Consider the following 57,671-nt stretch of genomic DNA (forward strand, 5'->3'; position numbering starts at 1 on the left):
ACATCGGCGCGCAGGTCGCCGACGTGCTCAGCTACGTGCACGGACGCGGAGTCATCCACCGCGACATCAAGCCCGAGAACATCCTGCTCGACGAGACGCCGACCTTCGGCTACACCCTCATCACGCGTCTCGCCGACTTCGGCGTGGCCCAGTTCGTCGACGGCACCAGGCTCACCGGCCACGGCACCATCATGGGCACGGCGGCCTACATCTCGCCCGAGCAGGCTCGCGGCGAGGACGTCACCGCGGCCACCGACATGTACTCGCTCGGGCTCGTGCTGCTCGAGGCGCTGAAGGGCGAGCGCGAGTACGCCGGCACGCCGATCGAGGCCGCACTCGCACGACTGCACCGGTCGCCCGAGATCCCCGAGACGCTCTCGCCCGAGTGGCGCGCGCTGCTCGCCGCGATGACCGCCGACGACCCCGCGCTGCGACCGAACGCCCACGATGTCGCGAGCACCATGCGCGACATCATCCGGTCGATGATCGTCGAGACGCAGATGCGCAAGGGGCGCGTGCCCGTCTGGGCCAAGGCGGCGAACCGGCAGGAAGGCGCGCGACAGCGCTGGCTCGTCGGCATCGCCGGCGCGCTCATCGGTGCGCTCGGACTCGGCCTCACGATCGCGATCGCCGTGACGGCCGCCGGCGGCTCGCTCTTCGGATGATGACGCCGATCCGACGGTCCCGTTCGGCGCGTCCGACGGCGCGCCGAGCCATCCGCCGCGGGCCGCGCGCGTAGCGTCACTGCCATGTGGAGACGCGTCGCCGGAGCGGTCCGGCAGCCCGAACCGCCCGTCCAGGCCGAGGTGACCGCCGAGGCGACCGCCGGCACGCCGCAGATCCGGGTGCGGGCCTTCCGGATGGGCTTCGTCGGGGCGCTCGGCGTGCTGCTGGCGGTGTTCCTGGGCGGGATCGTCAACCAGCTCAGCACCGTCATCCTCTACGTCGCGCTGGCGCTGTTCCTCGCGCTCGGCCTCGACCCGATCGTCAGCTGGCTGCAACGGCGCGGGATGGCGCGCTGGGTCGCCATCCTCCTCGTCTTCGTGTTCGTCATCGGCCTCTTCGTGGCGCTCATCGCGACCATCGTGCCGCTCGTCGTCGAGCAGGTGACCAAGATCGTCGAGAACTGGGACCAGACCGTCGCCGACATCAAGAACAGCGACGTGGTGGCCTGGATCAGCTCGATCGCGGGCGGGGCGACGTGGATCGAGGACGGGATCGCGACGGTCGGCGACTGGCTCGGCGACCCGAAGAACATCGGGGCGCTGACGGGCGGGATCCTGGCCGTCGGCGCCGGCATCGCGGGCGGCCTGACGGGCGCGACGATCGTGCTCATCCTCACGCTGTACTTCCTCGCGTCGCTGGATTCGATGAAGCGGTACGCCGCGCGCTTCGTGCCGGCCTCGTCGCGCAACGGATTCCTCGAGGTCTCGCAGGAGATCACCGGGTCGGTGGGGCGGTACGTGATCGGGCAGCTCAGCCTCGCGTCGATCAACGGCGTGCTGAGCCTCATCTACCTCACCATCATCGGCGCGCCGGCCCCCATCCTGCTGGCCTTCATCGCCTTCCTCGGCTCGCTGGTTCCGCTCGTCGGAACGCTCACCGGCGCGATCATCATCACGATCTTCAGCTTCGCCGCGTCGCCTGCGACGGGCATCGCGGCCGGGATCTACTACCTCGTCTACATGCAGGTCGAGGCGTACGTGCTGAGCCCGCGCATCATGAGCCGGGCGGTCTCGGTGCCGGGCGCGCTCGTGGTGATCGCGGCGGTCGCGGGCGGCACGCTGGGCGGCGTCCTCGGCGCGCTCGTGGCGATCCCCATCGCCGCCTCGCTCATCATCATCGTCGAGAAGGTGATCTTCCCCAGGCAGGACGTCGCCTGAGCGGACGACGCGTCAGAACCAGATGCTGCGTGAGCGGACGACGCGTCAGAACCAGATGCTGAGGTGCGGCGTGCGCGGCGAGGCGAACATGCGGTCGGCCAGCTGGAGGGCACCGGGGGACGCCTCGACGACACGGCCGGCGCGGGCCAGCACCGAGGGGCGCACGCCGCCGAGGTATATCGAGGCGAGATCGCGCACGTCGAGGCGGATGGAGCGCGGCTCCGCCGCGCGAGCCGCGGCGCGGGCGCCACGGGACGGGACCGACTCGGCGTCGGCGGATCGGGCGCGGGAGCGCTCGCGCTTCGGCGCCCCGTCGTCGCCGTCGCCGTCGGGTCGGGGCGAGTGCACGACGGCGCGGCCGTCGGCCGACGCCAGCAGGGTGTAGCGCCCCGCGGCGTAGCCGAGCGGGTCGTCGATCTCGAGCACGAGCTCGCCCGCGGCGCCGTACCGACGCGCGCCCAGCGCCGCCGCCGGATCGACGACGCGGACCCACAGGTGATCGGTGACCTCGGAGACGGTGACGGCACGCGGATCCTCGAGGAGCCACTCGAGCGGCTCGTCGGTCGATCGCAGGAGTCCGCGCACCCCGGTGACGAAGTCCTGCTCGACGAGCACGCGCCAGAGCGCACGCTCGGCATCGTCGGTCGCCGCCGCGAGCACGTCGAACTCGACCCAGCCGGGCCGGTTCGGTTCGCGGGTCACCCGGAAGGTCGCGAATCCCTGGGGCTGGCCGTGCTCGTCGTCGTAGCGCAGCGCCCGCAGCGCCCGGGACGCATCGGAGTCGGGGTCGACGAGGCCGAGCATGCGGTCGAGCACGCCCGGCCAGCGGTCGATCTCGCCGGGCGTGCGGGCGACCGCGCGGCGCGAGATCGCCGGCGCCTGGTCGCGCAGCGTCGCCGGCTCGACGTAGTGCACGCGGCCGGGCGCCTCGGGGCCGACCCAGTGCGCGCGCCGGCGGTCGACCTCGACCGTGACCGCCTTCGCCGCTGGCGCGTACCCGAACCGGCCGTAGATCGTCGCCTCGGTCGCGGTGAGCATCGCGACGGCCGCGCCGGCGCGCTTCGCGGTGGCCAGCTCGGCCTCCATGAGGGCGCGGGCGATGCCGCGGCGCCGGTGCGTGGGCGACACGGTGACCGAGCTGACGGCCCAGCCGTCGAGGCTGCGGCCGCCGGGCACGCTGAGGCCGGTCGGCCAGCTCGACACCGTCGCCACGGGAACGCGGGGCTCCGGGACCGCGTCGTCGTACACGCCGTGCACTCGCCGCTCGGCCATGACCGCGCGGTCGTACGCGCGGCCCGGGTCGCGCGGGCGCGCGTGGTGGAACCCGCGGTGGTCGGCGTCGATCCATCCGTCGAGCGCGTCGAGATCAGCGGGGTCGATCAGGCGATAGTCGAGGCCCTTGGCGGCCAAGGCGGCCTTGGCGTCGGGGTCGATCGGGATCGAGCGCGGTTCGAACGACATCGATCCAGCGTACCGAGGCCGAGGGCCCCCGCCCGCACGCTCAGCTCCTCAGGACGGTGCCTCCCGAGCGGACGCGAGACACCGCGTCGACGGTCGCCGCGAGCACGAGCACGCCGCCGGTGACGACGAGGTTGACGCCCGCGGGGAGGTTCAGCAGGCCCAGCCCGTTGGTGATCACCGCGATCACGAGCGCGCCGATCGCCGCGTGCAGGAGCCGGCCGCGCCCGCCGAACAGGCTCACGCCGCCGACCACGGCCGCCGCGACGCCCGAGAGCACGATCTCGCGACCTGCTGCCGCGTCGACCGAGCCGACCTTGCTGATCGAGAAGAGCCCGGAGACGACCGCGAGCGTGGAGCAGACGATGAACGCCGACCAGCGGATCAGGGTGACCTTGACGCCCGAACGCCGGGCGGCCTCGGCGTTGCCGCCGATGGCGTAGAGGTACCGGCCGAACTTGGTGCGGTCGAGCACGAACGTGCCGATCCAGAGGATGACGAGCACGATCGGCACGACGATCGGCACGCCCTCGACGTCGACGACCGACTGCCCGCGATTGCGGTTCAGGATCGCGACGGCCGCGCCCCCGACCACGGCGATCACGCCGAGCTTGATCCACACGAGCGTGATCGTGCGGTTGGGCACTCCCGCCCGCGTGCGCCGCGCCCGGTCCCAGAACGAGGTCGCGGCCGAGACGGCGAGGACGATGGCGAGCATCGCCCAGCCCGCCCAGGGCGGCATGTTGGAGTTCTGGATCGCGCGGATCTCGGGGATCTGCACGCGGTACAGCCCGCCCGCGCCGATGATCATGAGGGTGAGCCCCTGGTAGCCGAGGAACAGGCCCAGCGTCACCACGAACGACGGGATGCCGACCCTGGCGACGAAGAACCCGATGAAGGTGCCCGTCAGGATGCCGGCGGCGAAGGCGATGGCGAGGGCGAGCAGCCACGGCACGGCGTGGACGTTCACGAGCACGATGAACAGCGCCATCGTCATGCCGCTCGTGACGCCCGCGGAGAGGTCGATCTCGCCGAGGAGCAGGACGAAGACGAGCGCCATGCCGAGCATGACGAGGGTCGCGGCCTGCGTGAGGAGGTTCGCGAAGTTGCGCTCGGTGAGGAAGAACGGGCTCAGGAAGCTGAAGAGGATCGCCAGCACCACGAGGCCGGCGACGGCGGGCAGCGCGCCCATGTCGCCGCTGCGGAGCCGCTGGACGTAGGCGCGCGCCTGGTCGCGCACGCCGCCCTCCTGGCCCGATCCGATGAGGTCGGCGGCCACCGGATCGGGGCCGGCGTCGGTCGTCTCGGCCGTCCGCTGCGAGGTCATGCGACCGCCCCCTCCTGGGTCTTGGCTCCGGTGATGTAGCCGACGACGTCGTCGCGCGTGGTCTGGGCCGCGTCGAGCGACGCGACCATCTGGCCGAGGTAGAGCACCTCGATGTAGTCGGCGACCGCGAACACGTCGGCCAGGTTGTGGCTGATGAGGATCACCGCGACGCCCTGCTCGGCGAGGCGTTCGACGAGGTGCAGGACCTGCTCGGTCTGCGCGACGCCGAGCGCGGCGGTCGGCTCGTCGAGGATGACGACGCGCGCCTTCTTGAGCACGGCGCGGGCGATCGCGACGGTCTGCCGTTGGCCGCCGGAGAGGCTCGCGACCTTCTGGCGCACCGACTTCACCGTGCGCACCGACAGCGAACGCAGGGTGTCGGAGGCCTCCTTCTCCATTCGTCCCTCGTCGAACGTGGCGAACTCGGTCTCCTCGCGGCCGAGGAACATGTTCTGGACGATGTCGAGGTTGTCGCACAGTGCGAGGTCCTGGTACACCACCTCGATACCGAGCCGCGACGCGTCGCGGGGCGTGTGCAGCACGATCTCCTCGCCGTCGAAGCGGACGACGCCGCCGTCGTAGGGCTGCACCCCGGCGAGTCCCTTGATCAGCGTGGACTTGCCCGCGCCGTTGTCGCCGACGAGCGCCGTGACCTTGCCCGGGTACGCCTTCATGTCGACGCCCTTCAGCACGCTGACGGGTCCGAAGCTCTTGAGGATCCCCTCCAGCTCGATGATGGGGGCGGCCGATTCCCTGCCGGTGTCCATGCCGGTTCCTTTCCGACGACGCTGTCTCGGCTCTCAGTGTGGCACCGCCGGACCCCGGGTGGGAGTCCCGGCGATGTCGGATGACGGAGCGGGGCTCCGGACCGCGGCGGTGCGCCGGGCCGGAGCCCCCTCCGTGGGTGTGCGTGCTAGTAGTCGATGCCGAACTCGTCGCACTTGGCCGCGACCTCGCCCTGGCAGAGCTCGGCCGGGTCGGCGTCGCCGGCGTCGACGACGTCTTTGACCTGTTCGGGCCCGACGAGCTGCGGCGTCACCGCGATGTACGGCGTGCCGTCCTCGAGCTCCTGGTCGGCCGTGGGCGTCTCGCCGTTGAGCAGCGACACCGCCAGGTCGACCGCGGCCTCGGCCTCGAGCTTGACCGGCTTGTAGACGGTGGCCGTCTGCTTGCCGAGCAGCACGTTCTGCAGGCCCGCGATCGAGGCGTCCTGCCCGGAGACCGGTACGACGAGGTTGTTCTTGTCGAGCACCGTGATGACGCCCGCCGCGTTGGTGTCGTTGGCGACCCACACGGCGTCGACCTTGCCGTTGAGCGAGGTGAGCGCCTGCTCGAAGTTGGTCGCCGACTTGTCGCCGTCCCACACGCCCGGCGGCTCGGCGGCCGGCTTGATGCCCGCGGCCTCCATGACCTCGACGGCGCCGTCGTGGAACATCTTCGCGTTGCCGTCGGCCGGGTCGCCGCCCATGTAGACGACGACGGCCGTCGCCGGGTCCTTGCCCGCGGCCTTCAGGCCGTCGACGATGGACTGCCCCTCGAGCCGGCCGACCTCGACGTTGTCGAACGACACGTAGTAGTCGGCGCCCTCGATCGGGCGGTCGTACGCGATGGCCGGGATGCCCTCGGCCTTGGCCTTCTCGGCGACCGCGGCGCCCGCGCCGTTGTAGTCGACGAGGAGCATCACGCCGCAGCCCTTGCTGAGCTGCTGGTCGGCGATGGTGGCGTACTTGTTGGTGTCGCCCTGGGCGTTCTGGATGTCGGTCTCGAAGCCCGCGTCGGCCAGGCCCTGCTCGAGGTACTTCCGGTCGAAGTTCTCCCAGCGCGGCGATGAGGCGGCGTCGGGCAGGATGACGCAGGCGCGCGTGGCGGCCTCGCCTCCTCCGTCGCCGCCGCCCGAGTCGCCGCTCGAACAGGCCGCCAGCAGCAGCGCCGAGGCACCGGCGATCGCGGCGGCGGAGACCAAGGATGTCGTTCTCATGTCTCTCCCCTACAGGTGAGGTCGACCCCTCCGGGTGCCGTCGTCGTCCTCGGCGGCGGCAGGGGCCATGTTCCTCCTCTTCGCTGTGGAGCCCAACAGACCCGCATAACGCTTCCGTAACGCCCGGGGCTGTTGGAGGAGAGCGCTCCCACGTCCGGGTGCCGCCCCGATGGGGGAGACGGGGATGGCGCGGGTGCCCGCGCGGCGGCAGAATGGAGCACATGCATTGGCAAGCGTTTTCCCAGATCGAGCGAGCCGTGGACGGCCGCCGTCCCACCCGCAGCCTGCTCACGCTCCTGGCCATGCATCGCGGCCGCGTCGCGGCATCCGTCGGCTTCTTCGCGCTGAAGGACACCCCGCTCTGGCTCATGCCGGTGGTCACCGCCCAGATCATCGACGTCGTGGTGGCCGGCGGCCCGCTGCGCTCCCTCGCCCTCTGGGCCGGCATCGCCCTGGTCGCGCTCGTGCAGAACTACCCCAACCACGTCGCCTACACGCGCCTCTTCATGGGCGCCGTGCGCGACATCGGGCGAGACCTGCGGAACGCGCTCGCCGAGCGTCTGCAGGCGCTCTCGATCGGCTTCCATACCCGGGCCAACTCGGCGATCGTGCAGACCAAGGTCGTTCGCGACGTCGAGAACGTCGAGGTCATGCTCCAGCAGGCCGCACACCCGCTGCTCTCGGCGACCATGGTGCTCGCGGGGGCGATCACCATGACCGCGATCAACGTGCCGCAGTTCCTGCCGGTCTACGCGCTCGCGATCCCGCTCGCGGTGCTGCTCCGCGCCATCCTCAACCGCCGCAGCCGCGCGCGGAACGAATCCTTCCGGCGCGAGGTCGAGGAGTTCTCGGCGCGCGTCGGCGAGATGGCGACGCTGCTGCCCATCACGCGCGCGCACGGGCTCGAGCGGGTCGCGGTGCGGCGCGTCGCGCACGGCGCCGACGGCGTGCGGCAGGCCGGCTTCGCGCTCGACCTGCTCAACGGCCGGTTCGCGTCGCTCTCGTGGGTGTCGCTGCAGCTCCTCGGCGTCGGATGCCTCGTGCTCGCGGCCTGGATCTCGGTGAGCGGATGGCTGCCGATCACGGCCGGGCAGGTCGTGCTGCTGAGCTCCTACTTCGCGCTGCTCACCCAGGCCGCGACGGGCCTGCTCATGCTCCTGCCGATCATCGCGCGCGGCACCGAATCCGTCCGATCCATCGCCGAGGTGCTCCAGGAACCCGACCTCGAGCTCAACGAGGGCAAGCGGCCCGTCGAGCGCGTAGCGGGCGACATCCGCCTCGAACGCGCCGAGGTGCGCTACGAGTTCGGCGAACCGCCCGCGCTCGACGACGTCACGCTCGAGATCCGACCCGGCGAGACGGTCGCGTTCGTGGGCTCCTCGGGCTCCGGCAAGTCGACCCTGCTCAACCTCGTGCTCGGCTTCCTCCGGCCCACGCGCGGGCGCGTGCGGCTCGACGGCGTCGACATGCAGGAACTCGACCTTCGCACCTTCCGCCGGTTCGTCTCGGTCGTGCCGCAGGAGTCGGTGCTCTTCGAGGGCAGCATCCGCGACAACATCGTCTACGGGCTCGGCGAGGTCGACGACGAACGCGTGCTCGCCGCCCTGCGCGACGCCAACGCGCTCGAGATCGTCGAGTCCCAGCCGCGGGGCTGGGACACCATCGTGGGGGAGCGCGGCGCGCGGCTCTCGGGGGGCCAGCGGCAGCGACTGTCGATCGCGCGGGCGCTCGTGCGCGACCCCCGCGTGCTGCTGCTCGACGAGGCGACGAGCGCGCTCGACCCCGAGTCGGAGGCGAAGGTCAAGGAGGCGCTCGCCAGGCTCATGCGCGGACGCACGACGCTCGTCGTCGCGCACCGGCTCAGCACCATCCGCTCGGCCGACCGCATCGTCGTGCTCGAACACGGCCGCATCGTCGAGACCGGCAGCCACGACGACCTCGTCGCCGCGGGCGGGCGCTACGCGCAGCTCCACCGCGTGCAGTCGGCGTGATCCCGCTAGCCTGACGGGAACGGGCTCAGGGGAGCCCGCTCCCGGGGGTGCGGCACATGGATTCGACCGAACGACTGCTCGTGGACGGCTACGTCTTCGGGTATCCGCTCGTCTACAACCTCTCCTCTATCCAGGCGATCGCGGAGCACGGCATGGGGTCGGCGCTGCCGGCGCCCGGATGGAACCGGTTCGCGTTCGCCCCGCGGCTCGGCACGCCCGAGGACGCGTTCGTGAGCGTGAACAACGACACGCTCTACGCGCTCGCCTTCCTCGACCTCTCGGGCGGTCCCGTGCGCCTGCACGTGCCCGACACCGACGGCGCCTACTACGTGCTGCAGTTCGTCGACGCCTGGACGAACAACTTCGCGTACATCGGGCGCCGCGCGACCGGCACGGCCGAGGGCGAGTTCCTCATCGTCCCGCCCGGCTGGGACGGCGCCGTGCCGGACGGAGTGCGCGTGATCGAGTCGCCGACCGACGTCGCCGCGATCGTCGGCCGGCTCGCCGTCGACGGCGAGGACGACCTGCCGCGCGTCGCGGGCATCCAGGCGGGGCTCACGCTCGAGCCGCTGCCCGGCAACGGCCCCCTCCGCGGCATCCCCGCCGGGCACGCCGCCCAGCTGCCCGAGCACCTGCGCCCGTGGGAGCTCATGCGCGCGTGGAGCCAGGCGTTCCCGCCCGCCGAGGCCGATCGCGAGTACCTGGCCCGCTTCGCGCCGTACGGGCTCGCCGACCCCGGCAACCCCTTCGGCATCGTCGCGCGCGAGCTCGACGCCCACCTCGCCCACGCGACCGCCGAGGGGCGCAACCGCATCGAGGAGCTCTCGAAGCCCGACACCTCGGCGGCCGTGAACGGGTGGAACCTGCTCGTGCACGCCTTCGACTACAACCTCGACCACTTCGGCATCGGCACGCTCGACGCGCCCGAGTGGCGCATCGCCGACCGGACGCAGGCCTACGAGACCCGCGCCCGGTCGGCCCGCAACGGGCTCTGGGGCAACCACGGGTACGAGGCCGTGTACGGCGAGGTCTTCGTCGACGCCGACGGGCGGCAGCTGACCGGCGCGCACGCGTACGAGCTCCGGCTCGAGGAGCCGCCGCCCGCCGACGCGTTCTGGTCGATCACGATGTACTCGATGCCCGACTTCCTGCTCGTCGAGAACCCGATCGACCGGTACTCGATCGGGGACCGCACGCCCGGCCTCGTGCGCGCCGCCGACGGATCGCTCGTGATCCGCATGCAGCACGAGCGACCGTCCGAGGCGGATGCCGCGGCGAACTGGCTGCCGACGCCGGCGGGGGACTTCCGGCCGATGGTGCGCATCTACCAGCCGCGGTCGGCGGTGCTCGACGGCACCTATCGCCTGCCGGCGATCACACGCCTGGACTGACCGGGACCGCCGGGGCGGGTGCGGCGGCGAGGTGCGGGGCGACCGCGGCCTCGAAGGATTCCGCGGTGCGCTCGGCGACCTCGGCGAACGGCGCGGCCCAGATGTCGGCGTTGAACAGCTCGACCTCGATGTCGCGGTCGTAGCCGGTCGCCTCGACGGCGCGCGTCAACGACGCGAAGTCGACCGCGCCGTCGCCGGGATAGTGCCGCGCGAGCAGCACGTCGGCCGGCAGCGGCGCCTTCCAGTCGCACGCCTGGTAGCTCGCGATGCGGCCCTCGCGACCGGCGCGCGCGATCTGGTCGAGCGCCTCGGGATCCCACCAGACGTGGAAGGTGTCGACCTCGACGCCGACGACCTCGGGCGCGAACGGTGCCGCGAGGTCGAGGGCCTGCTTCAGCGTCGACACGACGGCCCGGTCGGAGACGTACATCGGGTGCAGCGGCTCGATCGAGAGCTGCACGCCGGCCGCCTCGGCGATGGGCGCGAGCTCGGCGAGGGCGTCGGCGACCCGTGAACGGGCGCCGATCAGGTCGGTGGAACCCTCGGGGATGCCGCCCGCGACGAGCACCAGCACGGCCGTCGAACCGGGCGCCCCGGCGGCCGCGAGCGTCGCGGTCTCCTCGATCGCGCGCCGGTTGTCGTCGATCGACGCGCGACGGTCGGGGCCCTCGGGCATCGTGAAGAACCCGCCGCGGCAGAGGCTCGTGAAACGCAGCCCCGAGTCGGCCAGGCGAGCGGATGCCTCGGCGAGGCCCACCTCGGCGACGGGCTCGCGCCACAGGCCGATGGCCTGGTAGCCTGCCGCAGCCGTGACGTCGAGCGCCTCCTGCAGGGACGCGTGCTTGATCGTCGCCTGGTTCAGCGAGAGCCTCGGATGAGCGCTCATGCCGGGACCCCCGCGGTGGCCGGGGCGGCGGCGGGGTCGGACGCGGCGGGGTCGGACGCGTCATCCGCCTGCGCCGGCTCGACGCGCGCCGTGCTCGTGTCGATGCCGTTGATCGTCAGCAGCTCGTGCCAGCGGGCCGCCGCGAGCTCGGGGCGCTCGAGCGCGCCCGAGCCGTTCGCGAGCTCGACGATGCGCGAGAGGTGGGGGAGGCTGCGGGCGGCGTGCAGGCCGCCGACCATCTGGAACGCCGGCTGGTGGCCGTTCAGCCACGAGAGGAACGCCACGCCGGTCTTGTAGTAGTACGTGGGAGCGGCGAAGACCTGGCGCGAGAGCTCCTCCGTCGGGCCGAGGATGCGGCGGTAGGCGTCGACGTCGTCGGCGTCGAGCGCCTGGATCGCGGCCGACGCGTTCGGCGCGAGCGCCGCGAAGGCGCCGAGCAGCGCGTCGGAGTGCGAAGCCCGCACTGAGCCCGCCGAAGGGTCGCCCTCGATGAGCGCGACGTAGTGGAAGTCGTCGCCCGTGAACATCCGGGCCGACTCGGGCAGCCGTCGGCGCACCGAGATCTCGGCGCCGGCGTCGAGCAGGCTCATCTTGACGCCCTGCACCTTCTCGCGATTCGCCTCGATGATCTGGAGGAGCGTGCCCGCCGCGGCATCCGTGTCGGTCGACCCGAAGTACCCCTCGAGCGCCGGGTCGAACGCGGTGCCGAGCCAGTGCAGCACGACGGGCGCGCTCGCGCGCTGCAGCACCTCGCGGTAGACGCGACGGTAGTCGTCAGGGCTCTGCGCGGCGCGCGCCAGGTGGCGGCTCGCCATGAGCACGGCGCCGGCGCCGGCATCCTCGGCGTGGTGCAGCTGCTGCGTGTAGGCGTCGATCACCTGCTCGAGGGAGATGGACTCGTCGCCGACGTGGTCCGTATTCACGCCGACGACGAGGCGTCCGCCCGCCGACGCCGCCTCGGCGGCGCTGCGGGAGATGAGTTCGCGCGTCGCGGCCGCATCGAGGCCCATGTTGCGCTGCGCGGTGTCCATGGCGTCCGCGACGCCGAGGCCCCACGACCACACGTGGTGGCGGAAGGCGAGGGTCGCGTCCCAGTCGATCTCGGCCGGCTGCCCCGGCGTGTTGTCGGCGTGCGCCTTCGGGACGACGTGCGCGGCGGCATAGGCGACGCGCGCCTGCAGCGGCCTGCGCGGCTTGGCGAAGGATGGCGCGGGGGCCAGGGCGACGGCGCGAGTCGCGCCATCCGCGCCCAGCAGGGTGAGCGAGGTCATGGTCAGCGGGCCCCCGTGAGCTCGGACGCGTCGCCCGGCACGGCGACCGTCTCGACGGGGGAGTCGAGCGTCACGACCGGGATCTCGATGCGGCGGCCCTCGGCGTTCGAGCGCAGGCCCTCCTCGGCGAGGAGCACGCCGCGCGCGCCGGCGAGGAAGTCGTAGTGGTTCGGGGCGTCCTCGACGACGTGGCGGATGAACTCCTCCCACTGCTCCTGGAAGCCGTTCTGGAAGTCGCGGTTGCCGGGGCTCTCGATCCAGTCGGCGGCGTAGTCGTGGTCGTCGGCGAGGTCGGGGTTCCACACCGGCTTGGGGGTCGCGTTGCGTGGCTGGATCTTGCAGCCGAACAGGCCCACGACGGCCGAGCCGTGGGTGCCGTCGACCTGGAACTCCACGAGCTCGTCGCGGTTCACGCGCGTCGTCCAGCTCGAGTTCAGCTGCGCGGTGATGCCGCCCTCGAGCTCGAAGATCGCGTAGGCCGCGTCATCCGCGGTCGCCCGGTAGGTCTCGCCCCGCTCGTCGACGCGCTCGGGGACCTCGGTCACGGCCTTGGCGTACACCGACTCGACGCGGCCGAACAGGTTCTCCAGCACGTAGCTCCAGTGCGGGAACATGTCGACGATGATGCCGCCGCCGTCCTCGGCGCGGTAGTTCCAGCTCGGCCGCTGCGCGGGCTGCCAGTCGCCCTCGAACACCCAGTAGCCGAACTCGCCGCGCACGCTCAGGATGCGGCCGAAGAAGCCGCTGTCGATCAGGCGCTTCAGCTTCTGCAGGCCCGGCAGGTAGAGCTTGTCGTGCACGACGCCGTTCTTCACGCCGGCCTCCTGCGCGAGGCGCGCGAGCTCGAGGGCCTCGTCGAACGACTCGGCGGTCGGCTTCTCGGTGTAGATCGCCTTGCCCGCCGTGATCGCCTTCTTCAGGGCGGCCGCGCGCGCCTTGGTGACGAGGAAGTCGGAGTAGATCGACCAGCGGTCGTCGGCGAGCGCGGCGTCGAGATCGGTCGTCCAGTGCTCGAGGCCGTGCTTGGCAGCGAGCTCGGCGAGCTTCGCCTCGCTGCGGCCGACGAGGAGCGGCTCGACCTGCACGCGCGTGATGCCGTCGGAGAGGAGCACGCCGCCCTGCTCGCGGATCGCGAGGATCGAGCGCACGAGGTGCTGGCGGTAGCCCATACGGCCGGACACGCCGTTCATGATGATGCCGATGGTCTTCGGGGTCGTCGCGTCTGCCACGGTGGTTCCTCTTCGTGCCGGGAGCGGACGACTCGCGGGACCGTCTGGTCCGGCTGCCGCGCCGCTGCGGGAAAGCGTTTACCCGAGTGTATGACACGGTTCGCGGTTCGCGCAACACCCGCATTGAGCGGCCCAAGTCCCTGGTTGCTGCGGGTGTGCCCACGCAAACTCGGGACTCGGCGAGTGGCCCAGTGCACGGCGGCGTAGACGAATCCGGGCGGGGGTCCGGGTCCCGGGTTGTTGCGGGTGAACCCGCCTGAACCCGGGATTCGGTATGAAGGCAGGGCGCGCGGGGGCGCACAGGGGTCTGGGCGGCGGTCCGAGTCCCGAGTTGCTGCGGGTGTACCCGCGCGAACCCGGGAGTCGGTATGAAGGCAGGGTGCGCGGCGGCCAGGAGAGGACGAGGGCGGTCCGAGTCCCGAGTTGTTGCGGGTGGACTCGCGGGAACTCGGGATTCGGCGCGAGAGCAGCGTGCCCGGCGGCGGCGGCGGCGGCGGGGGCGGGTGGTGGCCGCGGCTGCTGCAGGCGGGCGCGCGGGCGTGCGAGTCCCGGGTTGTTGCGGGTGAACCCGCCTGAACCCGGGATTCGGTATGAAGGCAGGGCGCGCGGCGGGCAGGAGGGGGACGAGAGGCGTCCGAGTCCCGGGTCCGCGCGGGTCGACCCACGTGAACCCGGGATTCGGTGCGTCGGCCGGGACGAGCGGCGGAGGCCGAACCCGGGTCAGGCGCGGCGCGGGGTCGACTCGCGCAGCACGACCTCGGTGTGCACGGGCGCCTCCTCGTCGGAGGTCGCCTCGCCGAGCGCGAGGCGGAGCGCGCGGCGGCCGACCTCCTCGAGCGGGATCCGCACGGTCGTGAGTGGCGGCGTGACGTCGCGCACGGTGGGGATGTCGTCGTAGCCGGCGACCGCGACATCCGTGCCCGGGGTCAGGCCGGCGTCGCGCAGGGCCGACATCGCGCCGACGGCCATGACGTCGTTCGCGGCGAACACGAGCTCGACGCCGTCCAGGCCGCCGTCGATCAGCTCCCTCATGCCCTCGTAGCCCCCGTCACGCGTGAACGCGGGGCGCACGATGCGCTCGAGCGTGCCGCCGCCGGCCTCGAGCCCGGCGCGGAAGCCCGCGAGGCGCTCGTCGGCGGTGCGGATGCCCTCGGCGCCCGTGACCGCGGCGAAGCGGCGGTAGCCGAGTTCCGTGAGCTCACGCGCGAGCGACTCGGCGCCCGCGCGGTTGTCGAGCTGGACGGCGCGGAACGGCAGGTCGGCGCTGCTGACGAACGCGACGCGCCCGCCGCTGGATTCGAACGCGCGCAGCTCGGCCTCGAGCGCGTCGTTGTTCGGGTCGCCCTCGCGGCGCGATGCGGCCAGGATCATGACGCGGGGGCGCTGGCCGCGGAGCGTCCGGACGAGTTCGAGTTCGCGCTCGGGGTCGCGGTCGGTCGCGGCCATGGTGACGATGAGGCGCTCGCGGTCGGCCTCGCGGACGACGCCCGCGGCGATCTGCGAGAAGTAGGGGTCGGCGATGTCGGCGACGAGGAGCGCGACGGTCGTCGTCGTGCCTCGGGCGACGGCCTGCGCGGAGAGGTTGGGGGAGTAGTCGAGCTTCGCGGCGGCGGCGAGCACGCGCTGGCGGTACTCCTCGTTGACCTTGCGCGTGCTGCCGTTGAGTGAGCGGGAGGCGGTCGCGAGCGAGACCCCGGCTTCGCGGGCCACGTCGTGCAGCGTCGCGGGGGCGCTCCGCGTGGTGTCGCCGTTCATGGGTCCTCCAGGTGGTCGCGCCCGTCGGGCGCCTCGATGCTACTCTCCGCGGTCGTCGGCTCCCGTGAGGTTTGGCCGCCCGACACTGGGATGGTATGAATGGTAGCGCAGTGAGATAGCGCTTTCCCGGCGCGTCGGAGCGGATGGCGCACCCCGCGCCGCGAGCGGCGGGAAATCGCTTTCTCGTCGAACCGACCCGAGTGGAGCAGTGATGACCCAGCGCGAACGATACGGACTCGTCGGCACCGGCAGTCGCGCGGGCATGTACATCGGCGCGCTCACCGGCACAGTGCTGGGCGCCGAGCACGTGCCCGGGATCGCCGAGCTCGTCGCCTGGGCCGACGTGAACCCGGGGCGGCTCGACGTGTACGAGCGCGAGGTCGTCGCGGCGGGACATCCGGCCCCGACCCGCTACGCGACCGACGACCTCGAGCGCATGGTCGCCGATGAGCATCTCGACCGCGTCATCATCACGACGCCCGACTTCACGCACGCCGACTACATCGTCCGTTCCCTGCGCGCCGGCGCCGACGTCGTCGTCGAGAAGCCGCTCACGATCGACGCCGAGAGCGTGCGCCGCATCGGCGCGGCCATCGCCGAGACCGGCCGCGAGGTCATCACGACGTTCAACTACCGGTACAGCCCGCGCAACTCGACCCTGCGGCGCGTGATCGCCGAGGGCCGCATCGGGCAGGTCACGAGCGTGCACTTCGAGTGGGCGCTCGACACCGTGCACGGCGCCGACTACTTCCGGCGCTGGCATCGTGACAAGGCGAAATCGGGCGGGCTGTTCATCCACAAGGCCTCGCATCACTTCGACCTCGTCAACTGGTGGATCGCCGCCGCGCCCGTGCGCGTGTTCGCGAGCGGCGGCCTGCGCTTCTACGGCGCCGAGAACGCGGCGGCGCGCGGGCTCGGCGAGCGCCCGGCGCGCGGCACCCGCACCCCCGGCGGCACCGGCGCCGCGGCATCCGACCCGTTCTCCCTCGACCTCGCGTCCGACGCGCGCCTCAAGGAGCTCTACCTCGACCAGGAGCACCACGACGGCTACCTGCGCGACCGCGACGTCTTCGATCCGGGCATCACCATCGAGGACAACCTCGCCGCCCTCGTCGACTACGACTCCGGCGCGACCCTGAGCTATTCGCTGAACGCGCACGCGCCCTGGGAGGGCTACCGCGTCACGGTGAACGGCACCGAGGGGCGTGCCGAGCTCGAGGTGGTCGAGCGCGGCGCCGTGCTCATCGGCGACGACGGCCGCGTGGTCGTCGACCCCAGCATGCACCCCGACCACTCGCCGGTCGACGAGGTCAGGCCCGACATCGAGCGGCTCGTGCTGCAGCGGCACTGGGAGGGCGCGCAGGTCGTCGAGATCCCCGAGGGCATCGGCAGCCACGGCGGCGGCGATGCCTACCTGCTCCGGCACCTGTTCGACCGGGTGACCGGCGACGAGCCCCTCGTCCGGGTCGCCGGCTACGCCGACGGTGTGCGCGCGGTGTCGGTGGGCATCGCGGGCAATCGGTCGCTCGAGACCGGTGCACCGGTGCGGATCGAGGACCTCGACCTCGGGGTCTGACCGGGGGAGGATGTCGCGTCATCCGCTCGCTGGGAACCGGTGAGCGGATGCCGCATGGCGGGCCTTTCGGCCCCACGGCGCCGACCGCGGGCTGGCAGCATCGCGAGCATGACCGATCCCGCGAACCCTCCTGCCGGCTGGTACGACGACGGCCGGGGCGCCCTGCGGTACTGGGACGGGACGCAGTGGACCGAGCACACCGCCCCGCTCGCACCCGCCGACCAGGGCGCGACCGCCGCCTACCCGGCGACGCCGGCCGACCAGACGCCCACCGCCGTCTACGGAACGGCGCCGCTCGCCGACCAGGCGCCCACGCAGCAGTATTCCGCCCAGCCGTACGGGGCCGCGCCCTCCGGCGCCGCGGCCTACGGCACCACGACCACGATGAGCCCGCCTCCAGCGCCGGGCGCGGGCGGCGAGCCGTCCGGCCCGAACGTGGTCGGCATCATCGGGTTCGTCGTCGCCGTGGTCGGGTTCGTCTTCGCGTGCATCCCGTTCGTCCAGGTCGTGGCGTGGATCCTCCTGCCGATCGGGTTCATCCTCTCGATCGTCGGGCTGTTCCTGAAGGGGCGGAAGTGGCCCGCCATCACCGGACTCATCGTCTCGATCGTCGGGGCGATCGTCGGCGCGGTCGTCGCCGCCGTCGTCGTCTTCAACGTGTTCGGGCAGCTCGTGGACTCCGGCGTCATCCAGGAGGAGATCCGCGAGGGGCTCGAGAGCGAGTTCGGCACGCCCGTGCCGACCGAGTCGGCCACCGAGGCGCCCGAGGAATCGGTGGCGCCGACCGAGGGCCTCGCGTTCGGCGACACGATGGAATGGGAGGACGGCGTGACCATGACGGTGTCGGCGCCCGAGCCCTTCACCCCGTCGGACCTCGCGGCCGGAGCCGACCAGGCGGAGGACCTCGTGTTCACGCTCACCATCACGAACGGCTCCACCGAGAACGTGCAGCCGGTGGTGCTCTCCACGCTGTCGTCGGGCGGAACCGAGGCCACGCGGATCATCGACGTGGGCGCCGAGGGCGGGCAGGTCGGCATCCCGCCGACCACGCCCATCCTGCCGGGCGAGTCGATCACGTGGCAGGAGGCATGGTCGGTCGCCGACGCGGGCTCGCTGACCATGCAGACCGCTCCGTCCTTCTCCTACGAGACGGTGGTCTTCACCAACGCCGGCTGAACCCGGACGCCTCAGCCCTCGCCGTCGATCGACGGCGCGCCGGCGGGGTAGGCCAGCAGCATCGCGCCCGACGCGACCCACACCACGCCGATCGCGACGATGAGCGCCTCGGCGCCGACGCCCGCCGCGAGGCCGGCGACGGCGGCCCCCGCAGCCGCGGCGGCCGCCCGCAGGCCCGCACCCACGGTGAAGACCTGGGAGCGCAGCTCAGGCGGGCTCTGCTGCTTGCGGATCAGCAGCATCGCGGCCGCACTCGGCGCGGTGAAGAGGCCGGACGCGCCGATCGCCGCGATCGCCCAGGTCGGCCCGAGGTCGAACGCGGCGACGATCGTCAGCAGCCCGGTCGCGGCGAAGCCCCACCCCATGACCCACTCGGGAGAGCGGCGCGGCGGCCGCCGCGAGTTCCAGAGCGCGCCGAGCAGGCCGCCGATCGCGAACGACGTGACGATGATCGCGCCCTCGCCGGGGTCGCCGGTGCGTGCGACCGAGAGCGCGACCGCGGCGATCGCGAGGCCCCCGGCGCCGAACTGGCTGAGCGTGCCGCTCGCGGTGATGACCGCGAGCGGTCGGTGCGTGGCGATGTGCCGGAACCCGGCGGCGATCGTGCCGAAGAAGGAGGCCGGTTCGTGTGCGCCCGCGAGCGGCCTGAGCCGGAGCGGGATCGTGCCGGCCGCGCCGAGCAGGGCGCTGCCGGCCATGACGAGCGTCGCGATGCGCGCCGAGCCGAGCGCCGCGGCCGCGGCGACGGCGGCCGGCCCGGCGACCGCGCCGAGGTTGTAGGCGAGCGCGTCGATCGCGTACGCGCGGCGCTCGTCGGGGATGCCCTCGGTGACGAAGCTCGACAGCCCGCCGAACACGAACGGCGTCGCGGCGCCCGCGGCGATGAGCGCGAGCGCGACGACCCAGGCCGGCACCGGCCCGAGGAACGACGCGACGACGTAGGCCGAGGCGATCACGACGCCCGCGCCGGCGAGGAGGGCGCCGGGGCGGCGCGACCGGTCGAGCAGCGCCCCCGCGACCGGCGCGGCGACGATGCTCGGCCCGAGCGCGGCAGCGGCGAGCAGCCCTCCCAGCGCGACGCCGGCGCCTTGCTCGACCGCGAGCACGGGGATGGCGACCGTGATGCCGCCGACGGCGAGCCGCGGCGGGGTCGCGGCGGTGAGGTAGGCGGCGACGCCCACTCAGGCGACCGGCTCGGGATGCCCCGGCAGGACGAGCACGCCGTTCACCCGGCGAGGGATGCCGAGCGGGTTCGCGTCGCGGAGCTCGGCGGGCAGCGCGGCATCCGGAGCGTCCTGGAAGGCGAGCGGCCGCAGGAACCTGCGGAGGGCCGTGACGCCGACCGAGGTGTGGATCGTGGTCGTCGCCGGCCACGGACCGCCGTGCTGCTGCGCCCAGCTCACCGCGACGCCCGTCGGCCAGCCCGTGAACAGCACGCGTCCGGCGACCTCGGCGAGCACCTCGACGATCGGTGCGACCTCCTCGCCGGGCTGCGCGTGCACGGTCGCGGTGAGGCTGCCGCCGACGGCGCGCACGGCGGCGAGCGCGTCCGCGGCATCCGCGTACTCGACGATCAGCGTCGAGGGCCCGAAGCACTCGTGAAGGAGCGCGCCGGGGTCCGCGAGCACCGCGGCGGTGGTGGTGCGCAGGACGACGGGCGCGCCGCTGCCGGGCTGCTGCGCGGGGTCGCCCGCGACGACCTCGACGTCGGCGTGGCCGGCGAGCCCGGCGACGCCGTTCGCGAAGGCCGCGGCGATGCCGTCGGTCAGCATGGGCACGGCCGACGTCGCGGCCACGGCGGCGGCGACGCGCTCGGCGAAGCCCGAGCCCGCGGGCACGAGCACCACGCCCGGGTTCGTGCAGAACTGCCCGGCGCCGAGCGTGAACGAGCCGGCGAGGCCGGCAGCCAGCTCGTCGGCGCGCGCCTCGAGCGCGGCGCCCGTGATGAGCACGGGGTTCACGGCGCTGAGTTCGCCGTAGAAGGGGATGGGGTCGGGCCGCCGCTGCGCGAGGTCGAACAGCGCGCGACCGCCGTGGAGCGACCCCGTGAACCCGACGGCGCGGATCTCGGGGTGCTGCACGAGCGCGATGCCGGTCTCGTGGCCCTCGACGTGCGCGAAGACCCCCTCGGGCGCGCCGGCGCCGACGAGCGCGTCGGCGACGACCTCGGCGGTGCGGCGCGAGAGCCGCGGGTGCGCGGGGTGGCCCTTGACGATCACGGGGCAGCCGGCGGCGAGCGCCGAGGCCGTGTCGCCGCCGGCGACCGAGAATGCGAACGGGAAGTTCGAGGCGCCGAACACGGCGACCGGTCCGAGCGGGCGGAGCATGCGACGCAGGTCGGGCCGCGGCGGGATCGTGGTGGGGTCGGGGTGGTCGATCGTGGCCTCGAGGTAGGAGCCCTCGAGGATCGCGTCGGCGAAGAGGCGCAGCTGCGCGGTGGTGCGTGCGACCTCGCCGGTCAGGCGCGCGCTGCCGAGGCGGGTCTCCTCGTCGGCGAGGGGCACGAGCTCGTCGCGTGCGGCGTCGAGCGCGTCGGCGGTCGCGCGCAGCCACGCGGCGCGCTCGTCAGCGGTCGAGGCGACGGTCACCGCGAAGGCGCGGCGGGCGGCCGCAGCCGCCTCGTCGAGCTCGGCGGGCGTCGTGTCGCCCGTGCGGGAAGCGACGGCAGCGGCGGTGTCGGTCATGGTTCCTCCGTGGGTCGAGCGGATGCCGCGACATCCGCCTGCTCGCTCGTGAAGCGTACGCCGAGGCCGGGCCGTCCGGTGGTGGACACCGTGGCGCCCGCGACCGCGACGGGCGACGCCTCGGCGAGTGCGCCGAGCGCCTCGAACGACGCATCCTCGACGGCCTCCACGAGGTGCTCGCCGGGCAGCGCGAGCGCGAGCTGCGCCGAGACCTCGAGCAGCAGGTGCGGCGCGAGGTCGACGCCGCGGTCGGCGGCGAGCTCGGCGATCCGCAGGAACGGCGTGATGCCGCCGACGCGCACGACGTTGGGCTGCACGAGGTCGACGGCGCCGGCGTCGATGAACTCGGCGAAGCGGTACCGGGTGTACAGGTTCTCGCCGAGCGCGACGGGCACGTCGATGCGGCGGCGCAGCGCGACGTGCGCGGCGAGGTCGTCGGCGCGCAGCGGCTCCTCGATCCAGGTCAGGTCGAACGCGGCGAGCTCGCCGATCGCGCGCTCGGCCCGCTCGAGGTCCCAGCGTTGGTTCGCGTCGATCATCAGGCGCCGGCGCGGGCCGACGACCTCGCGCACCGCGGCGATGCGCTCGACGTCGCGTGCGAGGTCGGGGCTGCCGACCTTGACCTTCACGGCGTCGAAGCCCGCGGCGACCCAGCGCCGGGCCTGCGCCACGAGCTCGTCCTGCGGGTAGTGCAGGTTGACGCCGCTGCCGTACACGGTCGCCGTCTCGTGATGCCGGCCGAGGTGGTCGGTGAGCGGCTGTCCGGCGCGGCGCGCGGCGAGGTCCCACAGCGCGAGGTCGAGGCCGGCCATCGCGATGGTCGTGATGCCGCCGCCCCCGCCCTCGTGCAGGTGCGTCCAGAGCGGGTCCCAGAGCGCGGATGCGTCGGCCGACCGTCGGAGCGCGAACGCGCGGATGTCGTGGTCGAGGTGGGCCTGCACGGCCGCGGCGCCGATCGTGGGCGTCCACGAGAAGCCGTGGCCGATCGCGCCGTCGGCGTCCTCGACCTCGACCTCGATCACGGTGAGGTCGCGCACGTCGGGGCCCCACGGTCGGCGCAGCGGGATGCGGATCGCCCGGGTGGCGAGGCGGGCGATCGCGGCGGTCATCGCGCGGACGCCTCGGCGGCGGCGAATCGCGCGGCGAGCGCGGCGGCGAGCTCGAGCCCGCCCTCCAGGAGGTCGCGCAGACGGGACTCCTGCTCGGCGGTCGGGTCCACCAACGGCGGGCGCACCGACCCGACGGGCAGTCCGCGCAGTCGGAGGCCGGCCTTGATGAGCGACACCCCGAAGCCCGGGGTCTCGTCGCGCAGCCGCACGAGCGGAGTGTAGAACTCGCGCAGGAGCGCCATCCGGGTCGGCTCGTCGCCATCGACGTAGGCCCGGTAGTGCAGCGACGCGAGTTCGGGGATCATCGCGAACGCGGCCGACGAGTACAGCGGGATGCCGATGCCGCGGTACGCGCCCTGGCTGAGCTCGGCGGTGAGCAGGCCGTTGAAGAACGCCCAGTCGTCGCGGCCCGCGTCCTCGGCGGCGAGCACGATCTCCTGAGCGAGGCCGATGTCGCCCGTGCCGTCCTTGAAGCCCACGACCTTCGGGTTCGCGGCGAGTCGCGTGACCGCCTCGGCCGTGTAGCGCGCGGTGCCGCGGTGGTAGACGATGACGGGCAGGTCGGATGCCGCGGCGACCGCCTCGACCCAGGCGACGAGCCCGTCGGCGGTGCCCGAGACCAGGTACGGCGGGAGCAGCAGCAGTCCGTCGGCGCCGTCGTCGGCCGCGCCGCGCGCGAGCTCGGTCGCGTGCCCGAGCGGGCCGCCGGCGCCGGCGATCACGGGGACGCGCCCGGCGACGACCCCGACGCTCGTGCGCACGACGTCGATCGCCTCGCGCGCCGAGAGCGCGTGGAACTCGCCCGTGCCGCACGCCGGGAACACGCCGCCCGGCCCGAACGGCAGCCGCGTGTGGAGGTGCTCCGCGAGCACGTCGAGGTCGACGCGGCCGTCGGCGTCGAACGGTGTGACGGGGAAGAACAGCACCCCGTCGAAGTCGAGTCGGCGGTCGGGCCTGGTCATGCGGTCCTCGTTCCGTGGGTGGTGGCCTGCTCCGGCGCGCTCCGCGCCGTGGATGCCGCGGCGTCGGCGAGCTCGCTGCGCCAGTCTCGGCGCGGCGACCAGCCGAGGCGGTCGTGCGCCTTCGCGATCGAGAAGACGGGCGCGGTGCCGACGAGCCTGTCGGCGGCCGGGCCGAGGGAGGGCGCGAACTCGCGCCACAGCTCGGAGACGGGCCGCTCGGCGAGCGCGTCGGCGGCGCCGACGAAGAAGCCCTCGCCGTCGATCGCGTCGGCGGGCGCGGCGAGCCACGCGTCCACGAAGCCGGCGACGTCGCGCGCGTCGACGTAGTTGAAGAGGCTGACGGCCGCGAGCGCGGGGTCGGCGAGGCGCTCGGCGACCGTGTGCCCCTGCTGGGTCGGCGCGCCGGTCCATTCCTCGGGCGAGATCACGTAGCAGGGGCGGAAGAACCCGTACGCTCCGGGGGCGGTGCGCGCGAACATCCGCACGGTCTCCTCGATCACCACCTTCGACAGGGCGTAGGCGTTCGCCGGTCGGAGCGGGTGGGTCTCGTCGATGGGCACGGCGGCGGCGCGCCAGGCGGGGGACGAGTACCCGATGGGCGTCGGGCTCGACGCGGCGAGCACGCGACCGACCCGAGCGGATGCCGCTGCCGAGAGCACGTCGTGCGCGAGCGCGGTGTTGACGAGGAGGATGTCGCGCTCCGGCGCGCTGAACGGCACGGCGATGCCGGCGAGGTGCACGAGCGCGTCGGGGCGGGCCTCGGCGATCGCGTCGGCGGCAGCGCCCGGGGCGGCGAGGTCGACCGTGCGCTCGTCGACGCCGTCGAGCCCGGCCGCGGCGCGGTCGAGGCCGACCACCTCGTGGCCGGTGGCCGCGAGCCCGGTGGCGAGCGAGCGCCCGAGGCGGCCGGATGACCCGGTGACGACGACGCGCATCGATCCCCTTCCCTCGTAATGAGAAATCGCTTTCTCGCCGAGAGCCTAAGTGAGACGGGGACATATCGGCAACCCGGGCGCTACACTGAGGAACCGATTTCCCGGGCGTGCGCCGCGCGCCGCGGCATCCGGAGGGAGCAGCGTGGGCGGACGCAGTAGGGGCGTGACGATCTCGGACGTCGCGGCGCACGCCGGCGTGTCACCGGCGTCGGTCTCGCGCGTGCTGAACGGTCGCCGGAGCGTCGACCCCGAGATCGTGCGACGCGTGCAGGCGTCGATCGCGGCGCTCGGCTACGCGCCGAGCATGGTCGCGCGGAGCCTCGTGCACGGGCGCAACACGACCGTCGCGATGGTCGTGCCCGACCTCGAGAACCCGCTCTTCCAGGGCATCCTCAAGGGGCTCAGCCTCGCCGCGGCCGGTGACGGGTACCGCGTGCTCGTCGCCGACACCGCCGAGCGCGTCGACGACGAGGAGACCACCGCGATCGAGGCGCGCCAGCGCTGCGACGCGCTCGTGCTGTGCGCGCCGCGCATGCCCGAGGCCGGGCTGCGCCGGCTCGTCGAACGCGTCGCGCCGGTGGTCGTCGTGAATCGCCCGCTGCCCGACCTCGACGTGCCGATCATCGGCGTCGACTACGTCCGCGGCATCCGCGATCTCGTCGACCACCTCGTCGGGCTCGGCCACCGGCACCTGGCCTACGTGACCGGCCCCGAGACGAGTGCGTCCAACGCCGAGCGCCTGCGCGGCGTCGAGGAGGCGCTCGCCCTGCATCCCGAGGTGCGCATCGACCGAATCCCCGGCGGATCCCGGCCCGAGGACGGCGAGGCCGTCGCCATCGCCGTGGTCGACGCCCACCGCGGCGGCGTGACCGCGGTCATCGCCTTCAACGACCTCGTGGCGCTCGGCCTGCTCGCCCGGCTGCGCGAGCTCGGCGTCGACGTGCCCGGCGAACTGTCGGTCGCGGGCTTCGACGACGTCCCCATGGCCCGCTACGCGACCCCGCGACTGACGAGCATGTCCGTGCCCCGTGCCGAGATCGGTGCGCAGGTGTGGGCCCGGCTGCGCACCCTCATGGCCGGCGGGCCGGTCGAGCACTCGGTGCTGTACCGCCCGCGACTCGAGGTGCGCGAGAGTACCGCGGTGCGGGCGGCGGCCGGAGCACGCCCGTGACCGTTCGCGCGCCGGCACCCGCCGCCTCCGGCGTGGGGGGCGACCGTGCCGCCAAGCGGGCCCGGCTGCTCGAGGTGCTCGATCGGCGCGGCGGCTCAGCCCTCGTGCTGCGCTCGCACACCGCGGTCGCCTGGTACCTCGACGGTGCACGCACGCACGTGTCGCTGGCGGGCGACCCGGTCGCCGCAGTGGTGGTGCGGCCGGGCGGCGATTCGGTGCACGTCTTCGCGAACGAGGCCGACCGCATGCTCGCCGAGGAGCTCGGCGACGCCGCCGACCTCGAGGTCGTGCGCGTGCCGTGGCACGAGCCGCTCCTCCCGCCCGGTGCCGAGGGCGGCGCACTCGACGAGGCGGAGGTCGCAGCCGAGCTGCGCGCGGCCCGCGCCTCGCTGCTGCCCGGCGAGCTGGCCCGCTACCGCCGGCTCTGCCGCGAGGTCGCCGAGACGCTGACGGATGCCGCGCTCGCCGCGTCGCCCGACGACACCGAGCGTGCCGTGGCGGCAGGCTTGGCGTTCGACCTCGTGGCGCGCGGGATCGACCCGGTCGTCGTCCTCGTCGCCGGACGCGGCCGGCTCGCCCACCGGCATCCGCTGCCCACCGGTGACCCGCTCGGCGACCGCGCCATGCTCGTCGTCTGCGGGCGCCGGAACGGGCTCATCGCGAACGCGACCCGCTGGGTGCGGTTCGGCCTCACCGACCCGGCCGAGGCACGGTCCATGAGCTGCATCCTGGACGTCGAGGCCGCGTTCCTCGACGCCACGGTGCCCGGCGCGACCCTGGGTGAGGTGCTCGCGGCCGGCACCGCGGCCTACGCCGCGCACGGATTCGACCCGGAGGAGTGGCGGCGCCACCACCAGGGCGGTGCGGCCGGCTACGCCGGGCGCGACCCGCGCGCGGTGCCCGGCATCGCGGACGTCGTGCAGCCCGGCCAGGCGTTCGCGTGGAACCCGACCGCGCCGGGCGCGAAGGTCGAGGACACGGTCCTCGTCGGGCCGACGGGCATCGAGGTGCTCACCGTCGACCCGCGCTGGCCCTCGGGGCGGGTCGCGGGGCGGGCACGGCCGGACGAACTGGAGCGCGGGCGGGACGCGCCGCGGTGAGGGGCGGCGGATCGCACTAGGATGCACGGCGTGCAGGCGATCCCCGGCGAACCGATCCGCGCCGTCACGCCGTCCGGCCGCACGCTCGCGGGCGCGGCGTACGGACCCGTCGACGGGACGCCGGTGCTGTTCGTGGCCGGCGCGGCCACCGGCAAGGCCATGCGGTTCGGCGACGACCAGCTCGGCCGCCGCAGCGTGCGCCTGCTCTGCCTCGACCGACCCGGAATGGGCGACTCCGATCCCGACCCGGAGCGCACCGTCGCCTCGACGGCCGAGGACTACCGCGTGTTCGCCTCCGCCGCGCTCGGCGCCGCTGCGCCCAGTCTGCCCGTCGTCGCCAACTCCCAGGGATCGGTCTTCGGGCTCGAGATCGCCGCACGGGGCTGGGCGAGCTCGCTCACCCTGGTCTCCCCGGCCGACGAGGTCGCCCACCCCGCCATCCACCGCATGCTGCCCGCGCAGGTCGCCGAGCTCGTCGACCTGGTTCGGGACGACCCGGATGCCGCGCGTGGCGTCTTCGCGGCGTTCACCGCCGAGGCGATGGAGCAGATGGTGCTCACGGGCTCGCCCGAGCGCGACCGGGCCGTCTACGAGGACCCCGCGTTCGCGGCCGTCTACCGCGCCGCGCTCGCCGAGGGATTCGCGAACGGCGGCGCCGGCTACGTCGCGGACACGATGATGGCGATGTCGCCCTGGTCCGTGGACCCGGGCGCCGTCACGTGCCCGGTCGCCGTGCTCTTCGGTGCCGACGACCGATCCCACTCGCCCGACCTCGGCGAGACCCTCGCAGGCCGGATCCCCGGTTCGTCGCGGCGCGTCCTGCCGGGCGAGGGCGGATCGCTGCTCTGGACGCGCGCCGACCTGGTGCTCGACGTCGCGCTCGGGCGGAGGCGCGGATGACGCGATCCGACGTCCTCGACGCGGTGGCGCGGCGGCTCGTCGAGCGCGACCCGGGCCATCCGCTCCGGGTCGGCGTCGACGGCGTGTGCGGCGTCGGCAAGAGCACGTTCGCCGAGGAGCTGGTCGGGCGCATCGCCGCGCACGGCCGCCCGGCGATCCTGCTCGACTCCGACGGGTTCCACCACGTGCGCGCCGTGCGCTATCGGCAGGGCCGTGAGTCGGCGCGCGGGTACTACGAGGACGCGTATGACTTCGATGCGCTGCGCGACCTGGCGCTCCGACCGCTCGGCCCGGGCGGCTCGCGACGGTACGCCGCGCGGGTGCACGACCTCGCGACCGACGAGGTGCGGCGCGAGTTCGCGACGGCACCCGGCGACGCGGTCGTCGTGTTCGCCGCGACGTTCCTGCAGCGCGACGGGCTCCGCGAGCACTGGGACGAGGTCGTCTACCTCGACGCGTCGATCGAACGCGCCGAGGGCCGCGGCATCGTGCGCGACGCGGAGCACCTCGGCGGCCGGGACGCCGCCGAGCAGGCGTACGCATTCCGGTACATGGCCGCCTGCCGGATCTATCTCGACGAGCAGGACCCGCGGGGGCGGGCGTCGATCGTCGTCGACCACGACGACCCGCTGCATCCGCGCGTGGTCGAGCCGCGCGCCTGACCGGCGCGTGTGCCGCGCCCGGCGCGTGGCCGCGTGTGGCGGCCGGTCCGCGCACTGGCCGCCGCGAGCGTTCCACGGCATGATGCGGGTCATGTCGGATGCTCAGCCGCGTGATCGCGCCGTTCCCAACCTGCCGAGCCGCGACCTCGACGCCACCGAGGCGTTCTACTCGGGCTTCGGCTTCGTCCGCGCCTACCGTGACGACGGTTGGATGATCCTGCGGCGGGCCGACCTCCAGCTGGAGTTCTTCCGGTTCGACGGGCTCGATCCCGCCTCGAGCGCGGCGCGGTGCACCATCCGGATGGCCGACGTCGACGAGCTGGCGGCGGCCGTGGCGGCGTCGGGCGTGCCGGTCGGCGAGGTCGGCTTCCCGCGGCTCCATGAGGTCCGGATGCAGGAGTGGGGACTGCGGGCGGGCCACCTCGTCGATCCCGACGGGAACCTGCTGACGCTCATCGCGGAGCCGCGCGCATGACGCGCGCCGTCGGCTCGGGTGCTACGCTGGGATAGCGCTTTCCCACTCAAGGCGACGACCCCGCCGGATCGACGACGACCACGAGGAGCCCGATGCCCGACCTCCGCATCGACCGCGACGACGACCGGCTCGCGATCCGGCACGGCGGCGCGGTGCTCGCCGAGTACGTCTTCCGGCCCGAGCACCCGGCGTTCGAGTCGCCGCGGCCGTACTTCAGCCCGATCCGCACGCTCGGCGGCCAGACGGTGACGCTGTACCGCCCGCACGACCACGTCTGGCACAAGGGCATCGCGTGGTCGCTGCCGGTGGTCGGCGACGAGAACTTCTGGGGCGGGCCGACGTACGTGCGCGGGAAGGGGTACGTGCAGCTGCCGAACAACGGCGAACAGCGGCACGTCGGCTTCGACGACGACCCGCCGGCGGATGGCGCGAGCATCGTCGCCGACGGCGAGCGCCCGGCCCGCGTCATCGAGCGCCTCACGTGGTTGACCCAGGCGGGCGAGGCGATCTTCGACGAGCGACGCACGGTCGCGGCATCCAATCTCTCGGACGACGCCTGGCTGCTCGGCTTCGCCACGCGCATGACGAACTCGAGCGACCGCGCCATGCCGATCGGGTCGCCCACGACCCGCGGACGCGAGAACGCAGGCTACGGCGGCCTCTTCTGGCGCGGACCGCGCTCGTTCACGGGCGGCGCGGTGCTCGCCCCGGGCGTCGCGGGCGGCGATGAGCTGCGTGGCACGCGCGCGCCGTGGATGGGCTTCACCGGGCGGCACGACGAGACCGACGCCGCCTCGACGGTGGTGATGGTCGATGACCCGGCCAACCTGCAGCATCCGCCGCAGTGGTTCGCGCGCAGCTTGGAGTTCGCGTGCCTCTGCCCGGCTCCGTTCTTCAGCGAGGAGCACGTCATCGAGCCGGGTGCCACGATGTCGCTGCGCTACGGCGTCGTGGTCGCCGACGGCGCCGCCGACCCCGAGCGGGCCGATCGCCTGGCGGGCGCCGCGGCGGCACGGTTGCCGGGGCTGCTGGGGGCGCCGTGACCCGCCCGGCCTTTCCGGGCGCGACCTCGATCAGCGCCCTCGCGGTCTACGACGGCGTCGCGCCCGACGGCCTCGCGGGCGGCGCCCCGCACCTGCACACCGTGTCGGCCGAGGCGTACCTCGTCGTCGCGGGCCACGGGCGCCTGCACACGATCGACGGCGCCGGCACGTTCGCCGAGCGCCCGCTCGCGCCGGGCGATCTCGTGTGGTTCGCGCCGGGGGTCATCCATCGTGCCGTGAACGACGGCGGGCTCGCCGTGCGGGTCATCATGCAGAACGCGGGCCTGCCCGAAGCGGGTGACGCGGTCATGACCTTCCCCGACGACGTGCTCGCCGACCCCGGGCGGTACGCGGATGCCGCGGAGCTGCCCGGCCCGGACGCGTCCGACGTCGACCGGCTCGCTGCCGCGCACGCACGCCGCGACCTCGCGGTCGAGGGCTACCTCGCACTGTTCGGCGACGCCGCGGAGGACGGCGGCGCCGTGGACCGCGGGCGCCTCGCGCGGCTGCACGCGCGCGCCGCCGCGCTGGTCCGGCCGCGCGTCCCCGAGTGGCGCGATCGCTGGCGCGACGGCGCCGTGGCCGCCGCGCTCGAGACGGGCGAGCGCCTGGACGCGCTCGATGCGGGACGCGATGCCGGCATGGGCGCGGCGGGCGTCGCGGAGGCATCCGGGGCCCCCGACTTCGGGATGTGCGGCCGGCTGCGCCGCTACGACACGACCCGCCTCGACCCCACCGGAGGAGACCGATGACCGCACCGACCACCCCGCTCCGCGCCGCGATCGTCGGCACGGGCGCCATCGCCGATGCGCACGCGCGCGCGATCGGCGCGACGGCCGATGCCGAGCTCGTCGCCGTCGTCGACCGCGACCCGGCGCGGGCGCAGGCGTTCGCCGATCGCTGGGGCGGACCGGCCGTCGCCGACTCGCTCGACGCGCTGTTCGCCGCCGGCGGCATCGACGTGCTGCACGTGTGCACCCCGCCCGGCGTGCACGCCGAGCAGGCGATCGCGGCGCTCGACGCCGGCGCGCATGTGATCTGCGAGAAGCCGGCGGCGCTCTCGCTCGACGAGCTCGACGCGATGGCGCAGGCCGCGTCGCGGAACGACCGCCGGCTCGCCGTCGTGTTCCAGCAGCGCACCGGGACCGCCGCCGCGCACGTCAGGGCCCTGCTCGGGTCGGGCGCGCTCGGTCGGCCGCTCGTCGCGACGTGCGAGACGCTCTGGTACCGCGATCCCGCGTACTTCGCGGTTCCGTGGCGCGGCAAGTGGGCGACCGAGGGCGGCGGGCCGACGCTCGGCCTCGGGATCCACCAGATCGACCTGCTCGCGTGGCTCCTCGGCGACTGGGCGAGCGTGCACGGCCGGCTCTGGCGGCTCGCGCGCGAGACCCAGATGGAGGACGTCTCGACGGCGACCGTCGAGTTCGCGAACGGCACCGTGGCCTCCGTGGTGACGAGCGCCCTCTCGCCCCGCGAGACGAGTTCCATCCGCATCGACACCGAGCTCGCGACCGTCACGGTCGATCACCTCTACGGGCACGGCCACGAGCATTGGCGCATCACGCCCGCGCCGCATGTCGACGCGGCCACGTCGGCCGCGTGGGCGCTGCCCGCGAGGGAGGAGCCGAGCGGCCACGATCCGCTCGTGCGCGACATCTACCGGGCCCTCGCCACGCGCGGGCCGCTTCCGTCGACGGCGAGCGACCCGGCGCGCTCGTTCGAGATCGTGACCGCGATCTACTCGTCGGCGGCGACGGGCCGCACCGTGACGCCTGAGACCCTGCGTGCCGACGCCGATCGGCTCCGGAGCCTCGAGAGCCCGATCACCGACCTGCGGCCATGACCGCCGGGGCGCACCCCGGTATCGTCGACGCGGCGACCGCCGACGACGCGCTGTTCCACGACCCCGTGCACGACGGCGCGACCGATCCGACCGTCATCCGCCATCAGGTCACGGGGGAGTGGTGGATGTTCTACACCCAGCGGCGGGCCTCGGTCGACGGGCCAGGCGTCGCCTGGGTGCACGGGAGCCGCATCGGCGTGGCGCGATCGGCAGACGGCGACCGGTGGCGGTACTCCGGCACCCTCGACGACCTGCGGCTCGGCGGCGGGCCGTCGACGGCCTGGGACGAGACGCACTGGGCCCCCGAGGTGATCCACGACGGCGAGCGGTACCGCATGTACCTGACGGTGATCGACGGGATCCCCGATCGGTGGGAGGGCCACTCGCGCCGGATCGTCGAGTACGAGAGCGACGACCTCGAGCGCTGGCGGCTCGTCGGCGACATCCCCCTGAGCTCGGACCGCGTGATCGACGCGTGCGTCGCGCACTGCCCCGACGGGCTGTGGCGGATGTGGTTCAAGGACGAGGCGGACGGCTCGACGACCTGGGTCGCATCGAGCCCCGACCTCGCGCCGCGGTCGTGGCGCGTCGAGGGCCGTGCGATCGGCGGTCGCCCGCATGAGGGGCCCAACGTGTTCGAGCTCGGCGGATGGTGGTGGATGCTCGTCGACGAATGGCGCGGCATGGGCGTGTTCCGCTCGCGCGACGCCGTGCGGTGGGTGCGGCAGGGCGGGCCCGACGACGTGATCCTCGGCGCACCGGGCCGGCGGCGCGGCGACGCCACGTTCGGGCGGCACGGCGACGTCGTCGTCGAGGGCGGCCGCGGCATCCTCTTCTACTTCACGCACCCGCACTGGGACGGTTCGGAGCTGGGGCCGACGGATGCCGCGTCCGCGCGCCTCAGCGCCGTGTTCGCGGCGCCGCTCACGGTCGAGGACGGCGTGCTGCGCTGCGACCGCGACGCTGCGCCGCATCTCGGATCGATCACGAATTGAAACGATTTTTCCTTCCTGATTGACCCGCGGGGGAGATGGGGCTATCTTTGGGGAAGCGCTTTCCCAGAAGTGCCACCCCGCACCAGGCAGACAGAGACGTTTCCGGGAGGACAACGATGTTCAACATTCGCACGCGTCGCGCGGCACTCGCCGCCGCCGCTGTCACGGCGAGCGCGGCGCTCGTGCTCACGGGCTGCTCCGGCGGCTCCGCGCCGGCCGCGACCTACGACCCCGACGAGAAGGTCACGCTCGACTTCGCCTTCTGGGGCAACGACGTCCGCGCCGAGATGTACGACAAGGCCATCGCCGCCTTCAACGAGGAGTACCCGAACATCACGGTGAACACCTCGTTCCTCGGCTTCCCCGAGTACTGGGAGAAGCGGCAGACCGAGGCCGCCGGCGGCGGCCTGCCCGACGTGATGCAGTTCGACTACTCCTACCTGCGCCAGTACTCCGAGAACGGCCTGCTGCTCGACCTCACGCCGTACCTCGGCAACATCATCGACACCGAGCCGCTCAGCGACCAGATCCTGGACATCGGCGTCGTCGGCGACGAGACCACCGGCATCCCGACCTCGACCAACGCGTGGGGCATGTACACCAACCCCACGCTGCTCGAGGAGGTCGGGGTCGACGAGTTCGCCGGCGGCGACTGGGAGGACTACAACGCCTGGATGAAGGAGGTCACCGACGCGGCGGCCGCCAAGGGCGTCGAGCTCTGGGGCGGCACCGACTACACGGGCCGCATCCAGAACTTCGAGATCCAGCAGCGCGCGAAGGGCGAGGACCTCTTCACCGAGGACGGCGAGCCGAACTTCACCAAGGAGGACCTCGCGGCCTTCTGGGAGCAGGGCGACGGGATCCGCACCGACGGCACCGTGATCGGCCAGCAGCGCCTCGAGGAGGTCAACCCGCTGTCGGGCTTCGACGCGGCCCTCACCGCGAGCGAGCTCACGTGGGACAACTTCGGCGCCGGCTACCTCGGCAACCTCGGCGAGGGCTACACCGAGCTCGGCCTGGTCGCCCCGCCCGTGACCGAGGACGGTGCGAAGGACCTCTACCTCAAGCCGTCCATGCTGCACTCCATCGCCGCGACGACCAAGCACCCTGAGGCGGCCGCGACGCTGCTCAACTACCTCGTGAACGCACCCGAGGTCGGTGAGGCCTTCGGCACCAACCGCGGCATCCCCGCCTCGGAGACCCAGCTCGAGGGCGCCAAGCTCGACCCGCTCGGCCAGCAGATCGCCGACTACGAGGCCTCCATCTCGGACCGCCTCGGCGACGCCCCGCCCGTGCCGATCGTCGGCTACGGCACGCTCGAGGAGAAGTTCCGCCAGATCGGCCAGGAGCTCGGGTACGGCACCCTGACCGTCGATGAGGCCGTCGACCAGTTCTTCGCCGAGATGGACGTCGTCCTGAACCAGTAGGAGCCTTCGGGTCCGGGCCCCGACCGGGGGCCCGGACCCGGAGTAGCCTCAGGACCGAACGGGAGAATGACTGTGAGCACCACCCTGACGAGAGCGATCGTCACGGCCGACGAGAGCGGCACGCGCCGCCCCGGCCGTCGCGGCCCCGACGTCCCCGCGCGAGCGGGCATCAAGGCCCGGAACCGCCGGGAGACGGCGACCGGCTACACCTTCCTCCTGCCGTGGATCATCGGCTTCGTCGGCCTCACGCTCGGTCCGATGCTGTACTCGCTGTACCTGGCGTTCACCAAGTACAACCTGTTCACCGAGCCGAAGTGGATCGGCTTCGACAACTTCACCCGGATGTTCACCGAGGACCCGGTCTACATCCAGTCGGTGCAGATCACGCTCGTGTACGTGCTGGTCGGCACCCCGATCAAGCTCGCCGCCGCGCTGGCGGTGGCGATGCTGCTGAACTACCGCGACCGCGGCTCGGCGTTCTTCCGCTCGTCGTTCTACGCCCCGTCCCTGATCGGCGCATCGGTCTCGGTCGCGATCGTGTGGCGCGCGATGTTCTCGACCGACGGCCCCGTCGACAACACGCTGAGCTTCTTCGGCATCGAGATCGGCGGATGGGTCGGCAATGTCGCCATGGTGCTGCCGATGATGATCCTGCTGGCGGTCTGGCAGTTCGGTGCCCCGATGGTGATCTTCCTCGCGGGCCTCAAGCAGATCCCGAAGGAGCTCTACGAGGCCGCCGAGGTCGACGGCGCCGGCCCGGTGCGCAAGTTCCGGTCGGTCACGTTCCCGATGCTCTCGAGCGTGATCTTCTTCAACCTGCTGCTCGAGCTGATCAACGCGTTCCAGGTGTTCGCGTCGGCGTACATCATCTCCAACGGCTCCGGCGGGCCCGCCGGCATGACCAACTTCTACACCGTCTACCTCTACAAGCGCGGCTTCGCCGACCTGCAGATGGGCTACGCCGCCGCCATGGCGTGGGTCCTCGTGATCGTCGTCGCGATCATCGCCGCGCTCCTGTTCAAGACCCAGAAGTCGTGGGTCCACTACGCGGGAGAGAACCGATGAGCACCGCAACCAGTGAGATCGCCCGCTCCGAGTTCCTCGAGGTCGAGCTCCAGCCCGAGCCCGCCGGCCGTCGCCGCATCAAGCGCAAGACCGTCAACACCGTCATCTGGTTCGTGGTGCTGCTCGCCGTGACCGCCGTCGTGCTCTACCCGCTGGTCTGGCTGGTCTTCGCGACGTTCAAGCCGTCGAGCGAGTTCGGCCAGAACCCCGGGCTGCTGCCCGACCAGCCGACGATCGACAACTACTTCAAGGTGCTCGAGGGCATCGGCGGCGTGCCGCTGTGGCGGTTCTTCGCGAACTCGCTGCTCATCGCGGTGCTCGCGGTGGTCGGCACGTTGTTCTCGTCGGCCCTCGCCGCCTACGCGTTCGCGCGCGTGCAGTTCAAGGGCGTCGGCATCCTGTTCGCCGCGATGATCGGCACGCTGCTGCTGCCGTTCCACGTCGTGATCATCCCGCAGTACATCATGTTCCAGAAGCTCGAGCTGGTGGACACGTACTGGCCGCTGATCCTGCCGAAGTTCCTCGCGACCGAGGCGTTCTTCGTCTTCCTCATCGTCCAGTTCATCCGCAACATCCCGCGCGACATGGATGAGGCGGCCAAGATCGACGGCGCCGGCCATTGGCGCATCTTCGTCTCGATCATCCTGCCGCTGATCAAGCCCGCCCTGATCACGAGCGCGATCTTCACGTTCATCTGGACCTGGAACGACTTCCTCGGCCCGCTGCTCTACGTCAACAGCCCCGAGCTCTACCCGCTCCCGGTCGCACTCCGCCTCTACAACGACCAGACCTCGTCGTCCGACTACGGCGCGACCGTCGCGGTGTCGTTCCTGGCGCTGCTGCCGATCCTGATCTTCTTCGTCGTCTTCCAGCGGTTCCTGGTCGACGGCGTCGCGACCCAGGGTCTCAAGGGCTAGGGCGAGCGGATGTCGCGGACGAGCGAGCGGGCGGCGCGACGCGCCGAGCGATCGGGCTCCGGCCCGGTGCGTTCCGGCGCGGCGCCCGCGCGCTTCCCGGGCGCGACGAGCGCGTTCGGGCTGCTCGGCGAGGTCCTCCTGATCGGCCTGCTGGTCACCCTCGTCGCGCTGCCCGTCGTGACCCTGCCGGTCGCGCTCGCGGCCGGCGTCCGGCACCTTCGGCGGTTCCTGAAGGCCGAGGCGTCGTCGATGGGCGCGTTCTGGGCCGACGTGCGTGCGGGCCTGGCCGGCGGGATCGCCGTCGGCGCGGCATCCGTCGTGCTCGTGCTCGTGCTGCTCGTCGACCTCGACCTCGCGAACAGCGGCGCGCTGCCGGGCGGCCCGCTCATCGGGGCCGTCGGCTGGGTCGGGCTCGCCGCGGCGGCGCTCGCGCTCTTCACGGCGGCGGGGCGCTGGACGCCCGCGCGGGGGTGGCGGCGTGCCCTGCGATCCGTGCCGCGTTCGGTCGGCGCCGACCCGATCGGCGCCGCGTACCTCGTGGCGACCGCCGTGTTCGCGGTCGTCGTGACCTGGCAGCTGCTGCCGCTCATCGTGCCCGCGCTCGGCTGCGTCGCGCTCGCGATCGTCGCGGTGCCCGAGCGGCCCCGTCGCACCCCGGCGGACGCGGCGTCCGGCGACGCGTGACCGCGTCGGGCCGGCCGCTGCCCGCCTGGGCGCGCGATGCGACGCTCGGCATCTTCGTGCACTGGGGCGCCTACTCGGTGCCCGCCTGGGCGGAGCCGACGGGCGCGCTCGGCGCCGTGCCCGACGACGAGTGGTTCGCGCACAACGCGTATGCCGAGTGGTACGGCAACACGATCCGGCTCGAGGGCTCGCCCGCGGCCGAGCACCACGCGCGCGAGCACGGCGGCCGCCCCTACGACGCGTTCCTCGACGAGTGGCGCGCCGAGGCCTGCGACCCCGGCGACTGGGCGAGGCTGTTCGCGGCCGTGGGCGCCGACTACGTCGTGCCGACCACCAAGCACCACGACGGCATCGCGCTCTGGGACGCCCCGGGCTCGGGCGGCCTGACCACCGTCGCCCGCGGCCCGCGCCGCGACCTCGTCGCGCCGCTCGCCGAGGCGGTCCGAGCCGAGGGCCTGCGGTTCGGCGTCTACTACTCGGGCGGCCTGGACTGGGCGTTCGCCGACCTGCCTCCGCTGCGATCCAGCGCCGACGTCGAGCGCCTCCGGCCGACGGATGCCGCGTACGCCGCCTACGCGTACGGTCACGTCGCCGACCTGATCGACCGATTCCGTCCCGACCTGATCTGGAACGACATCGACTGGCCCGACGCCGCCAAGCGGCCCGGTCTCCACTCGATCGACGCGCTGCTCGCGCACTACCGCGACGTGGTGCCCGAGGGCATCGTGAACGACCGCTGGGGCGCCGACGTGTGGGACTACCGCACGAGCGAGTACGACCACGACGCCCACCACGAGGCGTCCGTCGGCTGGGAGCACTGCCGCGGCCTCGGCTTCTCGTTCGGCTTCAACCGCGTCGAGGATGCCGCGCTCACGATGACGCCGCGTGAGCTCGCCCGCCTGTGGGCCGACGTCGTCGCGCGCGGCGGGCGGCTGCTGCTGAACGTCGGCCCCGACGCATCCGGTCGCATCCCCGACGTGCAGCGGCGCACGCTCGAGGGCGTCGCGCCGTGGCTCACGGCCGTGAAGCCCCGCACGCTCGGCCGGTCGGTGCTCGCGCCGGGCGAGGTCGAGGTGCCGGATGCCGCGTGGTGGCGCGCCTGGCGTACGCCCGGGCACGTGGTCGTCGTGACCGACGCGCCCGATGCCGCGCCGCGCGTGCGCGACGGGTCGCCGGTCGTCGTGGTGCCGTTGCCCGGCTGAGCGAGCCGGCCGGGCCGAGTCGAGAGGTCGCGGATGCCGGGTCCGGCCCGCTATCCGCGACGTCTCGATCGTGGCGGACCGTCACCCGACCGCGCGCCAGACCGTCGCGGTGCGCCCGGCGAGCCGGTCGAGTGAGCCGAGCGGGCCGTCGTGCGCGCGGCGCCGTGCGGCGGCGGGCTCGGGCAGGTGGACCTCACTGTCGGGATGCAGCGAGAGGATCCGCAGCTCGACCCGCGAGTCCGCGGCGACGCCCGCGGCATCGAGGTCGATGAGCCACGGTGTGCCGTCCCAGAACCGGTCGGCGACCGTGCGGCCGTCGACCTCGAGCGTCGCGACGTCGCCCGCCCAGCGCACCTCGAGCAGGCGCCGGACGCCGGCCCGCACGCCGCCGAGCCCGCCCAACCGGTGGGCGGATGCCGCGGCGTCGAGCTCGTCGGGCGACGGGGCGGCACGCCGCGCGGCCGTGCCGCCGTACGAGGGCTTCGGCATCCCGGCGCCTCGGACGAGCTCGGCGGTCACGTCGAGCCCCGCGACCTCCTCGCCGGCGAACGCGACAGGCGCGAACCGACCCGTCGTCGGGTCGTAGCGGTGCACGTCGGGCGCCTCCCCGGAACGGGCGACGAGCACGTCGCCGTCGAGTCGCAGCGGGGCAGCCGAGCGCAGCAGCATCCGTTCGCCCGAGGGGGCGTCGAGCACCCACACGTCGGCCGCCGCCTCGGCGGGGAGGATGAGCACGTCGAGCGCCGCAGCCCCGGCGCGCACGCGATGGACCGACTCGCCGCGGTCGACCGCGGCGTCCAGGAGCACGGGGGCGGACGCGCCATCCGCCCGCACCGCCGCCGTCGGCGTCACGCCCGCCTCGGCGAGCAGCACGAGCGTCGGCACCGCGCCCTCGAGCACGGTGAGCACCGACGCCGTCGCCCACTCCACGACGCCGCCCCCGAGCGCGAGCCCGAGCGGCCAGCGCGCGACGGTCCCGGCCGGGATCGCCAGCGGCGGCCGGCCGGCGGACGGCACGAGCACCGGTCCCGAGGCCAGGTCGACCTCGAACCGCACGCCCTCCACGCGCGACAGCGGCTCGAACGGCTGGTGGTGGCCGAGGAACAGGAACCCCGCGTCGCCCTCGGCACGAACCGCCCAGCGGAGGGTCTCGCGGTCGTCGTCGCCCCGCGGCATCCGCTCGGGCAGGCGCGCCGTCATCGGCGCGAGGCGCTCGCCGACGGCGGCGAGGAACGCATGCTGGATCCGCAGCGCCGCGTGGCTCGGCGCGACCGCGCCCGCGGCGCCGACCGGCGCGTGGAAGTCGTAGTCGAACCGCGGCAGGTCGTTCGGGTAGCCCGTGTCGAGCGACTCCTGCAGCCCGTCGGCCGGGTTCAGCCCGCCCGCGTACATGTAGTAGCCCTGCCAGTTCGAGCCCGAGCCGAGCTTCGCGTTCGCGACCGCGGCGAGGTCGAGCGCCGACGGCAGCGGGCGCCGGTGGTACGCGGCGGCCATGCCGCCGCCGAGCTCGCACGTCGCGACCGGGAAATCGGGCGAGCCCGACGCGCCCGCCCGCGGGACGGAGACCGCGTCGGCCGGCGCCTCGCCGCCGCGCACGTCGGCCCCGATACCGGGATCGTCCCAGTCGCGGGAGAAGCGGAAGTGCGCACGGAAGCTCGAGGGCCACGGCGCATCCGCGTCGATCCAGAACCCGTCGGCGTACCCGCCGAACACGGGCATCACGACCCCGGGCGGCAGTTCGGCGCCGTCCCACGCGGTCGCCGTCCAGATCGGCGCCGACAGGCCGGCCTCGCGTGCCAGCCCGACGAGCGTCGCGAGGTGACCGGGCCGGTCGATGAGCTCGTTCTCGACCTGGATGCCGACGATGGGTCCGTCGGGGCCGCACAGCGGGGCGAGCTCGCGAGCGACTGCGGCGTACCATCCGCGCGCCAGGTCGAGGTAGGCGGGATCGTCGGTGCGATGGCGCACCGGCGCCGCCGCCACCCAGTCGGGGAACCCGCCGTTGCGCACCTCGCCGTGGCACCACGGCCCGAGCCGCACGACGACGTCGAGCCCGACGTCGGCCGCGAGCCGCACGAACGCCGCCGCGTCGAGCCCGCCGTCGAAGCGCACGCGGCCGCGCTCGGGCTCGTGGTGGATCCAGATGAGGTAGGTCGAGACGACCGTGACCCCGCCCGATCGCATGAGCTGCAGCCGCTCCCGCCACTCGCGCCGCGGCACGCGCGAGAAGTGCAGCTCGCCCGACACCGGGATCGCCGGGCGGCCGTCGAGCTCGACGTACCGGTTCGTCAGCGCGATGCGGTGGTGGCGGTCCCGCTCGTTCGACATGGCCGGGCGGGTGAGCGGCGGGCGCTCCTCCGCAGGCGCGAGACGCAACGGCGTCGGCTCGGACGGGTCGTGGGGGGTCATGCGTCGGGTCCCTCCGTGATGAGTGCGGTCATGCGGCGCTGCCACGCGACGTCGGCCCACATCGGATGGTGCGGGGCTGCGTTCGAGCACGCCACCACGCCCCACACCCCGTGCGCGAGGGCGGTGCGGATGCCGTGCTCGGCGAGTTCGAGGCCGAACCCCGTCTCCTCGAACCGGCCGTCGCGCGGCGTGTAGCCGACCCATCCCTCGCCCACCACCGCGGGAACGGCGCGCCATCGGGCCCACTCCGCGATCGCGACGACCCGCGACTCCACCTCGCGGAGCATGACCTCGCGGTACGGGTCGAGGTGCGCGACGAGCCAGGCATCCCACTTCGCCGGGTCGATCCAGTCGTAGCCGTAGAGCATCTGGTCGGTGATCACGGTCGCCTCCAGCTTCCAGTGGGCGGGGCGACCGTACTCGGCGAAGGATGGCGCGTCCGCGCGCAGCAGCGTCCGCAGCTCGGCATTGGGGAAGCCCTCGGTGCCCTCGCTGCGGATGTCGATGCGCCGCTGGAGCGCGTCGAGCACGCCGTACGAGTAGACGTGGAACTGCGCGACGCCGAGCGCCGGCGACACCCGGTGCATCGCCAGGTGCGGCGGCTTGCCGTAGCTCGCGGTGACCAGCTGCCCCGGATGCCGCGCCCCGAGCCATCGGATGGCGGCCTCACCGTCCTGCTCGATCGGCGGGAGGATCGAGAAGTCGACCTCGTTGTGCAGCTCGGTGAACGCGATCGCGTCGGCGAGGCCCGCCGCCTCGAGGTCGGTGAGCAGCCGGTCGAACGCCTCGGCGAGCACGCGGTGCCGCTCGTCGACGGGCACCGCGTCGATCGCGCGGAACCAGGCCGGGTCGGCGGCGAATGCCGGGGACTGCTGGTACTCCCAGCTCGCGAGGACCACGACGACGCCGTGGCGCTTCGCGGCATCGACGAGTTCGAACAGGCGGGACCGCACGTCGAGGCGGTACCCGCCCGGAGCGTCGTACCAGCGCGTGCGCTCGCCGTAGTACCCGCCGACGGGCGTCGCGCCGAGGCCCTCGATCTCGAGGTCGCGCGCGAGCGCGTCGAGCCCCAGCTCCGGTCCGCCCGCGACCAGCAGCGGGGCCGCGCAGATCCGCACGGCGTCGTACCCGCGCTCGACGGTCTCGGCCATCGCGCGGTCGAGGTCCTCGAACGGCTCACCGGCGCCCGCCCGCGTGTACCACGAGAAGTCCCACAGGCAGATCGCGAGGCGCCCGGGCAGGTGCGCGGGCACCGGTCCCGTCGGGGCGGCGTCGGGCACGCCCGCGAGGGGCGTGCCGAGGTAGCGCGTGCCGGGCTCGCTCACGCCGCCACCGCCGCGGCGTCGCGTCGCCCCGCGGCGGCGAGCTCGCGCAGCCGGGCCGCCTGCGCGCGGCGCCCCTCGGCGGTGTCGACCGAGAACAGCAGCAGCTCGGGCAGCGACGTCGCGAAGTAGTCGACCCGGTCGGATGCCGCGTCGAGCTCCCGGGCCCGCGCCTCGAGCGCGGTCCAGACGCGCTCGGCGCCGTCCGGGTCGCCCAGGCGCAGGCGCGCGACGCCGATCCACGCGTCGCGCTCGTCGACCGCGCGCTCGCCGGCCGCGAGCGGCCCCCCGCCGAGCGCCTGCCGCCACGCGGCGCCCGCCGCGTGCGGGTCGCCGAGCGCGGCTTCCGCATCGCCGAGGAGCACGAAGCGCTCCGCCATGGGCTGCGCCGGGTGCCGTCCCTCGCCGAGGTGCTCGGGCGCACGGATGCCGCGCCGCAGCAGTTCCGCGGCCGCCGGCGCGTCGCCTCGCTCGAGCAGGTCGCGTGCCACGGCGGTGCTCGCCCGGTCGAACACGCGGATCACCTGCCCCTCTCCGCCCTCGAACGGCTGGAACTCGCGGGCGTCGAGGAACGCGAGGGCGTCATCCGCGCGGCCCACGTCGACGAGGAGGTTCGCGTACGCGATCGCGAGGTCGTCCCGTACGAGCACGTCACGGCCTGCGGCGACGATCGCGGAGATCCGCGCCGCCGGGGCAACCCCGCGGATCTCGGCGAGCTGGTCGCGCTCGAACACCAGGCGCGGGTCCGCGGGGCTGAGCTCGAGCGCGACGCGGTAGCGCCGGTCGGCCTCGTCGAGGTCGCCGCCCGAGTTCACGAGCGCGACGGCGGCGTTCCGCCACGCGACGGGGTCGTCGACGCCGACGGTGGTGCCGCCCGCGATCGCGGCGTCGAGCGTCGCGAGCGCGTCGGTCGTCCGCCCGGCGTCGAGCAGCCAGCACCCGAGGTGGGCGCGGGCGCGCGCATCCGAGGGATCGGCCTCGAGCGCGGCCTCGAGGACGCCGAGGTCGTCGAGGCCGTGCGGGAACGCGAGACGGGCGTCGGCGTCACGGGCGCGTCGCCGGGCGCGGTCCGCGTCATCCGCTCGCCCGGTCGTGTCGAGGAATCGCGCGAGCGCGTACGCGGCCAGCGGCGCGGGGTTGCCGAACGGACCCGGGCCCGTGGCGGCGGCGCGTTCGGCGAGTCCGATGCCGCGGGCGTGGTCGCCCATCCGGAACACCTCGTGCGCCATGGCCAGGAGCGTACGCGGGTCGATCGGGTCGAGCTCGTCGGCGAGCGCCGCCAACAGCGGGTCGAGCGGGTCGGCGGCCCGGGCCCGGCCGAGCTCGCGGTCGGCGGCCTGGCCGCGGCCGAGCGCACGGAGCGCGACCACCCGGCTCGCGATCGCGGCCGTGCTCGACGCGTCGGCCCGCAGCGCGGTCTCCGCGAACGCGAGCGACAGCTCGGCGTCTCCCGCGACGAGCGCGAGGCGGGCACGACCCAGCGCGGCCGGCAGCGTCAGCCGGCCGTCCCATGCGGCCTTGCCGAACGCGTCGGCTGCGGCGTCCGCCCGACCCGAGCGCTCCAGGATGAGCGCGCGGAGCAGGTTCGCGTCGCCGTGCTCGGGATTGAGGTTGCGTCGCGTCAGCCGCTCGAGCGCCAGGTCGACGTGCGCGAGCGCGACGTCGAGCTCGCCCCGCGCGAAGGCGAGTCGCGCGAGCTGCAGCCGCGCACGCGAGTCGCCGGGGTCGCGCCGGATCGCCTCCGCGAAGTACGGCTCGGGGGAGCGGGTCGGGTGGCGGTACTGCACGAGGTGGAGGCCGGTGAGCACGAGCTCGTCGGTCCCCGCGATCTGCTCGGGACCGGGCGGTTCGGTCGCGACCCACGGCTCGCGGGCGTCGACGGCGTGCGCGCGCCACGCGACGAGCGTGCGGCCGTCGGCGACCACGTCGACCTCGAGGTCGTCGCGGCGCGCCGACGCGCCATCCGTCTCGACGGCCGCGACGAACGGCTCGCCCGGCGCGACCCGCGCCGTCCACTCGCCGAGCACCGCACCGTCGTCGCGGCGCCGGAGCACGACCTGCACGGCGTCGTGCTCGGCCGTGGTGACGACGCCGAGGCGGGCGGACGCGCCATCCGCCTCGAGGCCGATCGCCGCGTCGAGGGTCGCCTGCACGGCCGGGCCGATGTCCTGGATCGGGTACCAGTACTGGCGGAAGCGGCGCGTCTCACCGGGCAGGAGCCAGCTGAAGTCGGGCTGGTTGTCGGTGAACACGCCGGCCATGAGCTCGACGTACGGGCCGTCGTCGTCGGTGAGGTGACGATCCCAGGCGTGGCCGACCTCGCCGTCGCCCCAGGTCCACTGCTTCTTTCCGGGCGCGATCGCGCGATCGGCCCAGTGCACGAACCCGGCGCCCGCGTCGTGGTCGTAGCCGCCGAAGAAGTCGTCGGCGGTGTCGGTGATCATGTACGACGTCGGCACTGGGATGTTCGAGTACAGGTCGATCCGGTCGGCGCCGGACCGCTCGGTCGCGAGCGAGGGGTAGTCGACGCCGTAGTACGGACGGTCGGCGGCCGGGAACGCGGTGATCGCGCGTCGCGCGTGGTCGGCGACGTACCGCACGTCGGTGGGGAAGAACGACTGGTAGCGCTCGTGCGAGCGCGCCGCGACGTTCGCCCACCACAGGAAGGTCTGCGGCACGTCGGTGCGGTTCACGAGCGCGACCTCGAGCTCGATGAGCGTCGAGTCGCCGCGCAGCCGGATGCCGTGCGTGCCGCGCATGCGCTGCAGCGGGTCGAGGTCGGAGTGCCAGACGACGACCTCGCCGTCGCCGCCGCGCTCGATCCGCGTCTCGACGGGCAGGAACGTGGCTGGCCGGTGGTGCTGCGGCCAGTTGAACTCGACGCCGCCCGACACCCACGGGCCGGAGAGCCCCACGAGCGCGGGCTTGATCACGTTGTTGCGGTAGAAGAAGTCGTAGTCCCGGGTCTTGTCGTAGCCGACGTGGATGCGTCCGCCGAGCTCGGGCAGCAGCACGAGCCGCACCCACCGGTTCTCGAGGTGGATCGCACGCCACGCACGCGGGCGCGCCTCACGCTCGATGCGGTCGGTGAACGGGATCGGGTACACGCGCCCGCTCGAACCCTGGTACACCCGGCGGTCGAGGAACAACGGGTAGCGGTCGGGCGCCGCCGGCTCGTACGTGTCGATGACCAGCGGCTCCTCCCAGCACGCGACGCCGCCCGCCTCGAGTCGCGCGCGCTCGGCGAGGGGCGGTTCGGGCAGCTGGATGCGACGGTGCACGGGATTCACGCGGTCGAGCGTAGGCGGCTCGTCGCGCCGTGCCCATGGCGGATCGGGCGAGCGGCATGGACGTTCCGACGATCGGCGCGTTCACGCCATCCGCTCGCCGGAGCAGCTCGCGATGCGAGGATGGACGCATGGAGCGCAGGGAGGGGTTCGAGCACCAGCGTCTCTGCGTCGTGCCGCGCCCGCTCGTGGACCAGGCCCTCGCACGGCCGGTCACCCGGCGGCTCGTCGTCACCGACGCCGGCCTGTTCCCCGCGGCCGAGGGGCACCTGCGCCGTCGGCCGCGCGGTGCCGCCGAGGCCATCGTGATCGTCTGCGTCGACGGCGGCGGATGGGTCGAGCTCGGCGGTGCGCGCACGCGCGTCGCCGCAGGCACGGCCGCGCTGATCCCCGCCGGAACGCCGCACGCGTACGGCGCCGACGACGGGCGACCGTGGACGATCTGGTGGTGCCACCTGCGGGGCAGCGACCTGGGCGACCTGTGGGACGCGGTGGGCGCGTCGCTCGAACGCCCGATCGTGTCGCTGCACGCGGTCGACCGCGTGACGGCGCTGCTCGACGAGATCGTGTCGGGGCTCGAGCGCGACCAATCGCCCGCGCGGCTGCTCGCCACGGCGGGCATCGCCTGGCGGCTCATGACCCAGATCGCGGTCGACCGACGCCTGCCGGAGCTGGGCGAGCCGCTCGAGCGGGCGATGCGCTACCTCGAGGAGCGCGTCGACGGCAGCATCCGCGTGGGCGAGCTCGCCCGGCTGGTGGGCGTCTCGGCGTCGCACCTCGGCGCGCTGTTCCGAGAGGCGACGGGCGGCGGCGTGCTCGCGCACCACACCGCCCTGAAGATGGCCCGCGCCCGGCGGCTCCTCGACACGACCCGGCTCAATGTCGCCGAGGTCGCCCGAGAGGTCGGCTACGCCGACCAGTTCTACTTCTCGCGGCAGTTCCGCCGCATGCACGGCCTCAGCCCGACGGCCTACCGCGAGCAGCGCAAGGGCTGAGCGGCGAGCGGATGTCGCGGGCGCGCCATCCGCTCGGTCGGTCGTTCGTCGCCCCGGCGGTCAGGTCGGGCGCGCCATCGCGGATGGCCGCGCCCCCCGAGACGATTCGATGGTGCGGATCGGGTGATCGCCACCGCGCAGGGAGGTTGTTGACGCTCCGCCGTCCTCCGCGCTATCGTTCGGGAAGCGCTTTCCAACCCACCCCCAGGCGCACCCACCCGACGACGACGACGGAGGACCACGCATGTTCACGAGGAACGGCCGGCGACGCATGCTCGCCGCAGCGGCCATGACCGGGGCCGCGGCCCTCGCGCTCACCGGCTGCGCGGGCGGCGGCAACGAGGCATCCGCCTACGACCCCGACGAGGAGGTGACCCTCAACTTCACCTGGTGGGGCAACGACGACCGTGCCCAGCGCTACCAGCAGCTCATCGACGCGTTCGAAGAGGAGCACCCCAACATCACGATCGACGGCACCTTCACCGACTTCCCGTCGTACTGGGAGAAGCGCAAGACCGAGGCGGCCGGCGGCGGCCTGCCCGACGTCTGGCAGTTCTCCGACTCGTACCTGCGGGAGTACGCCGAACCGGGCCTGCTGCTCGACCTCGGCGAGGTCGCCGACTACGTCGACTTCGACGCGTTCGACGACGGCCTCAAGCAGACCGGGCAGCTCGAGGGCACCCAGTACTCGCTGCCGACCGGGTACAGCGCGTGGGCCGTCTTCCTCAACGATGCGCTCATCGAGCAGGCCGGCGTCGAGCCCTACGAGGGCGGCACCTCGTACGAGGAGTACGACGAGTGGATGGCGTCGGTGACCGAGGCCACCGGCGGCGCGGTCTACGGCGGCACCGACATGACCCAGCGCATCCAGACCTTCGAGAACGTGCTGCGCGCGCGGGGCGACAACCTCTACACGGAGGACGGCGAGCTGGGCTTCACCGAGGACCAGCTGCGCGACTTCTGGAACTCGGGCGCCGCCGCGCGCGACGGCGTCGCGATCCCGCAGCAGAAGCTCGAGGAGATCTCTCCGATCTCGGGCTTCGGCGCCAACCTCACCGCGAGCGAGGGCAGCTGGTCGAACTTCCTCGGCGGCTACCTCGCCGACTCGGGCGCCGAGTCGATCACCCTGGTCGCGCCCCCGACCGACGACCCGTCGGGCACGGACCTCTACCGCCAGGCGGGCCTGCAGATGGCGATCTCGGCTGACACCGAGCACCCCGAGGCGGCGGCGATGTGGCTGGACTACGTCGTGAACAGCGAGAAGGCCGGGGAGGTCTTCGGTACCACGCTCGGCTTCCCCGCCTCCGAGACCAAGCTCGCCGGCACGACGCTCGAGGGCGTCGACAAGCAGGTCGCCGACTACCTCGACTCGGTCGCCGACCGCATCGGCGACGCGCCCCCGGTGCCGGTCGTGGGCTACGGCTCGCTCGAGCAGACGTTCTGGGACCTCGGCAAGTCGATCGGCCTCGGCGCGATCACGGTGGATGATGCGGTGGACCAGTTCTTCAGCGAGGCTGAGGTCATCCTCGGCTGACCCCGAGCCCCATCACGTCGAGTGGGCGATCCTGACGGTCCCGCAGCAGCAGGATGCGCCAAGATCGCCCACTCGACGAGTCATCCTCGGCGCGCAGGCGGATGACGCGTGCCGCATCGAATCAGGGAGGGCCCACCGTGCACTACGGCGCCGACTACAACCCCGAGCAGTGGCCCGAGGCGGTGTGGCCCGAGGATGTCGCGCGCATGCGCGAGGCCGGCGTCACGATGGTCAGCCTCGGCATCTTCGCGTGGTCGCGCATCCAGCCGCGCGAGGGCGAGTTCGACTTCGGATGGCTCGACCGGGTGATCGACGTGCTGCACGAGGGGGGCATCGCGGTCGACCTCGCGACCGCGACCGCATCGCCCCCGCCGTGGGCCACCGCGCGATATCCCGAGATCCTGCCGCAGGACGAGGACGGGGCGACGTACTGGCCGGGCAGCCGGCAGCAGTTCGCGCCATCCTCGCCGGTGTACCGGCGCCTCGCGGGCGAGCTGGTCGACGCCCTCGCGCAGCGATATGCGCAGCATCCGGCCGTGGCGATGTGGCACGTGAACAACGAGTACGGCTGCCACCTGAACGCCGACTACTCGGATGCCGCGCGCGACGCGTTCCGCCGGTGGCTCAGCGATCGCTACGGCGACGTCCAGGCGCTGAACGACGCCTGGGGCACGAGCTTCTGGTCGCAGCGGTACGGGTCGTTCGACGAGGTCTTCCCGCCGCGCAAGGCGCCGTACAGCCGCAATCCCGGGCAGGAGCTCGACTTCCGCCGGTTCACGAGCGACATGCTCCTCGAGTGCTACCTCATGGAACGCGAGCTCATCCGGCGCGCCGGCGCGACGCAGCCGATCACGACGAACTTCATGGGCGCGTTCAAGCCCGCGGACTACGCGCGATGGGCCGAGCACCTGGACGTGGTCAGCGACGACTGCTACCCCGACCCGAACGACCCCGAGTCCTTCCGCGCGGCCGCGTTCCAGCGCGACCTCGTGCGCTCGCTGAAGCCCGGGGTGCCGTGGCTGCTCATGGAACAGGCGACGAACGCGCTGAACTGGCGGCCGGCGAACGCGCCGAAGGCGCCCGGCCAGATGGCGGCGCTCAGCGCGCAGGCCATCGGGCGCGGGGCCGACGGCATCCTCTTCTTCCAGTGGCGGCAGTCGCGGGCGGGTGCCGAGAAGTTCCACTCGGCGATGCTCCCGCACGCCGGCACCGAGACGCGCACCTGGCGCGAGGCCGTCGCGCTGGGCGAGACGCTCGCGGCGCTGCCGACCCTGCCGGCCGGCGCGCGCGACGCGCGGGTCGCGCTCGTGTTCGACTGGGAGAACTGGTGGGCCGTCGAGGCCTCCGATCACCCGCAGAACGCGCTCGACTACCTCGCGGTGATCCAGCGCTGGTACCGCGCGCTGCACCGACGGCACGTGCAGGTCGACCTCGTGCCCGCGACCCGGGTCGGCGAGGGGTACGACCTCGCGATCGCGCCGCTGCTGTACCTGGTGCGCGAGGCGGATGCCGCGGCGCTGACCTCGTTCGTCGAAGCGGGCGGGCACCTGCTCGCCGGGCCGTTCACCGACCTCGTCGACGAGTGCGACCGGTTCCGCGACGGCGGGTTCGCGACGCAGCTCGGTCCGCTCTGCGGCATCCGCATCGAGGACTTCGGGGCGCTCGTCGCGCCGGATGCCGCGGCGTCGGCGCCAGGCGAACGCGAGGCGCCGTTCGCGGGCGACGCGACCGATGCCGCCGGGCCGGTCGCCGGCGTCGGCACGCTGCTCGCCGAGGAGGTGCACCTCACCGCCGACGACACCGTGGTCGAGTCCGCGTTCACGGCCGGTCGACGCGCGGGCGACCCCGCCCTCACCGTGCGCCGCGTCGGCCCGGGCACGGCCCGGTACCTCGCGACCGTGCCCGACGAGGACGGCGTGCAGCGCGTCGTCGACCGACTCCTCGCGGCGACCGGGGTGGAGCCGGTCGCCGCGGGGCTGCCCCCGCACGTCGAGGCCGCGCGCCGCGGACGGCTCCTCACGCTCGTCAACCACGGCGGCCCCGCGGCATCCGTCGCCGTCATCGGTGTCGACGCGGTCACGGGCGAGCGCGTCGCGCGCGTCGAGCTCGGCCCGTACGACTGGGCCATGGTGCTCACCGACTGAACGCCGTACGATGCAGCCGAGCGAGGAGGACCCATGCGCGCCATCATCCTGAGCGGAGCCGGTCGCTACGCCGACCCCTGGCACCCGTACGCCGAGACCAGTGCGCGGCTGGCCGAGCTCGTCGCGGCCGCGGGGTACGACGTCGAGGTGCGCGACGACGTGGATGCCGCGCTCGCCGCGCTGCGCGACGACGTCGACCTGGTCGTCGTGAACGCCGGCGACCCAGACGGCCCCGTCCCCGACGGCGTCGAGGCCGATGCGCAGGTCGAGGTCGACGACACCGCACTCGCGGCGGCGATGGATCGCGGCATCGGGGTGCTCGCGATGCACGCGTCGGCGTCGAGCCTGCGCGACTACCCGGCGTTCGACCACGCGATCGGCGCCCGCTGGGAACCCGAGGTGTCCTGGCATCCGCCCTTCGGCGAGGCCCGCGTGCACCTCGTCGGCACCCATGCGGTGTGCGAGGGGCTCGACGACTTCACGGTCGAGGACGAGCGGTACGCGAACCTGCGGCTGCTCGAGGTGATCGAGCCGATCGCCGAGCACGAGGAGGGCGGGGTGCGCCATCCGCTCGTCTGGGCCCGCGAGTTCGGCCGGTCGCGACTGGTGTACGACGCGCTCGGGCACGACGCGCGCTCGTACGACTCGGCCGGGCACCGGGCGCTCCTCGCCCGCGCGCTCGAGTGGCTCTCGCACGTGCCCGCACCCACCGCCGACGATCGGCGTGGCGCCGCCGGGCCGACGAGCGCGACATGAGCCGTCGCGTGGTCCTCGCGCCCGACTCGTTCAAGGGCACCGCGACCGCCGCGCAGGCGGCCGACGCGCTCGCACGCGGCTGGCGCTCGGTCGCGCCGTCCGACGAGCTCGTCGAGAAGCCCATGGCCGACGGCGGGGAGGGCACGCTCGACGCGTTCGCCGCCGCCGTGCCCGGCGCCGAGCGCGTGCCCGTCACGGTGCAGGGGCCCGACGACCGCCCCGTCGATGCCGCCTGGCTGCGGTTGCCCGGTGGGGCGGCGGTGGTCGAGCTCGCCATGACGAGCGGCATCACACTGCTCGACCCGCTCCGCCCGCTCGACGCCCACACGTTCGGCTTCGGCCAGGCGATCGCCGCCGCGCTCGACGCGGGCGCGACCCGGCTGCTGCTCGCGATCGGCGGAAGCTCGTCGACCGACGGCGGGGTCGGCGCGCTCGCGGCCGTCGGCGGCGTGTTCCTCGACGCGCACGGCCGGCCCGTGCGGCTCGGCAACCGCGGCGTCGGCACGCTGGCGCGCGTCGACCTGAGCGCGTTGCGGCCGCTGCCGCGGGACGGCGCGCTCATCCTGAGCGACGTCAGCAATCCGCTGTGCGGCCCGTTCGGCGCCGCCGCGATCTTCGGCCCGCAGAAGGGCGCGACCCCCGAGCTCGTCGAGGCCATGGACGAGCACCTCACGCGGCTCGTGCGCGCCGTGCCCGGCGGCGCCGACCTGTGCGAGCAGCACGGCGCGGGCGCCGCCGGCGGCACCGGTTTCGGGCTGCTCGCCTGGGGCGCGCGCATGGCCGGCGGAGCGGGCGCGGTCGCCGATGCGATCGGGCTCTCCGAGGCGCTGCGCGGCGCCGACCTCGTCGTGACCGGCGAGGGCCGCTTCGACGGGCAGTCGGCTGCCGGGAAAGTTCCGAGCGAGGTCGCGGCGCGAGCGGCGGCCTGGGGCGTGCCCGTCGCACTCGTCGCAGGGGCGATCGACGCGGATGCCACGGGCTTCGCGGCATCCGCCTCGCTCACCGAGCTCGCGGGCAGCGGCGCGGCCGCGATGGCCGAACCGCTGCGATGGCTCGAGGCCGCGGGAGCATCGCTCGCCCGCGGCTGAACGCGCTCAGGACGACCGGATCGTCAGATGTGGTGCATGCCGGGGTGCGGCTTCGGCGGCTCCGAGCGCACGAACTTCCCGTGCCGTTCGGCCGGGTCGTGCGTGAGCGGGTGCTCGTCGGTCGACACGTAGTCGCCGACCTCCGACTCGTCGTCGGCGACACCGTCGGTGCGCGTGTAGGCGCCTGCGACGCCGCGCGGGTGCGCGCCCTCGGTCGTCTCGGTGTAGACGCCCTCCACGCGGTCCTCGTCGCGGACCTCGCGGTCGGGCTCGGCGTTCTCGCCGGCCGGTGTGCGGTCTGACATCTTCGCTCCCTCGCTCGTGGTCGGGGCGCCGTCGTACGGGCGACGTCTCACCTTCATGCTAAGCCCGACGGGGCCCGGGGCCTCCTTCGCGCACCCGCGAGATCCCGGCTCGGCCGCGTGCCTGCCGCCGGAGGAGGGGGGTGGGACCGGCACCCGAGAAGCTAGCGGATGGCGGCCTCGGCGACGTCGGCCGCCCGCTCGGCGTACTGCGCGCGGATGATTCCGCGCGGGTCGGGGGGCAGTTCGGCGGCGAGCTCGACCGGCCAGGCCGGCCGCTCGCCCGTGAGCGTCCACGCCGCCTGCCGCGCCGCGCCGTCGGCCACATACTCGCCCGGGGCCGGCACCACGACCGGCACATCGAACACCTGCGCGGCGATCCGCCGCACGGCCGGATTCTGCGCCGCCCCGCCGATGAGCAGGATCCGCCGCGCCTCGACGCCCTGCGACCGCACGGCGTCGAGCCCGTCGGCGAGCCCGCACAGCAGGCCCTCGACGGCCGCGCGTGCGAGGTTCGCGGGGGTCGTGTTCGCGAGCGTCAGGCCCGAGAGCGAGGCCGTGGCATCCGGGAGGTTGGGCGTGCGCTCGCCCGCGAAGTAGGGCACGAGCACCGCGCCTCCGGCGCCCGGCTCGGCGTCGAGCGCGAGCCGTCCGAGCTCGTCGTGGTCGACGCCGAGCAGGCGTGCGACGACGTCGAGCACCTGCGCGGCGTTCAGCGTCGCGATGAGCGGCAGCCACGCACCGGTGGCGTCGGCGAACCCCGCGACCGTGCCCGCGGCGTCGGCGACGGGCGAGTCCGCGACCGCGAAGACGGTGCCGCTCGTGCCGATCGAGACGACCACGTCGCCGGGGCGCGCGTCCAGCCCCAGTGCGGCACCGGCGTTGTCGCCCGCGCCCGCGCCGACGAGCGCGCCGCCGCCGGGCATCGGGCCCGCGGCGTCCGTCGGACCGAGCACGCGCGGGAGCACCGCGTCGTGGCCGAGGGCGCGCACGAGCAGGTCGCGGTCGTATCCGCCGGCGCCCCAGTACGCCGTGCCGGACGCGTCGGACCGGTCGGTCGCGAGCTCGTCGAGCACCGGGCCGAGCGGAGCGTCCGCGTCATCCGCCGGGCCGAAGCCGCGCAGCCGCCACGACAGCCAGTCGTGGGGGAGGGCGACCGCCGCGACGCGCGCCGCGGCATCCGGCTCGGCATCGCGCAGCCAGCGCAGCTTCGTCGCGGTGAACGACGCCACCGGCACGACGCCCGTGCGGCGCGCGTACTCGGCCGCGCCGACCTCGGCGATGAGGTCGCGCGCCGCACCGGCCGATCGGGTGTCGTTCCAGAGCAGGGCGGGGCGGATGACGCGACCCGCGTCATCCAGCACGACCATGCCGTGCTGCTGGCCCGCCACCGCGATCGCCGCGACGTCGTCGAGCCCGCCCGCCTCGGTGATCGCCGCGCGCAGGGCCTCCCACCAGGCCTGCGGATCGACCTCCGTGCCGTCGGGGTGCGCGGCCCGACCGGAGCGCACGAGCGCGCCGGTCGCGGCATCCCGGACCACGACCTTGCACGACTGCGTCGACGAGTCGACGCCGGCGACGAGCGTCATCGGGGTTCCTTTCCGAATGCATCCTCCGGCGCAACGCAGGTGCGCGCCCGGCGTGTCGGCGCGACACGCCGGTCGGGCCTGGTGCGACACGGCCCCGCACCTGCATTGCGCGGGTGGCGGGTGGCGGGTGGCGGGTGGCGGGTGGCGGGTGGCAAGTGGCGGGTGGCGGGGAGAGCGGGGTGGGTGGGTCAGCGGGCGCCGAGCAGGTGCTCGGTCGCGAGCTGCTGCAGGCGCACGAAGCCGAAGCCCTTGCCGCCGAGGTAGGCCGACGGGTCGAAGTCCTCGTAGGCGGAGCGGTCGGCGAGCAGGTCGTCGACCGACTCGCCCTCGCCGAGCGTGGGCACGGCGAGCTCGGGCACGCGAGCGGCCTCGAGCGCCTCCTGCACCTCGGGGTCGGCGCGGAACGCCGCGGCCCGCTCCTTGAGCAGCAGGTAGGTGCGCATGTTCGCGGCCGCCGAGTCCCAGACGCCGGTCTCGTCCTCGGTGCGGCTCGGCTTGTAGTCGAAGTGGCGCGGGCCCTCGTAGGCCGGACCGCCGTTGGGGCCGCCGAACTCGAGCAGGTCGACGAGCGCGAACGCGTTGTGCAGGTCGCCGTGGCCGAACACGAGGTCCTGGTCGTACTTGATGCCGCGCTGACCGTTGAGGTCGATGTGGAAGAGCTTGCCGTGGTACAGCGCCTGCGCGATGCCGGCCGCGAAGTTGAGGCCCGCCATCTGCTCGTGGCCGACCTCGGGGTTGAGGCCGACGAGCTCGGGGCGCTCGAGCGACTCGATGAACGCGAGCGCGTGGCCGACCGTCGGCAGCAGGATGTCGCCGCGCGGCTCGTTGGGCTTGGGCTCGATCGCGAAGCGGATGTCGTAGCCCTGGTCGGTCACGTAGTCGCCGAGCAGGTTCACGGCCTCGCGGTAGCGCTCGAGGGCCGAGCGGATGTCCTTGGCCGCGTCGTACTCGGCGCCCTCGCGCCCGCCCCACATGACGAAGGTCTTCGCGCCGAGCTCGGCTGCGAGGTCGAGGTTGCGCAGCACCTTGCGCAGCGCGAAGCGACGCACCTGGCGGTCGTTCGACGTGAAGCCGCCGTCCTTGAAGACGGGTGCGCTGAAGAGGTTGGTCGTGACCATCGGGACGATGACGCCCGTGTCGGCGAGCACCTGCTTCAGGCGGTCGATCTGCGTCTGCCGCTCGGCGTCGGTCGAGCCGAACGCGAAGAGGTCGTCGTCGTGGAACGTGAGGCCGTACGCGCCGAGCTCGGAGAGCTTCTCGACCGCGTGCACGACGTCGAGCGCGTTGCGGGTCGGGCCGCCGAAGGGGTCGGTGCCGTTGTAGCCGATGGTCCAGAGACCGAAGGAGAACTTGTCGTCACGGGTCGGGGCGCTGGCCATGATCCGCCTCTCAGCGTCGTCGATGATTTGTTGGCAGATCAAACATAACCGGATGGCGCGACGCGCGCAACCCGAACGCCGCGCGATCCGAGCCATTTGTTCTCAATTGCCACAAACCACTTGCGAAACGCTTCGACACCTGCGTAGAGTCCCCGTCAGTCCCAATCGAAACGCTTAGACGATGGAGTCTCGACATGGCGAAGATCCACGAGGTGGCCGAGGCCGCCGGCGTGTCCATCAGCACCGTGTCGTACGCGCTGAGCGGCAAGCGCTCGATCTCGCCCGACACGCGTCGGCGGATCGAGGAGGCGGCGCGCGAGCTCGACTACCGCCCGAACGCCGGGGCACGCATGCTCGCCGGCCGGCGGACCCAGATCTTCGCGCTCACCGAGCCGTTCCGGGCCGACACGCACGCGCCGGCCCACATGGCGTTCGTGCTCGCGACCTCGATCGCCGCGCGCAGGTACGAGTACGACATCCTGCTCCTCACCGAGGAGGAGGCGTCGGCCGGCATGCGCCGCGTCGCCTCGAGCGGGCTCGCCGACGGCGTGCTCGTCCTCGATGTCGCGCCCGACGACGAGCGCGTGGCCCTGGCGCGTCGCATCTCGCTGCCCACCGTGTTCATCGGCGTGCCCGACGACCACGACGGGCTCGTGTGCGTCGACCTCGACTTCGAGGCCGCCGCGGCGCTCGCGGTCGACCGGCTCGCGGGGCTCGGGCACCGCTCCATCGGCTTCATCGGCCACCCGCCGACGTCGTACGAGAAGTCGAACTTCCCGCCGCGCGTGCGGCGCGGGCTCGAGGCCCGCGCGTCCGAGCTCGGGCTCGCCTGCACGACCGTGCTGCCCGAGAACGACGGCCCGCGTCGCGCGTCGGTGCGCGCCGCCGTCCGGACGCTGCTCGACGGCGGCTCGACCGCGCTCGTGCTGCACTGCGACGACACGGCCCACGCCGTCGCGCTCGACGAGCTCGCGGCGCTCGGTCGCCGCGTGCCCGACGACGTGTCGGTCGTCTCCGTGGGAGCGACCTTCGACACGTCCGCCTTCCACCCGGCGATCGACTCGATCCCGCTCGTGCCGGGCGCGTCGTGCGAGCTCGCGGTCGAGCTCGCGATGCGCCTGGTCGAACGCGAGGAGGTGCCGGCCGGCGTCCGCCTGATCGCCCCCGAGTACCGCGAGCACGGTTCGACCGCGCCGCCTCGCGCCTCGGACTGACACGAGGCGTCGCCCCGCGACATCCGTTCGCCGCCGTTCGAAGCGCTTCGACACCCAAGACCAGACCCGGCGCCACCACCCACCAACCGCACCCCCCCCGCACCACCCCACACCAGGAGGTAGCAATGAAGCACACCAGAACCCTCGCCACGGCCGCGTCGCTCGCGGCGGCGGCGATCATCCTGAGCGGCTGCTCGGCCGGCGACTCGGGAGGCGACGACGACGTCCTGCGCCTCTGGCACTACGAGGGCGCCGACTCGGCCATGGGCGTCGCCTGGGACCAGGCCATCAAGACCTTCGAGGAGGAGACCGGCGCGACGGTCGAGTTCGAGGAGAAGAGCTTCGAGCAGATCCGCTCGACGGCCAGCCAGGTGCTCAACTCCGACGAGGCGCCCGACATCCTCGAGTACAACAAGGGCAACGCGACGGCGGGCCTGCTCTCGAGCGAGGGCCTGCTCACGCCGCTCGACGACGTCGTCGACGAGTACGGCTGGGCGGACCAGCTCGCGCCATCGCTGCAGACCACCGCGAAGTACGACGAGAACGGCATCATGGGCTCGGGCAGCTGGTACGGCGTGCCCAACTACGGCGAGTTCGTGCAGGTCTACTACAACAAGGACGCGTTCGCCGCGGCCGGCGTCGAGGTGCCGACCACGCTCGCCGAGTTCGAGGAGGTCATGCAGACCTTCGCCGACCAGGGCACGACGCCGCTCGCCGAGTCGGCCGCCGAGTACCCGCTCGGCCAGCTCTGGTACCAGCTCGCGCTCACCGAGGCCGACCGGCAGTTCGTGAACGACTACCAGCTGTACGAGAACCCGGTCGACTGGTCGGGCGACGAGATCTCGTTCGCGACCGACACGATCAAGGACTGGACCGACAAGGGCTACATCTCGACGGATGCCTCGGGCCTCAAGGCCGAGGACGCCGGCGTGAGCTTCATCAGCGGCGACGCCCCGATCTTCTACTCGGGCAGCTGGTGGTACGGCCGCTTCCAGAGCGAGATCACCGACTTCGAGTGGGGCACGTTCCTCTTCCCCGAAACCGAGCTCTCGCCGGGCTCCGCGGGCAACATGTGGGTCGTGCCCGAGCGCGCGAAGAACAAGGAGCTCGCGTACCAGTTCATCGACATCACGATGCGCCCCGAGATCCAGGCGCTCATCGGCAACAACGGCGGCGTGCCCGTCGCGGCCGACGAGGCCGACATCACCGACGAGAAGTCGAAGGAGCTCATCGCGAACTTCAACGCGCTGAACGAGAAGGACGGCATCTCGTTCTACCCCGACTGGCCCACGCCGACGTTCTACGACGAGCTCAACGCGGGCCTGCAGGAGCTCGTGAACGGCACGAAGTCGCCGGCCGAGGTGCAGGAACAGCTCGGCGAGCAGTACCAGTCGGGCGTCGACGACATCGTCGGCTGACCCGCTGACCGGCCCGGATGCCGCGGCGAGTGCGTGCGCCGCGGCATCCGCCCCTCGGGGCGTCGTCGTCCACCGCGACCCGACGTCCCGCTCCATCGCCCGACCACCGACCCCGCCGACCCGGACGGACCACCGGAAGGACCACCATGTCAGCCCTCGACACCAGGGCCGCGACGACGATCGAGGCCGCGGATGCCGCATCCGCCCGCCGCGCGTCGCGCCGTCGCCCGCGCGGGCCCGAGGAGGGCCTGATCCCCGGCGCCCGACGCAGCACCTATTGGCTCTACCTCGCACCCGGACTCGCGCTCCTCGCGATCATCGTCGTGGTGCCGCTCGTCTGGAACGTCTACCTCACGTTCACGGAGTACCGCGGCATCCGCCCGCCGCAGTGGATCGGCCTCGAGAACTGGGTCGAGCTCATGGGCGACGAGGTGTTCTGGACGAGCTTCGGCAACTCCATCGCCATGATCCTCGCGATGGTGATCGTGCCGACCCTCCTCGGCCTGCTGCTCGCCGCGATGCTCTTCGACCTCATCGGCCGCAAGTTCGGCGGCAAGCTGGCGAGCTTCCTGCGCGCGACGTACTACCTGCCGCAGATCCTGCCGGCGGTGATCGCGGCGATCGTGATCGGCTGGATCCTGCGGCCCAAGAACGGCGCGCTGAACCAGGTGCTCGAGGCGGTCGGGCTCGGCCACCTCGCCCACAACTGGCTCGGCAGCCCCGACACCGCGCTCGCCAGCATCATGGTGATCATGGTCTGGGTGCAGCTCGGCTACCCGATCGTGATCTTCATGGCCGCGTTGCAGCGCGTCGACCCCGAGCTGTACGAGGCCGCCGAGCTCGACGGCGCGAACTGGTTCCAGCGCTTCCGGGCGATCACGCTCGGCATGATCCGCCCCGAGATCTTCGTCGTCACCCTCACGTGCACGATCGCGGCGCTCAAGGTCTTCGGCCCGGTCTACGCGCTCACGGGCGGCGGACCCGGCACCGCGACCATCGTGCCCGCCTACTACGCATACAGCGAGTTCTTCCAGTCGCAGCAGGTCGGCTACGGCGCGACCATCGCGACCGCGCTGACCGTGGTGATCGCCGCGGTGAGCGTGCTGTTCATCCTCGCCCAGCACCGCATGGAGAAGAAG

Annotated in this window: 47 protein-coding genes (2 of these 47 only partly in view); 28 read left to right on the plus strand and 19 right to left on the minus strand. The window is 73.3% G+C overall.

Going from position 1 to position 57,671, the window contains the following annotated elements:
- Both JOD46_RS06740 and JOD46_RS06745 read left to right on the plus strand, forming a co-directional pair.
- Positions 1-665, plus strand: partial view of a serine/threonine-protein kinase gene (locus JOD46_RS06740; protein WP_204392726.1) — the 3' portion only. It extends 529 nt beyond the left edge of the window; the window shows 665 of its 1,194 coding nt (coding positions 530-1,194); the start codon falls outside the window, past its left edge; its stop codon occupies positions 663-665.
- Positions 666-749: 84 nt separating this feature from the next.
- Positions 750-1,883 (plus strand): AI-2E family transporter, encoded by a 1,134-nt coding sequence (locus JOD46_RS06745; RefSeq protein ID WP_204392728.1) that lies wholly within the window; start codon positions 750-752, stop codon positions 1,881-1,883.
- Between the two features lie 45 nt (positions 1,884-1,928).
- Here the strand turns inward: JOD46_RS06745 and JOD46_RS06750 are convergent, their stop codons facing one another.
- From JOD46_RS06750 to JOD46_RS06765, 4 genes are all read right to left on the minus strand, one after another.
- Entirely contained in the window at positions 1,929-3,344 is a 1,416-nt protein-coding gene (locus tag JOD46_RS06750) for a GNAT family N-acetyltransferase (RefSeq protein ID WP_204392731.1), read from the minus strand.
- Between the two features lie 40 nt (positions 3,345-3,384).
- Positions 3,385-4,668, minus strand: coding sequence for a sugar ABC transporter permease (locus JOD46_RS06755; RefSeq protein WP_204392733.1), 1,284 nt, complete (start codon positions 4,666-4,668; stop codon positions 3,385-3,387).
- Positions 4,665-5,435 (minus strand): ATP-binding cassette domain-containing protein, encoded by a 771-nt coding sequence (locus tag JOD46_RS06760; RefSeq protein ID WP_204392735.1) that lies wholly within the window; start codon positions 5,433-5,435, stop codon positions 4,665-4,667. Before JOD46_RS06760 ends, JOD46_RS06755 begins: the two co-directional genes overlap by 4 nt.
- Before the next feature lie 146 nt (positions 5,436-5,581).
- On the minus strand, positions 5,582-6,646 hold the full coding sequence (locus tag JOD46_RS06765; protein ID WP_204392736.1) for a sugar ABC transporter substrate-binding protein: 1,065 nt from the start codon (positions 6,644-6,646) through the stop codon (positions 5,582-5,584).
- 221 nt (positions 6,647-6,867) lie between these two features.
- On the opposite strand from JOD46_RS06765, the gene JOD46_RS06770 reads away from it, so the two are divergent.
- Positions 6,868-8,637 (plus strand): ABC transporter ATP-binding protein, encoded by a 1,770-nt coding sequence (locus JOD46_RS06770; protein ID WP_204392738.1) that lies wholly within the window; start codon positions 6,868-6,870, stop codon positions 8,635-8,637.
- Between the two features lie 56 nt (positions 8,638-8,693).
- On the plus strand, positions 8,694-10,028 hold the full coding sequence (locus JOD46_RS06775; protein WP_204392740.1) for a DUF1254 domain-containing protein: 1,335 nt from the start codon (positions 8,694-8,696) through the stop codon (positions 10,026-10,028).
- On the opposite strand, the gene JOD46_RS06780 is transcribed toward JOD46_RS06775, so the two are convergent.
- The 4 genes from JOD46_RS06780 to JOD46_RS06795 form a co-directional block, all read right to left on the minus strand.
- A complete protein-coding gene (locus JOD46_RS06780) occupies positions 10,012-10,914 on the minus strand; it encodes a sugar phosphate isomerase/epimerase family protein (RefSeq protein WP_204392742.1) in 903 nt (300 codons plus the stop codon). The genes JOD46_RS06775 and JOD46_RS06780 overlap by 17 nt on opposite strands.
- Positions 10,911-12,185: a DUF993 family protein gene (locus JOD46_RS06785; RefSeq protein WP_204392744.1), complete on the minus strand. Its 1,275-nt coding sequence runs from the start codon at positions 12,183-12,185 to the stop codon at positions 10,911-10,913. Before JOD46_RS06785 ends, JOD46_RS06780 begins: the two co-directional genes overlap by 4 nt.
- A 2-nt stretch (positions 12,186-12,187) precedes the next feature.
- Positions 12,188-13,375, minus strand: coding sequence for a Gfo/Idh/MocA family protein (locus tag JOD46_RS06790; protein ID WP_204396369.1), 1,188 nt, complete (start codon positions 13,373-13,375; stop codon positions 12,188-12,190).
- Positions 13,376-14,134: 759 nt separating this feature from the next.
- Entirely contained in the window at positions 14,135-15,169 is a 1,035-nt protein-coding gene (locus tag JOD46_RS06795) for a LacI family DNA-binding transcriptional regulator (protein WP_204392746.1), read from the minus strand.
- 211 nt (positions 15,170-15,380) lie between these two features.
- On the opposite strand from JOD46_RS06795, the gene JOD46_RS06800 reads away from it, so the two are divergent.
- Complete coding sequence (locus tag JOD46_RS06800) at positions 15,381-16,745, plus strand: Gfo/Idh/MocA family protein (RefSeq protein ID WP_204392748.1); 1,365 nt, start codon at positions 15,381-15,383, stop codon at positions 16,743-16,745.
- Between the two features lie 108 nt (positions 16,746-16,853).
- Positions 16,854-17,921: a DUF2510 domain-containing protein gene (locus JOD46_RS18515; RefSeq protein ID WP_239562616.1), complete on the plus strand. Its 1,068-nt coding sequence runs from the start codon at positions 16,854-16,856 to the stop codon at positions 17,919-17,921.
- 11 nt (positions 17,922-17,932) lie between these two features.
- Here the strand turns inward: JOD46_RS18515 and JOD46_RS06810 are convergent, their stop codons facing one another.
- Genes JOD46_RS06810 through JOD46_RS06830 form a run of 5 tightly spaced genes read right to left on the minus strand, consistent with a single transcriptional unit; the run spans position 17,933 to position 23,611 of the window.
- Positions 17,933-19,102 carry an MFS transporter gene (locus JOD46_RS06810; protein ID WP_204392750.1) on the minus strand — a complete coding sequence of 390 codons (1,170 nt, stop codon included), beginning with the start codon at positions 19,100-19,102 and terminating at the stop codon, positions 17,933-17,935.
- Positions 19,103-20,605: an aldehyde dehydrogenase (NADP(+)) gene (locus JOD46_RS06815; protein ID WP_204392752.1), complete on the minus strand. Its 1,503-nt coding sequence runs from the start codon at positions 20,603-20,605 to the stop codon at positions 19,103-19,105.
- Complete coding sequence (locus tag JOD46_RS06820) at positions 20,602-21,714, minus strand: mandelate racemase/muconate lactonizing enzyme family protein (protein ID WP_204392754.1); 1,113 nt, start codon at positions 21,712-21,714, stop codon at positions 20,602-20,604. Before JOD46_RS06820 ends, JOD46_RS06815 begins: the two co-directional genes overlap by 4 nt.
- The gene (locus JOD46_RS06825; protein ID WP_204392756.1) at positions 21,711-22,676 is read right to left on the minus strand and encodes a 5-dehydro-4-deoxyglucarate dehydratase; all 966 of its coding nucleotides are present in this window, start codon (positions 22,674-22,676) and stop codon (positions 21,711-21,713) included. The genes JOD46_RS06820 and JOD46_RS06825 overlap by 4 nt, the downstream gene beginning before the upstream one ends.
- Entirely contained in the window at positions 22,673-23,611 is a 939-nt protein-coding gene (locus tag JOD46_RS06830; RefSeq protein WP_204392758.1) for an NAD-dependent epimerase/dehydratase family protein, read from the minus strand. The genes JOD46_RS06825 and JOD46_RS06830 overlap by 4 nt, the downstream gene beginning before the upstream one ends.
- Before the next feature lie 163 nt (positions 23,612-23,774).
- Here JOD46_RS06830 and JOD46_RS06835 point away from each other — a divergent pair, with 163 nt between their 5' ends.
- The 14 genes from JOD46_RS06835 to JOD46_RS06900 all read left to right on the plus strand — a co-directional run bounded on the left by JOD46_RS06835 (position 23,775) and on the right by JOD46_RS06900 (position 37,095).
- The gene (locus JOD46_RS06835; protein WP_307834939.1) at positions 23,775-24,782 is read left to right on the plus strand and encodes a LacI family DNA-binding transcriptional regulator; all 1,008 of its coding nucleotides are present in this window, start codon (positions 23,775-23,777) and stop codon (positions 24,780-24,782) included.
- Entirely contained in the window at positions 24,779-25,882 is a 1,104-nt protein-coding gene (locus tag JOD46_RS06840; RefSeq protein ID WP_307834940.1) for a M24 family metallopeptidase, read from the plus strand. Before JOD46_RS06835 ends, JOD46_RS06840 begins: the two co-directional genes overlap by 4 nt.
- A gap of 30 nt (positions 25,883-25,912) precedes the next feature.
- Entirely contained in the window at positions 25,913-26,782 is an 870-nt protein-coding gene (locus tag JOD46_RS06845) for an alpha/beta fold hydrolase (RefSeq protein ID WP_204392762.1), read from the plus strand.
- On the plus strand, positions 26,779-27,444 hold the full coding sequence (locus tag JOD46_RS06850; RefSeq protein WP_204392764.1) for a nucleoside/nucleotide kinase family protein: 666 nt from the start codon (positions 26,779-26,781) through the stop codon (positions 27,442-27,444). Before JOD46_RS06845 ends, JOD46_RS06850 begins: the two co-directional genes overlap by 4 nt.
- Before the next feature lie 91 nt (positions 27,445-27,535).
- The gene (locus JOD46_RS06855) at positions 27,536-27,919 is read left to right on the plus strand and encodes a bleomycin resistance protein (RefSeq protein WP_204392766.1); all 384 of its coding nucleotides are present in this window, start codon (positions 27,536-27,538) and stop codon (positions 27,917-27,919) included.
- A gap of 92 nt (positions 27,920-28,011) precedes the next feature.
- Entirely contained in the window at positions 28,012-28,962 is a 951-nt protein-coding gene (locus JOD46_RS06860; protein ID WP_204392768.1) for a DUF6807 domain-containing protein, read from the plus strand.
- The gene (locus JOD46_RS06865; RefSeq protein ID WP_307834941.1) at positions 28,959-29,714 is read left to right on the plus strand and encodes a cupin domain-containing protein; all 756 of its coding nucleotides are present in this window, start codon (positions 28,959-28,961) and stop codon (positions 29,712-29,714) included. Before JOD46_RS06860 ends, JOD46_RS06865 begins: the two co-directional genes overlap by 4 nt.
- Entirely contained in the window at positions 29,711-30,805 is a 1,095-nt protein-coding gene (locus JOD46_RS06870; protein WP_204392770.1) for a Gfo/Idh/MocA family protein, read from the plus strand. The genes JOD46_RS06865 and JOD46_RS06870 overlap by 4 nt, the downstream gene beginning before the upstream one ends.
- Positions 30,802-31,800: a glycoside hydrolase family protein gene (locus JOD46_RS06875; protein WP_204392772.1), complete on the plus strand. Its 999-nt coding sequence runs from the start codon at positions 30,802-30,804 to the stop codon at positions 31,798-31,800. Before JOD46_RS06870 ends, JOD46_RS06875 begins: the two co-directional genes overlap by 4 nt.
- A gap of 116 nt (positions 31,801-31,916) precedes the next feature.
- On the plus strand, positions 31,917-33,227 hold the full coding sequence (locus tag JOD46_RS06880; protein ID WP_204392774.1) for an ABC transporter substrate-binding protein: 1,311 nt from the start codon (positions 31,917-31,919) through the stop codon (positions 33,225-33,227).
- A gap of 66 nt (positions 33,228-33,293) precedes the next feature.
- Entirely contained in the window at positions 33,294-34,292 is a 999-nt protein-coding gene (locus JOD46_RS06885) for a carbohydrate ABC transporter permease (protein WP_204392776.1), read from the plus strand.
- Positions 34,289-35,209 carry a carbohydrate ABC transporter permease gene (locus JOD46_RS06890; RefSeq protein WP_204392778.1) on the plus strand — a complete coding sequence of 307 codons (921 nt, stop codon included), beginning with the start codon at positions 34,289-34,291 and terminating at the stop codon, positions 35,207-35,209. Before JOD46_RS06885 ends, JOD46_RS06890 begins: the two co-directional genes overlap by 4 nt.
- Before the next feature lie 9 nt (positions 35,210-35,218).
- Positions 35,219-35,893: a hypothetical protein gene (locus JOD46_RS06895; protein ID WP_204392780.1), complete on the plus strand. Its 675-nt coding sequence runs from the start codon at positions 35,219-35,221 to the stop codon at positions 35,891-35,893.
- The gene (locus JOD46_RS06900; protein ID WP_204392782.1) at positions 35,890-37,095 is read left to right on the plus strand and encodes an alpha-L-fucosidase; all 1,206 of its coding nucleotides are present in this window, start codon (positions 35,890-35,892) and stop codon (positions 37,093-37,095) included. The genes JOD46_RS06895 and JOD46_RS06900 overlap by 4 nt, the downstream gene beginning before the upstream one ends.
- An 81-nt stretch (positions 37,096-37,176) precedes the next feature.
- Here the strand turns inward: JOD46_RS06900 and JOD46_RS06905 are convergent, their stop codons facing one another.
- From JOD46_RS06905 to JOD46_RS06915, 3 genes are read right to left on the minus strand one after another with little or no spacing between them, the layout of a single operon-like run.
- Positions 37,177-39,504 (minus strand): beta-galactosidase, encoded by a 2,328-nt coding sequence (locus tag JOD46_RS06905; RefSeq protein ID WP_204392784.1) that lies wholly within the window; start codon positions 39,502-39,504, stop codon positions 37,177-37,179.
- Positions 39,501-40,829: a cellulase-like family protein gene (locus JOD46_RS06910; protein WP_307834942.1), complete on the minus strand. Its 1,329-nt coding sequence runs from the start codon at positions 40,827-40,829 to the stop codon at positions 39,501-39,503. The genes JOD46_RS06905 and JOD46_RS06910 overlap by 4 nt, the downstream gene beginning before the upstream one ends.
- On the minus strand, positions 40,826-44,116 hold the full coding sequence (locus JOD46_RS06915; RefSeq protein WP_204392786.1) for a DUF5107 domain-containing protein: 3,291 nt from the start codon (positions 44,114-44,116) through the stop codon (positions 40,826-40,828). Before JOD46_RS06915 ends, JOD46_RS06910 begins: the two co-directional genes overlap by 4 nt.
- A 128-nt stretch (positions 44,117-44,244) precedes the next feature.
- Here JOD46_RS06915 and JOD46_RS06920 point away from each other — a divergent pair, with 128 nt between their 5' ends.
- From JOD46_RS06920 to JOD46_RS06940, 5 genes are all read left to right on the plus strand, one after another.
- Positions 44,245-45,108, plus strand: coding sequence for a helix-turn-helix transcriptional regulator (locus JOD46_RS06920; protein ID WP_204392788.1), 864 nt, complete (start codon positions 44,245-44,247; stop codon positions 45,106-45,108).
- Between the two features lie 244 nt (positions 45,109-45,352).
- The gene (locus JOD46_RS06925) at positions 45,353-46,642 is read left to right on the plus strand and encodes an ABC transporter substrate-binding protein (RefSeq protein WP_204392790.1); all 1,290 of its coding nucleotides are present in this window, start codon (positions 45,353-45,355) and stop codon (positions 46,640-46,642) included.
- 137 nt (positions 46,643-46,779) lie between these two features.
- Complete coding sequence (locus JOD46_RS06930; protein WP_307834943.1) at positions 46,780-48,786, plus strand: beta-galactosidase; 2,007 nt, start codon at positions 46,780-46,782, stop codon at positions 48,784-48,786.
- A gap of 33 nt (positions 48,787-48,819) precedes the next feature.
- Entirely contained in the window at positions 48,820-49,542 is a 723-nt protein-coding gene (locus JOD46_RS06935) for a ThuA domain-containing protein (RefSeq protein ID WP_204392794.1), read from the plus strand.
- Positions 49,539-50,630 carry a glycerate kinase gene (locus tag JOD46_RS06940; protein WP_204392796.1) on the plus strand — a complete coding sequence of 364 codons (1,092 nt, stop codon included), beginning with the start codon at positions 49,539-49,541 and terminating at the stop codon, positions 50,628-50,630. The genes JOD46_RS06935 and JOD46_RS06940 overlap by 4 nt, the downstream gene beginning before the upstream one ends.
- A 23-nt stretch (positions 50,631-50,653) precedes the next feature.
- Here JOD46_RS06940 and JOD46_RS06945 read toward each other — a convergent pair whose 3' ends face one another.
- The 3 genes from JOD46_RS06945 to xylA form a co-directional block, all read right to left on the minus strand.
- Positions 50,654-50,935, minus strand: a complete 282-nt coding sequence (locus tag JOD46_RS06945) for a hypothetical protein (protein WP_204392798.1) — start codon at positions 50,933-50,935, stop codon at positions 50,654-50,656.
- Between the two features lie 161 nt (positions 50,936-51,096).
- On the minus strand, positions 51,097-52,521 hold the full coding sequence (xylB, locus tag JOD46_RS06950; RefSeq protein WP_204392800.1) for a xylulokinase: 1,425 nt from the start codon (positions 52,519-52,521) through the stop codon (positions 51,097-51,099).
- 188 nt (positions 52,522-52,709) lie between these two features.
- Positions 52,710-53,900 carry a xylose isomerase gene (xylA, locus tag JOD46_RS06955; protein WP_204392802.1) on the minus strand — a complete coding sequence of 397 codons (1,191 nt, stop codon included), beginning with the start codon at positions 53,898-53,900 and terminating at the stop codon, positions 52,710-52,712.
- A gap of 194 nt (positions 53,901-54,094) precedes the next feature.
- Here xylA and JOD46_RS06960 point away from each other — a divergent pair, with 194 nt between their 5' ends.
- The 3 genes from JOD46_RS06960 to JOD46_RS06970 all read left to right on the plus strand — a co-directional run.
- Positions 54,095-55,114 carry a LacI family DNA-binding transcriptional regulator gene (locus JOD46_RS06960; RefSeq protein WP_204392804.1) on the plus strand — a complete coding sequence of 340 codons (1,020 nt, stop codon included), beginning with the start codon at positions 54,095-54,097 and terminating at the stop codon, positions 55,112-55,114.
- 125 nt (positions 55,115-55,239) lie between these two features.
- Positions 55,240-56,532, plus strand: a complete 1,293-nt coding sequence (locus JOD46_RS06965) for an ABC transporter substrate-binding protein (RefSeq protein WP_204392806.1) — start codon at positions 55,240-55,242, stop codon at positions 56,530-56,532.
- A 146-nt stretch (positions 56,533-56,678) separates the two neighbouring features.
- A protein-coding gene (locus JOD46_RS06970) for a carbohydrate ABC transporter permease (protein WP_204392808.1) crosses the window boundary here: on the plus strand, positions 56,679-57,671 show its 5' portion. The gene runs 15 nt beyond the window's last position; 993 of the gene's 1,008 nt are visible here — the first part of the coding sequence; its start codon is at positions 56,679-56,681; the stop codon falls past the right edge of the window.

Origin of the sequence: Agromyces aurantiacus (assembly GCF_016907355.1) — a bacterium.
Lineage (GTDB): Bacteria > Actinomycetota > Actinomycetes > Actinomycetales > Microbacteriaceae > Agromyces > Agromyces aurantiacus.

Excerpts from the sequence above, each read along its gene's own strand:
- JOD46_RS06770 (WP_204392738.1), top strand. The coding sequence starts at position 6,868 with ATGCATTGGCAAGCGTTTTCCCAGATCGAGCGAGCCGTGGACGGCCGC.
- JOD46_RS06745 (WP_204392728.1), top strand. The coding sequence starts at position 750 with ATGTGGAGACGCGTCGCCGGAGCGGTCCGGCAGCCCGAACCGCCCGTC.
- JOD46_RS06750 (WP_204392731.1), bottom strand. The coding sequence starts at position 3,344 with ATGTCGTTCGAACCGCGCTCGATCCCGATCGACCCCGACGCCAAGGCC.
- JOD46_RS06860 (WP_204392768.1), top strand. The coding sequence starts at position 28,012 with ATGCCCGACCTCCGCATCGACCGCGACGACGACCGGCTCGCGATCCGG.
- JOD46_RS06895 (WP_204392780.1), top strand. The coding sequence starts at position 35,219 with ATGTCGCGGACGAGCGAGCGGGCGGCGCGACGCGCCGAGCGATCGGGC.
- JOD46_RS06760 (WP_204392735.1), bottom strand. The coding sequence starts at position 5,435 with ATGGACACCGGCAGGGAATCGGCCGCCCCCATCATCGAGCTGGAGGGG.
- JOD46_RS06940 (WP_204392796.1), top strand. The coding sequence starts at position 49,539 with ATGAGCCGTCGCGTGGTCCTCGCGCCCGACTCGTTCAAGGGCACCGCG.
- JOD46_RS06935 (WP_204392794.1), top strand. The coding sequence starts at position 48,820 with ATGCGCGCCATCATCCTGAGCGGAGCCGGTCGCTACGCCGACCCCTGG.
- JOD46_RS06800 (WP_204392748.1), top strand. The coding sequence starts at position 15,381 with ATGACCCAGCGCGAACGATACGGACTCGTCGGCACCGGCAGTCGCGCG.
- JOD46_RS06855 (WP_204392766.1), top strand. The coding sequence starts at position 27,536 with ATGTCGGATGCTCAGCCGCGTGATCGCGCCGTTCCCAACCTGCCGAGC.
- JOD46_RS06755 (WP_204392733.1), bottom strand. The coding sequence starts at position 4,668 with ATGACCTCGCAGCGGACGGCCGAGACGACCGACGCCGGCCCCGATCCG.
- JOD46_RS06965 (WP_204392806.1), top strand. The coding sequence starts at position 55,240 with ATGAAGCACACCAGAACCCTCGCCACGGCCGCGTCGCTCGCGGCGGCG.
- xylA (WP_204392802.1), bottom strand. The coding sequence starts at position 53,900 with ATGGCCAGCGCCCCGACCCGTGACGACAAGTTCTCCTTCGGTCTCTGG.
- JOD46_RS06775 (WP_204392740.1), top strand. The coding sequence starts at position 8,694 with ATGGATTCGACCGAACGACTGCTCGTGGACGGCTACGTCTTCGGGTAT.
- JOD46_RS06790 (WP_204396369.1), bottom strand. The coding sequence starts at position 13,375 with ATGAACGGCGTGTCCGGCCGTATGGGCTACCGCCAGCACCTCGTGCGC.
- JOD46_RS06785 (WP_204392744.1), bottom strand. The coding sequence starts at position 12,185 with ATGACCTCGCTCACCCTGCTGGGCGCGGATGGCGCGACTCGCGCCGTC.
- JOD46_RS18515 (WP_239562616.1), top strand. The coding sequence starts at position 16,854 with ATGACCGATCCCGCGAACCCTCCTGCCGGCTGGTACGACGACGGCCGG.
- JOD46_RS06875 (WP_204392772.1), top strand. The coding sequence starts at position 30,802 with ATGACCGCCGGGGCGCACCCCGGTATCGTCGACGCGGCGACCGCCGAC.
- JOD46_RS06765 (WP_204392736.1), bottom strand. The coding sequence starts at position 6,646 with ATGAGAACGACATCCTTGGTCTCCGCCGCCGCGATCGCCGGTGCCTCG.
- JOD46_RS06815 (WP_204392752.1), bottom strand. The coding sequence starts at position 20,605 with ATGACCGACACCGCCGCTGCCGTCGCTTCCCGCACGGGCGACACGACG.
- JOD46_RS06880 (WP_204392774.1), top strand. The coding sequence starts at position 31,917 with ATGTTCAACATTCGCACGCGTCGCGCGGCACTCGCCGCCGCCGCTGTC.
- JOD46_RS06945 (WP_204392798.1), bottom strand. The coding sequence starts at position 50,935 with ATGTCAGACCGCACACCGGCCGGCGAGAACGCCGAGCCCGACCGCGAG.
- JOD46_RS06850 (WP_204392764.1), top strand. The coding sequence starts at position 26,779 with ATGACGCGATCCGACGTCCTCGACGCGGTGGCGCGGCGGCTCGTCGAG.
- JOD46_RS06780 (WP_204392742.1), bottom strand. The coding sequence starts at position 10,914 with ATGAGCGCTCATCCGAGGCTCTCGCTGAACCAGGCGACGATCAAGCAC.
- JOD46_RS06925 (WP_204392790.1), top strand. The coding sequence starts at position 45,353 with ATGTTCACGAGGAACGGCCGGCGACGCATGCTCGCCGCAGCGGCCATG.
- JOD46_RS06920 (WP_204392788.1), top strand. The coding sequence starts at position 44,245 with ATGGAGCGCAGGGAGGGGTTCGAGCACCAGCGTCTCTGCGTCGTGCCG.
- JOD46_RS06885 (WP_204392776.1), top strand. The coding sequence starts at position 33,294 with ATGACTGTGAGCACCACCCTGACGAGAGCGATCGTCACGGCCGACGAG.
- JOD46_RS06890 (WP_204392778.1), top strand. The coding sequence starts at position 34,289 with ATGAGCACCGCAACCAGTGAGATCGCCCGCTCCGAGTTCCTCGAGGTC.
- JOD46_RS06795 (WP_204392746.1), bottom strand. The coding sequence starts at position 15,169 with ATGAACGGCGACACCACGCGGAGCGCCCCCGCGACGCTGCACGACGTG.
- JOD46_RS06960 (WP_204392804.1), top strand. The coding sequence starts at position 54,095 with ATGGCGAAGATCCACGAGGTGGCCGAGGCCGCCGGCGTGTCCATCAGC.
- JOD46_RS06870 (WP_204392770.1), top strand. The coding sequence starts at position 29,711 with ATGACCGCACCGACCACCCCGCTCCGCGCCGCGATCGTCGGCACGGGC.
- JOD46_RS06905 (WP_204392784.1), bottom strand. The coding sequence starts at position 39,504 with ATGACCCCCCACGACCCGTCCGAGCCGACGCCGTTGCGTCTCGCGCCT.
- JOD46_RS06830 (WP_204392758.1), bottom strand. The coding sequence starts at position 23,611 with ATGCGCGTCGTCGTCACCGGGTCATCCGGCCGCCTCGGGCGCTCGCTC.
- xylB (WP_204392800.1), bottom strand. The coding sequence starts at position 52,521 with ATGACGCTCGTCGCCGGCGTCGACTCGTCGACGCAGTCGTGCAAGGTC.
- JOD46_RS06820 (WP_204392754.1), bottom strand. The coding sequence starts at position 21,714 with ATGACCGCCGCGATCGCCCGCCTCGCCACCCGGGCGATCCGCATCCCG.
- JOD46_RS06825 (WP_204392756.1), bottom strand. The coding sequence starts at position 22,676 with ATGACCAGGCCCGACCGCCGACTCGACTTCGACGGGGTGCTGTTCTTC.